Below are 49,470 nucleotides of genomic sequence, written 5' to 3'. Positions count from 1 at the left end.
AGACACTCGCTTAGCAAAACAACACCATCTGTCTCAAAAGCCATGACGGGTTACACTATGTGCTGCTTCCGTCAGCCAGCGCGGTAGGGACGTCGCTGGACAATGTGCAATGGGAAACCATCCTGCGGTCCGTGTCTGCGCGGGGCGGGTTCCGAATGGAATACGGAGCCGCTGCCGGAACCCGTGAAATTGCGCATTTCTTAATTTTGGACCGGAGAATGCCTCGCTCTTTGGCGTTTTGCGTGCGCAAAATTCGAGACAATTTGAGCTATGTGAACCGCGGGGTTTTGCAGCCAGGCTTGGCCCAAAGAAAAGTCCAGCATCTCGAAACGACCTATCTAAGCCACGATATCGATGCTGTCTTTGAATACGGATTGCACGATTATATCCAAAAATTCCTGGCGCTACTTGCAGAGCTGTCCGGGCAGATAGAAACCGACTTTCGGTTCAGCGAGTAGACAATGCGCCTGACCATTCGACACGAAACCCGTTACCAGTTTTCAACGCCTGTCAAATACGGGCTGCAGCAGATGAGAAAGACACCCAAATCGTCACACCAACAACAGGTGCTTTCTTGGCGTACCAAGGTGATCGGCGGACAAAGCGAGCTGAGCTACGAGGATCACCACAACAACACCGTCGAGTTGATCAGCTTTGGCGGCGAGCAGGAGTTGACGCTGGTCAGCGAAGGCGAAGTCGAAATCAGCGACACTCATGGTATCGTCGGGCGACATCGCAGCGTGACTCCGCTTTGGCTATTCCTGAATTCGACGGCACGGACCAAAGCTGGACCAGGCGTCAAAGCTCTGGTGCGCAATACCCCAACCTTAGCGCCTTTGGAACAATTGCATGCTCTGGCTGGCGTGATCCGGGATGCAGTGTCTTTCGAAGTTGGCGCCTCACAGGCCGATTGGGGTGCAGAAGAGGCCATAGCAGCGGGCAAAGGGGTTTGTCAGGACCATACCCACATCTTCCTGTGTTGCGCACGCGCTCTGGGCCATCCGGCTCGTTATGTCTCGGGCTACCTGATGTTGAACGACCGCACTGCGCAAGAAGCGATGCATGCCTGGGCAGAAGCCCATATCGACGGTCTGGGCTGGGTCGGTTTTGACGTGTCGAACGGGATTTCGCCTGATACACGCTATGTGCGTGTGGCAACGGGGCTGGACTATTCTGAGGCGGCCCCAGTTTCTGGCACGCGCATCGGTGGCATGGGGGAAAACCTGTCTGTCGAGATTGACGTGGCTCAGCAATAGGAACGCCCAGATGACTTACTGCGTAGGGATGATGCTCGAGCGGGGACTGGTGTTCATGTCGGATACTCGGACAAATGCCGGGCTCGACAATGTGTCGACTTTTCGAAAAATGACAACTTGGGAGGCCGCTGGCGAACGGTCGATCACTCTGATGTCAGCTGGCAATCTTGCAACAACTCAAGCCGTGGTCAGCTTGCTGGATGAGCGTAGCAAAACGCCCGAAGACCGGGCGCCATCCCTGCTCGCGGTTCCGTCCATGTTCCAAGCGGCGCGCATGGTGGCTGACACGCTGCGGGAGGTGATTGAAAACCACGCAGACACTGGCCAACGTGCCGACAGCACATTCAACGCGACACTGATCCTTGGCGGGCAGATCAAGGGCGGCCCAAGCAGGCTATTCCTAATTTACCCGGAGGGAAACTTCATAGAGGCCGCTGAAGACACGCCATTTTTCCAGATCGGAGAAACAAAATATGGTCGTCCGATCCTCGTCCGAGCCTATGAACGGGACATGAGCTTTGATGCCGCGATGAAGCTCTTGTTGGTGAGTTTTGATTCCACGCTCAAGGCCAACCTGACGGTTGGAGCTCCGTTTGATTTCCATTGCTACGAAAAAGACAGCTTGGAGACCGGGATCACCGGACGCGTGGCCGGCGACGACGCTTATTTCCAATCGATTTCTCAAGGTTGGGGCGACGCGTTGCGTGAAGCTTTGGATATGCTGCCAGACTTCTCCCTCAAGGCGAAAGATGATGAGTGAGAGTGCTTATGGTTGCTCGGCGACATGTCGGTCTTAAGCCGCTTTCGTAGCTTCGTCGGAACGCAACGAAAGTCCGCAATGCGGGCTGCGATTGCAGCATCGAAGACGCTGCCTTAATGACCGGTAAGGGTCTCAGCTCACTAGATGAGACCCCTATTCGTCAGAAATCGCTCCAGACTTGCACAGGAACTTGCGATCCAACAGCAGCCACAGCTCTGGGGGAAGATTGCGGCACAGCGACATTTTCTTCCGTCCAATCTTTCGCATCAGTCGCGTCGTGCGCCAATTCCGGCGAAACAGATTTGAGCCGTGCCCCTTCTTTAAGTTGGAAGCGACTGACCAGAGAATACAATTGCGAAGCTTGATTGCTCAACTCTTGACCCGCAGCAGTGGACTCTTCCACCATCGACGCGTTCTGTTGCGTGACCTGATCTAGCTGACTGACACCGGAGTTGATCTCGCTCAGGCTCGCCGACTGTTCCGTGGAGCTTTCGACAATGCCGGTCACGAGCTTAGAGACATGGGTCACACGTTTAACAATCGTCTGAAGCGCATCCCCGGCCTTGCCGACAAGATCGACACCACGCTCAACTTGTTGCGAGCTGTCACTGATCAGTGTTTTGATCTCCATCGCTGCCTCAGAAGATCGCTGAGCCAAGGCCCGCACTTCTGATGCCACAACGGCAAAACCACGCCCGGTTTCACCCGCACGGGCGGCCTCCACGCCAGCGTTTAGTGCGAGAAGGTTGGTTTGGAACGCGATGTCGTCGATCACGCCCACAATCTGGCTAATCTGCGACGAACTCTGCTCAATCTCGGCCATAGCGGCCACGGCGTTTTCTACGATCTCGCGGTTTTCCACCGCATCAGATCGTGTCTGCTCCATGGTCGTGCCAACATCGCGGGCGCTGTCCGCCGCAGACTTCACCAACGTGGTCAGCTCGTTCATCGCGCCTGCTGTCTCTTCCAAGGTGGCCGCCTGAGCTTCTGTGCGACGAGACAGATCCAATGAGGCTTGGCTGATCTCAGACGAACCACCGCGGATATTGTCTGTCGAGTCCACGACTTGGAGGATGGCATCCCCAAGGTTTTGAACAGATTTGTTAAAGTCGATGCGCAGGTTTTCATATTGTGGCGGAAAATTCTGCTCAATATGGGCTGTCAAATCGCGATCTGAAAGAAGGGTCAGCTGTTGGCTAAGTACTTCAACAACTTCTGCCTGCAGTTCGGCGTTTTTCTTGCGCTCATTTTCTGCCACCTGGCCGTTGCGGAGTGTTTGCGTCAATTCCCGCATATGGCCGCCGACAATCCCGAATTCATCCCTTCGTGCATTCAGGTTGCCGCGATCTTCATAGTCTCCGTCGGCAATGTCAGAGATCGTTGCGGTCATCTCACGCAATGGGCGACCGAGCACGCGCTGGAAAAGCCACAGTGCAAACGCCATCATAGTGGCGAAGACCACCGCAGCGGCCATGAGGAATTTCGTACTTTCCCGATAAGCGGCGTTCAGAGCTTCGTTCGCGTTCCAAGCCATCGCGACCGCGCCAATCACTGGCCCGTCCGGGGCAGAGCGCACGGGCCTGGCTATCCACAACCCGCCCTCTGCCATTTTGACATCTTCTGCTTCAAGAGAAGCATCAACGAGGCTCTGAAGGTCGCTTCGTACGCCCATCGTGTCTTCCGCGGATGCCAGCATAGTGCCAGCGGCATCCACAATAATCATGTCAGAGCCGCTTGGCCCGGCGGAGTTCATAGACGTAAGGACAGCTTCCTCGATTTTTGGCGTGGCCTTGAACCGAATAGGCTTTACCAGCGCTTGCGCTTGGTTTTCGACTGTTCCTGCGGCTTGATCTACCACGCTTTGTTGAGCCAATTTCTGGATCAAAGACAGAGATTGAACTGTCAGCGTGGCGGTTACGACGATTGTGGTCAAAGCCACAATCGCCGCGCAGCGTACAAAAACAGATTTCAATCCAATGCGCTGTTTATCCTTACGTTCCATAGGATATCTCCATTGGTTTGATTACATCAGGCTCTCAGCATCGATACCGATTGTGATCGCGCCTATTGGAGATTGCGTGGCAGGGTCAGCGATCGTGATCGAGATTTGAGCTTGGTAGGTTTGGCTGGACTCGTCGAATTCCACTTCGCTGAAATGCGTGGCACCTGCGCCCATTGGGAACGTCTTCTGGAATTTGTCTTCGTCACCCTGCCAGTAGTCGGAGGTCGCGCCTGACGCAGCGACATTCAGGCCGAGAGCGTCCATAACAAAAACCTCAGTAATCTGGCCGTTGCTTTCGGCCACACGCTCACGCAAGAAATCCGCAGCGGAGTTTATCAGAACACCGTCGATCAGTTCAGATGCACTGCCCACTTCGGATCGCCATTGTGTGTCGAGCGTCTCGATCATGGTGGCGTCGAAAGATCCGGTGTCTTGGTTTTGGTTGGTGATCGCTGAAATCAGAACTTCGCTTTGCAGCCATGCAGAGGCATTTTCATCAACAAAAGTCTGCATGGCAGAATCAAAGTCAGAAGCAAAAGCCATGTGTGGAACGATGGCCAAGGCTAGGGCCGAAACAAGTGAGCGGGTCATTGGGAAACTCCAAAAGTAATAGTGGTGAGTGCGCGCAGTTGACGCTGGGCTAGGCTGTCTTCAAATACTTAATTTTTCGTCATGTTGAGGCTGACGTGCCTCCCGAGGTCGCGGCCCTAGATTTTGAAACATGCTATGTCCACAAGTTTGTTACTCACCAATAAATGACGGTGTTTTCCGTTCTGAAAAGTCGACAGCTACGCTTCGTATTTGAAGTTATTTCATAATTTACAATGGTATATAGAGGTTCTTGCGAGCTGGACGCAGGATGCATGTGCCGTTCTGGCGACACGAACGAGCGTTTCGAAAAAGAGGATAGGTCGCATCGTTTATCCTGCCCCAAAAACCCGATTTTAAGTGCATAGTTCCTCGCACTTTAGCAGCGCCCCAACCTGGATTGGACGCCCTTACGCGTGCATGCGTAATTCCCTAAAGCGCGCTTAGATTGTGTGTGGGAGGGGAAGAGATGTGATGACCGAGCAACGGGCACAGGTCTGATTCGTCAGAATGAATTGCGCCAAGCTTAATCTTAGCCTTTGAACACAGTTGGGTTGGTGGTCGGAGAAACACTCCGGGGGCGTCTTATTGAGCTGCAGTTGGCCTTCTTTGCAGCCAATTCCGGTTTCCAACCGACCCGCCGGTTGCTCACGACCGCTCTGGGCTGAGAGCGGTCATGTGACGGGATTTTCTCCAAAGGCGGCTATGCGCAGATAGTAGGCTTTGCAAAGTCAGAGTTTCCGCGGACACTGACCGGCCGAGAACGGCCCATAGCGGACTTTGGTCTCCACTTGAAAATTCTGCGGTGCGGCCAACCATTCCAGCCGTTCGCGCGTCGGGCAGCGTTCGAGCGGGCCAATCGTCGCGCCTCGGTTTTTCTGCCATTCACCAAGCTAGCGAAATGACTGCCAATTTCTCAGCCCAACTTCGGTTTGAGCGAAACCTTAAAACTTGACGCTGCTCATTTTAATCACATCTAGCTATCGAAAACGAGAATTGGAGTCTCTAACAGCTTAGGCGTGCATTTTGTTGATGACCCTTTAGTACCCCCTCGGAAACCGTTACGCCAATAGTAAGACGAGCCGTAAAGGTGTGGCTTTTGATACTTACCGTTCAGAGGGAGCATGCAATTGCCTGTACCAGACCACCCAATCCGTGTCGGGATTTCCGGCACTGGGTTCGTCGCTCGCGGCCTATGTGAAGTCTTGATGTCAATGCCAGACCGGTTCTTGCACACGTCCGTTTTGACGCGGAGGCCGCTAAGTTCCGTAGAAGCCTTTCCGAACAAAGTCAAAATCACCAACCATTTAAGCCAACTCATCGAAAACAGCGATGTGGTTGTCGAATGTTCTGGAACTGTTGAAGGTGCCCGGCAAGTTGTCGAAGCCACGCTTCAAAGCTCAATTCCAACAGTTACAATGAATGCTGAGTTTCAAGTTACGCTGGGTTCGGCGTTTGCGGGTACAGGGCTTTTGACAGAGGCACAAGGAGATCAACCTGGCAGCCTGGCTGCGTTGAACGAAGAAGTTCGGCTCATGGGTTTTGAGCCTTTGGTTTTAGGTTCTCAAAAAGGGTTTCTGAACCATAGCCCCAGCTATAAGGACATGCAGTATTGGGCTACGCGGCAAGGTATTTCTGTACCAGCAGTCACCGCATTTACCGATGGCACCAAAGTCCAAATTGAGCAGGCTATGGTCGCTGATTGTTTCGGAGTGGGTATCTCTGGTCGTGGATTGAACGGGCCAAGAGTTGAAAATTTGTCGGAAGCCGCACAGGTCTTGGGTAGTCTTGCAAAAACGTTGACGCACCCGATAGCGGACTACGCTTTATGTCCCTCTGGGCGGGGAGAGGTCTTTATTGTTGCAACCCATTCATCGCCACCTGAGAAGTTAGGTTACTATAAATTGGGCGCTGGTGATCTTTACCTCTTGGAGCGACCGTTTCACCTTGGCCACTTTGAAATCCCAATTACGATAGAACGAATGGCCCAAATGCGCGGCCCTTTGATGTCGATGCCCAAAGAACCGTTGCACTCTGTTCTTACCATCGCAAAGCGAGACTTGGGGCGCGGACTATTTGTTACCCGAGCGATCGGAAGCTTTGACTTCAGAGGAGAGGCTACAACACGATTTGAGGCACCAAATCATGTGCCCATCGGCCTCATGGAAAATTGTATTCTCAAAGAAAACGTTTTGGCTGGACAAGTCATCCAATGGTCAGATGTCGACTTTCAATCGAGTGCATCGGTTGAACTTTGGCAGCAAACCGATCAAGAATGGAAACGGCTCATTTTTTCCGCCTGACTGGAACGACAAACACCGGATGCTGTTTGACAGGGTTTGACCTGTTCCAAGCTTGATTGGGCATTTTTCGCGTCATCATCTCTTGTGGTGGCAAGCAAAACGTTTCTTCAGTCGTTTGCGCCCGTTCAAGGCTCCAGCCTTTGGCGAGGTCTGCGGCTGGGTATTTCCGGACAAGATATTTGTCCTTCCCATGCTTATAGCTTAGAAATAAATAGTGCCGCAGCGCATAGCGCTCCTCTGAGACATTCAGGCTTTCAAAAGCAACCCTATGACCGGCCCCAGGCATTAAATTGACCTTTTCGCCCGTACTCTTCCAGGCATTCGTGCGATTGTATCGATTGGGCTGAAAGAAGTAGTACGTATCAAGAGTTTCAACAAAATCGCCGCTGCGATGCTCTTCTTCTTTAGTCACGGGCAGAAAAATATATTCATCAAAGTTGACCGCTGTAAAACCTTGCTTTTCGGTGTTTTCAAAAGCCTCTTGCAAGGTGTTAAATCCTTCAGGGGCTTCGCGGATTTCATCTGAATCCCAAAGCATAAACCAATCGCTTTGCCTGCTGTTTACAAGGTCTTCTTTCAGCTGAAGGATTCCAGACCAGTCGAAGACTCCGTTGTGTGGATGGTGTACAATCTCTTTGACCACTTTTCCTTTGAACTCTTCAACAATCTTTTTTGTTGCGACGTTGCAGTCATTGTCGATCACAATGGCCTCGACGCCATTTTCTGACATGCATTGAAAGCAACGACGCAGGTACGATTCATCTGAATGGACTGAGATGACGGCCGTAATTTTCAAATCGGTATCAGGGTGGCTCGGTGGCTTTGCAGAGATCTGTGAAATTGGATATACCTACTCAGTTGCAAGCCATTGTATTGGTATTTACCCAATGACTTTAATCGCGGTGGTAAAATTTTAAGGCGGTAGACGCAACTAGCTTATCCTGTTGCAGGAATTTGCGGAGTATCAAGGCTCTCACCGTCAAACAGACAAAAGGCTGGTAAAATTAGGTGGGTAAAATTTCGCAAGCTTGAGTTCTCTCCCGGAGTTCCCCGATTGCCGCATTTCGCTCGTGGTCCAATAATGCACTGTCATGTACGGCCCCGATACCCCATGATGGCTGATGTGTCCGCTGACAAATGGCTGCTGTCTAAAAAATTGAGACGCCTCGTGCATTTGCAGCGAAGGGCCGCTTCGCGACGTGCTGCCAAACCAAAACGTCCTTCGCCTAGATACTTTTGAACAAGCCTGGAAATCATCTGTTTGGCCGTGAGGCTCTATGTGCGGTTCTCGTTGTTGCTCTGCAATGTTGAAGACCTGCTGCACGAGCAGGGCACCGACATCAGCCTCGAAACGGTAGGGCCAACCGGTAGGCATCGTGATCGACAAATTACGTTTTAACTGTGCCGCGAGGAAAGGCGCCGGGTGACGCGGTGGCTGTGCGGCACAAAGGACAGCCATGTTGGCCTATCAGAGACGAGTTCGAATTCGTCTGGCGCCACCCAAAACTCTAATCGATCAAAAGGCTGATATTGCTAAGATCAGCCGCAATTCTAATGGTGTCGCGAAGGCGCGTCCCCAATCTGAAGCTTTCTGTATTACCTTCGCCAATGATCTTTGCTGGAATCGTTGTGGCGGCTTGAAGCGCCTCTTCAAGTGGAATACCGACATCTTTGACCAACGTTTTTATGGCGTTCGTCAGTTCCAAGTCTGCACCTGCCAGAGTTCCATCTTCTAACGTCAGCCGCTGGTTCTTGCGGTTTATTGTGCGCCCTTCCAATTGGAATTCTGCCAGATCTGTTCCTGCAACCGCCATTGCGTCGCTCACCAAAAACAGGCGTCCCCTGCCAGATTTGGCGTGCCACGCCACCTTTAAAGTTTCCGGATGAACGTGAATGCCATCTGCAATGATCCCCGACGAAACGTCCGGCGCGGACAACACGGCGCCCACAAGGCCCGGCTCTCTGTTGCCCAGTTGACTCATAGCGTTAAACAAGTGTGTCGCGCAGCGCGCGCCAGCCCTGAAATAGGCTACACAAGTGTCAAAACTGGCGTCTGTGTGGCCCAGAGAAATTATGACACCTGCGCGCGACAGCGCCCTTACTTGCTCAAGGCTTACACTTTCAGGCGCCAGTGTGACCATAAGGGCCGGAAGCTGTTCTGCCGCTTCGATCAGAGTTGCGAGATCGGCTTCCGTCATGGGGCGGATTAGGTCGGCATCGTGGGCGCCTTTTCGCGCCACAGACAGATGTGGCCCTTCCAGATGCAATCCTGCGATTTCTGGTATGCCTTCGGCCACAGCTTGCATCACTGCCGCGATGGTTTGATCGGTTTTTTCTTTGGTATCGGTGATGAGCGTTGGCAGAATTCGGCGGCACCCAAGGCGCCGGTGCGCGTCCGCAATCCTTGCCAAAGTTTCAACAGAAGGCGCGTCGTTTAACATCACACCGTCGCCTCCGTTTACTTGCAGATCGACAAACCCAGCCGAAAGGATGTCGCCACCAAGGTCAATCACCTGTCCCTTTTGGCCAACGGTGGCCTCTTCCCCCAACTGGACAAGGACGCCGCTTTCAAAGCGCGCTGCAAACCCTTTAAGCAGTTTTTCACCGTCAAAAATTGGCCCGCCGCGGAATGTCAGATTTGGGAAAGTCATACGGTTTCCGTGACTTTTTGTAAGTGCCGGGGAGTGTCTGGATTTATGCCCCGGCGCGCGGCAACCTGCTCAACCATTCCGTAAAACGACACGATCGATGCTATCGGATCTGTGATCCAATGATCCGTGCGGACATGCGGCAAGCAATTGGCCTTGCGGACCTTTTCGGTGGTGGCAAAAACGTTTGCGCCTTTTTGCGCCAGGGCATCCGCGACGTCGGCGACACTGTCTTCGGCCGCGTCCGCGGCAGCAAAAGCAAGAACCGGATAGCCGCCTTCCACTATCGAAACGGGGCCATGTAGAACTTCGGCAGTTGAATAGCTTTCGGCGTGGATCTGACAGGTTTCTTTGAATTTCAGCGCCGCTTCATTGGAAATCGCTAAGCTGGGACCACGCCCTAAGGAAAACAGCGAATTCCTATCCACGCTGTCCACCGCCGAAGACCAGTCACATTGCGTCGCTTTGGCAAGGTGATCGGGCAGCGCATGAATGGCGCGAAGCAGACCAGCGTCTGCTTTCAGTTCGGCAAGAAGCCACAGCCCCGCGACCATTGACGTAACAAAGGTTTTGGTCGCAGCAACGCTGAGTTCCTTGCCAGCGTGGATGGGCAAGGTCGCTGACGTGGATTGTGCGAGCGGCGAACCCATCTCGTTTGTGATCGCGACAGTATAGGCACCAGCTTCGCCTAACGCCTTGGTAAGACTGGCAATGTCGGGGCTTTGACCCGATTGAGACACCGCTATACACATTGTGCCCTTCGCGGCAATGTCTACGTCGTAAATCGATTTGATTGAAGGCCCGATAGATGCCATCGGCACTCCCAGCAACAGTTCGCTGACATATTTTAGGTACGTTGCTGCGTGATCAGAGGACCCCCGTGCCACCGACAGAAAAAATCGTGGGTCAAGGTTTCTCACCTCGTCTGCAGTTGCCTTCACAGAACCCGCGCCCTGCAACAGAAGTCGTTCGACCACATCCGGAATTTCGAGAATCTCGTTTTTCATTCGGGTGGTGGATTCGGGTAACATAGCGGCAGCCCTTTGTTGTGGCAGATCGGTTCGAAAGTCAGTTTGACAAGCGCAGTTCAGCCACAAAATCGTAGGCATCACCGCGATAAAGCGAGCGTGTGAGTTCAGCGACCCGGCCGCTGTCCAGATAGGATGTGCGCTGAATGCTCAACCCGGCGGTGCCTTCGGCAACACCCAGCAGTTCGGCTTCGACGGGTTCAAGGTTGACCGCTGAAATCTTTTGAACTGCGCGGACCGGGCGGCATCCGTTTCTTTCCAGTACGGAATAAAGCGACGTGGTCACCTCTGTTGGATTTGGCAGGATGTCCAATGGCAAAGAGGCACGCTCCAGCGCCATTGGCTGCCCGCCGGCTTCTCGCAAGCGATAGATGCGAGACACGGATGCGCCCGCCGACAGACCAAGCGCAACAACCTCATCCGGCGACGGCAAGAAAACCCCCCGTTCAAGCCATTTGGAGGTCGTGTCTTTGCCACGTCGTTTCATGTCTTCTGTGAACGATGTGAGATGAGACAACGATTGCTCTACCCTTTCCACTGGCACGCGCACAAATGAGCCCGAGCCTTGGCGTTGTTCGATGGCCCCTTGCTTGACGAGTTCTTGAATGGCTTTTCTGACGGTCACGCGCGACAGTTCTGTGATCTCAGCGATTTCGCGCTCTGGCGGCAACGAGCTATTGGGGGGCAAAATCCCCGTGTCGATGCCTTGCTCTAGCCGGCGGCGCAGTTGAACGTAGCGGGGCCCGGAACTCCGTCCCAGCCAATCGCTTGGATGCAAAAACTCAACAACGCTCATCTGCAATCTCCTTGCTGAAATCTTGGGCAAGAGATAGCCCCCCGGACAGGGGCTCCCCAAGCGGTTTGGTCAGATCCACCATCATTTCTTCAGGCATATAACCTGCGTAAAGCGGCCCTATCCCACCCGTCAGGCAGATTGGCAAGCCGACCCGCCAGCCAAGTCCGCGTAGTGTAGTGGCAATCCCAAATGCGGCGTCATGCATGATACCCGTCGCCATGCTATCGCGGGCGTTTGCGTACCGCGTCACGTCTGGCGCAAGGCTGCCGAAATCCGCCGGAGTAGCGCGCGCCGCAAACGCGACGATACCGGCTGTATTGCGGAAGCGATTCATCAAGGCCTCTGCCAGTGGCGTGTTTTCTGCCAAACCGTCCGCTACATTCAGCGTGCGGCCAAGGGATTGCCGGCCAACCCATTGCGCCGACGATGGGTCGCCCAGAACAGGACCCCAGCCGCCCGCCAAAACCGTTTGGCCGCCAATCTGCGCGGCAACGAATGACCCGGTGCCACAATGGGCGACAAACCCATCCCGCGCACCGACGGCGCCTCTTAAAGCGGCGCGGCGGTCGTCCTCAACTCTCACACGGTCAAACGGCAGCTTTGCCGCGACTCTATTGGCAATTTCTTTGCCGGTCACGCCGGCAAACCCGGCGTAGGCAGGCAGCTGCCTAAACGCCGCTAAAGACAATTTGGAACGCAGCCGCACAGCTTCAAGACCCGTCTCAATTTCAGCGATCGCTGCCGTGAAATCAGATGACACATTGGCCGGACCAGTCTCTGCAACCACATCACCGCTTGATGTGCGCAAGGCAATTCGGCAGCGCGTGCCGCCGCCATCGATTGCCAAAACAGGAGTTTCGTGATCGTTTCGCATATGAGTACCTATATGATACCTATTTGGGATTTGAAAGGCGAAAAAGGGGCTGAAGTTGACTTTTGGGCGTTGATTAGCGGGCCGACACCCCGAAAATAACAAAATGGTAGACATATGGTATCTAAAAGGTATCATCTAGCGGAATGGGGGAATCAAAATGCCTGTGAAGGTCACCGAACAATGCCACCAAGACGCCGCCGGCCTTGATATCCGAGCGCCGAGTGAGGCGGCGTTGCTGATGTCGGAAGTGCAAATCCAAGCCGCCGCATCAACAAAATCCGCTCTCAACGAGATCGGCGCAGGCGGCGACCTCATGGCGGCGACCATCGCGTCCGGTGCGACATTGCATTATGTCGCCGCCGGCTCCTCTGGATTGATGGCGGCTGCGGATGCATTGGAATTGGGCGGCACATTCTCTATCCCGGCGCATCAAATACGGATTCATATGGCAGGCGGCATGCCTCAAGGCGTCGAGATGCCAGGGGACACCGAGGATTCCACCCGCTCTCTTCATGACGGTCTGAGCGGGCTAGGCAGCGCAGACACAGTGATTGCGGTTTCCGCCAGCGGCTCTACGCCTTTTACAATTGCTGCCGCCCAAATCGCCCGTACGGCAGGGGCTAAAGTGATTGGCGTTGCCAATAATCCGGGCTCCGAACTGTTGCTCCGCAGTGATGTGGCCATATGCTTGGAGACGCCACCGGAAGTGATCTCGGGGTCCACCCGGCTCGGCGCAGCGACGGCTCAAAAAATCGCGTTGAATATAATGTCGACGCTGATGGCGATCAGGTTGGGCCATGTACATGACGGCATGATGGTCAATCTGCATGCCGACAACGCTAAGCTTCGTGACCGCGCCAAAAACATTGTCGCAACCATCGCGCAAACCACGACCGAAGAGGCCGCCGAGGCGCTAGAGGCAGCAGGAGGTCACGTAAAAACGGCTGTTCTGCTGGTTTCCGGCGCAGCCTCTTTTGAGCACGCGCACCGCCTGTTGAAGGAGGCAGGTGGTCACCTTCGCACGGCTCTACAGCAGATCAGATAGACAACAACCAAAACGAAAACTCTGGGAGGAAAATATGAAACATAAATTCTTAACACTGGCACTTGCCGGGACCAGCCTAGTCGCTACCAGCGCCTATGCCGAAGACATAACGCTCACCATTGAAAGCTGGCGCAACGACGACCTTACCCTGTGGCAAGAAGCGATCATTCCAGCGTTTGAGAACGCAAATCCTGGCATCAAGGTCAAATTCACACCTTCTGCTCCGGCGGAATACAATGCCGTGCTCAATGCAAAACTTGAGGCCGGTTCAGCGGGCGACCTGATCACCTGTCGCCCGTTTGATACGTCATTGTTGTTGTATCAGGCGGGTCGCTTGGCTGATCTGAGTGATCTTGGTGGCATGGCGAATTTCTCAGATGTTGCCAAATCGGCATGGCAAACCGACGATGGCTCAGCTTCATTCTGCGTGCCAATGGCCTCCGTGATCCATGGATTTATCTACAACAAGGATGCCTTTAACGAACTTGGCCTAGCAGTACCCAACACCGAAGCCGAGTTTTTTGCGGCGTTGGAAGCGATCAAAGCGGACGGCAACTATATCCCGATGGCGATGGGCACCAACGATCAATGGGAAGCCGCGACAATGGGATACCAAAACATCGGGCCCAACTACTGGAAGGGCGAAGAAGGCCGTCTGGCACTGATTGCCGGGGACCAAAAGCTGACCGATGAGGCATGGGTTGCTCCTTATGAATCCATTGCAAAGTGGAACGGCTATTTGGGAGATGGGTTTGAGGCACAGACCTATCCGGACAGCCAGAACCTGTTCACCTTGGGCCGGGCAGCAATCTATCCCGCTGGCAGCTGGGAAATCACCGGTTTTAACGATCTGGCCGATTTCGAAATGGGCGCTTTCAACCCGCCGGTACCCAATGCAGGGGACGAGTGCTACATCTCTGATCACACCGACATTGCCATGGGCTTGAACGCGGCATCGCCAAATTCGGAGGCTGCGCGCACGTTCCTTGACTGGATGGGCACCTCGGAGTTCGCGACGATTTATGCCAATGCTCTGCCAGGTTTCTTCTCTCTATCGAGCCATGACATCGAGATGAGCGACCCGCTGGCAAAAGAGTTTGTGTCTTGGCGTGGCAAGTGCAACTCGACGATCCGCTCAACATATCAGATCCTGTCGCGTGGCACTCCAAATCTTGAGAACGACACTTGGAATGCCTCCGCTCAGGTCATCAAAGGTGCGGAAACGCCGGAAGATGCGGGTGCGCGTCTGCAGGCGGGCCTCGCAACTTGGTACGAGCCACAAAAGTAAGTCTTTGATTTAAAAAATTTCCCGGGCGGTCGCGCTGCCCGGGACACTCACTCCGGAGGCCTCGATGCAAAAACCGCCCTTCAGATGGCACATTGTTGTGTTCTTGGCGCCCGCCGTCCTTGTCTACACAGCGGTGATGATCTTTCCGCTTTTCAATACATTGCGACTTTCGCTTTACACGCGGATCGGTTCAGATCGGATCTTTGTCGGGTTGGAGAATTTTCAAAACCTTTTTGGCAATCCAATCTGGTCAGAACAGTTTTGGAACGCACTTGGCAATAACTTCTGGTTTTTTCTCATTCACATGCTGGTTCAAAATCCGATCGGCATCGCGCTGGCCGCAATCCTGAGCCATCCGCGACTGCGGTTTGCAGCGCTGTATCGCTCCGCTATTTTCATTCCCACGATCCTGAGTTTTGTGATCGTTGGCTTTGCCTGGAAACTGATCCTATCACCCATCTGGGGCATTGCGCCGTCGATGCTGGATATGGTGGGCTTGAAATCGCTGTTTGCGCCATGGTTGGGCAAAGAGGAATACGCGTTGACGACGCTGGCGCTGGTGTCTGTTTGGCAGTTCGTCGGCATCCCGATGATGTTGATTTACGCGGCGCTGCTGACCATTCCCGAAGAAATACTGGAGGCAGGCGAAATCGACGGCATAACCGGATTTTCAGCTTTTTGGAAAATCAAACTGCCGCTGATCTTGCCATCTATTGGCATCATCTCAATCTTGACTTTTGTCGCCAATTTCAACGCCTTTGATTTGATTTACACCACGCAGGGCGCGCTGGCCGGTCCAGATTTTTCAACCGACATTTTGGGCACCTTCATGTACCGCACATTCTTTGGGTTTCAGTTGCAACTGGGGGATCCGCATATGGGATCAGCCATCGCAGGTGCCATGTTCGTCATCATCCTTTTGGGCGTCTGTATTTATCTTTTTGGCATCCAGACCCGGATGCGCAGATATCAGATGTGAGGCGATAAAATGAACAAGGCACGCTCAAATCCGCTTAATACCGCCGCAATGCACGTTGCGCTGATCACCTACACGCTGATCGCATTGTTCCCGGTTTTTGTCATTCTGATCAACAGCTTCAAGTCTCGCAAAGCCATTTTTCGGGACCCGCTGGCGCTCCCCAACAGCGAGAGCTTTTCGCTGATCGGCTACCAGACTGTGTTGAAGCAGGGCGACTTTTTCCTCTACTTTCAAAATTCGTTTTTGGTCACGGTCGGGTCTTTGTTTTTCATCCTGCTTTTCGGCGCAATGGCGGCCTTTGCGCTCAGCGAGTATCGCTTCAAAGGCAACACGCTGATGGGGCTTTATCTGGCGCTGGGCATCATGATCCCAATCCGGATCGGAACCGTGGCCATCCTCGACATGATGGTGGCCACCGGTCTGGTCAACACACTTTGGGCGCTTATCCTTGTTTATACTGCTCAGGGCCTGCCGCTCGCCGTGTTCATCCTATCCGAGTTCATGCGAGGCGTCTCAGACGACCTGAAAAATGCGGGACGGATTGACGGGCTGTCGGAATATGCGATCTTCTTCAAACTGGCGCTGCCATTGGTGCGACCCGCTATGGCAACGGTTGCGGTGTTCAATATGATCCCGATCTGGAACGATCTCTGGTTCCCGCTGATCCTTGCCCCAGCCGAAGAAACCAAGACGCTGACCCTTGGCAGTCAGGTTTTCATCGGCCAGTTCGTCACCAATTGGAATGCCGTTTTGTCCGCCCTGTCCATGGCGATCATCCCAGTGCTGGTTCTTTATGTGATCTTCTCGCGTCAGCTCATCAGGGGCATCACATCGGGAGCAGTCAAATGAGCCGTGTCATGATCGCCGGCCTCGGCAATATGGGTCTTAGTCATGCTTTGGCGCATCATCATCACGATGATTGCGAGATTGTCGGGCTGGTTAACCGTTCCGGCACAGTGACCCACCCCGACCTAAAGTCCTACCCGGTGTTCACGGACTTTCATCAAGCACTGGCAGCCTGTCGACCCGACCTTGTAGTGGTCGCCACCTACTCGGACAGCCACGCTGAGTTCGCCATCGCAGCCATGCGTGCCGGTGCCCACGTGTTTGTCGAAAAGCCTTTGGCCACGACAGTGTCCGACGCCCAGCGGGTGGTAGACATCGCGACACAGCTTGGGCGAAAATTGGTGGTGGGATACATACTCCGTCACCATCCAAGCTGGGTGCGCCTGATCAAGGAGGCGCGTGATTTGGGCGGACCGTTCGTCTTTCGCATGAACCTCAATCAACAAAGCTCTGGAGACGAATGGGAAACCCACAAAGCACTGATGCAAACCACGTCTCCGATTGTGGATTGTGGGGTGCATTATGTTGATGTGTGGTGCCAAATCACGGATGCCCGCCCCGTTAGCGTCAATGCAATGGGGCTGCGCCTCTCCGACGAAATCCCACCCGACATGTACAACTATGGCCAATTTCAGGTGGTGTTTGGGGACGGGTCTGTGGGCTGGTACGAGGCGGGCTGGGGACCCATGATGTCGGAGACCGCTTTCTTTGTAAAAGACGTTGTGTCGCCGCGTGGCTCGGTGTCCATCACAGACGCCGACAAAAGTGGGTCTTCCGATGTGGATGGACACACGAGGGTTGGCGGTTTGCTAGTGCACCGTCTTGACGGCGACGAGCTCATAGAATTGCCTGACGAACCCGGACATCAGGCGCTCTGCGATGCAGAACAGCATTACATGTTGCGCGCCATTAACGAAGATCTCGACCTTACCCGCCACATGCAAGATGCGGTGCAGTCCCTGTCCATATGTTTGGCAGCAGACGAAAGTGTGCGCACCGGCAAACCAATAAACCTGACGGAGGCTACGCCATGACGGCGCTGACCCTAACCAACGTGAATAAGTCCTTTGGACCTGTTCACGTTCTCAAAGACATCAATATCGAAATCAACGACGGGGAGTTTGTTGTCTTTGTCGGCCCCTCCGGTTGTGGGAAATCCACACTCCTGCGGGTCATTGCGGGCCTAGAGGACGCCTCCTCGGGGGATGTCCACATTGGCGAGGACCTTGTGAACACCACACCTCCGTCTAAACGTGGCATCGCAATGGTGTTTCAAAGCTATGCGCTGTACCCGCATCTAAATGTGCGCAAAAATATGTCACTGGCGCTGAAGCAGGAAAAGAAGTCAAAAGACGTCATTGAGGAGCGTGTGTCCGAGGCCAGCAGGATGCTCGATTTGAGTGACTACCTTGACCGTTACCCATCCGAGCTGTCCGGTGGGCAACGCCAACGGGTTGCGATTGGTCGCGCCATCGTGCGTCATCCCAAACTTTTCCTGTTTGACGAACCGCTATCCAACCTTGATGCCGCCTTGCGGATGAATACGCGCATCGAAATTGCCAATCTTCACTCGGCACTAAGTGCGTCAATGATCTACGTGACCCATGATCAAACCGAAGCAATGACGTTGGCAGACAAAATTGTGGTTCTGCGGGATGGCCGCGTGGAACAGGTCGGCAGCCCAATGGAGCTATATAACAATCCAACCAACCAGTTTGTCGCCGGCTTCCTAGGGTCTCCGGCGATGAATTTCTTGCGCGGAGAATTGCTTGGCGAGCAAGGCGATCATACAATTGGCATTCGACCAGAAGACCTGATCGTTGTGCCAAATGGTCATTTGGCTGTTCAGGTTCGCCATGTCGAGGAATTGGGAGGTGAGACCAATGTCGTCGCTGAAGTCTCTGGAACTCCGGTGACAATCAGGTTGTTTGGCCAATCCGAAATTCGCCCGGGGGACACACTACATATTGATGTACCCCAAGAGCGGCGATACCGGTTTTCAACGACCGGAGAGCGCCTATAGAGCCTGCCCGGTCTTTTGGCCTGGTCGTTTCCATTGATCGGGGCCGGTAATTCTACCGGAGTTGCGGAGTGATCAGGCCACTTTCCTCTAAGATACTTGGATTTCCTGCTCCTTTAGGGCCGTGAAATTCGATTCTTGCCTACGTCTTTCGTTTTGATGTAAGAATCGAAAGCTAAAGGGGGGGAGACATGAAAGCACGTGTGACGACCAGGGCGCGCCAGGCAGAAATTCTGAAGCTGCTTAAGCGTGATGGGCGTGCGATTGTGGATGATCTCGCTGAGCTTCTGGAAACGACGCCCCAAACCATTCGCAAAGACTTGAGCGCCCTTGCCCAAGACAATCAGATCATCCGTTTCCATGGTGGCGCAACTTTGGCTGCCGGGACGGAATATGCCGGCTTTGATGTGCGCAGCGAGATCATGAGTGTAGAGAAAGATCAGATCGGCGCGGCGGTTGCCGCGGAAATTCCCAACAACTCAAATGTGATTTTGAACGGAGGCACCACAACAATGGCTGTCGCGCGCCATTTGGTTCACCACGTCGGATTGAAGGTTGTTGTTGATTCTGTAAACCTTGCCAACGAGTTAAGGTCGTGTATTGGCGTTCAGGTCATCATTCCCAGCGGTGTTGTGCGCAATGCGGACGGTGCGATTCTTGGCGCAACAACTGTAGATTTTATTCGTCGGTTTCGCGCTGACGTGGCTGTTGTTGGCGCCGCTGCCGTCGGCGCCGATGGGGCCTTGATCGACTATGATCTGGAAGAAAGCGCCGTGAGTGAGGCAATCATTTCCAGCGGGAGAAATGTTGTTTTGGCAGTAGACAGCAGCAAATTCGGCAAGATGGCTCCTGTCGCATTTGGGGCGATGGCGCAAATAGACACCTTGGTGAGTGACACGGGTTTTGCACCCGAGATGAAAGCCTTGGCTGATCAGTATGACGTGAGGTTCGTAGTTGCGCATTAGATGCAAAGCCTTGACGAATTGCTTCGTTTTGTGGCGTAATCGAAAAATACGAAAATAAGATCACGCCTTGGTGTGATTCCGACGCAACTTTTGGGAGGATGTTTCGTCGATGCTTTTCATTCTTCGTCCACTTGCTTGGGTAAATACAAAGCTATTGCGTTTGGGGCGGCAGGTGGCCGTGGTGGCGCTGGCGTTAATGGTTGTCGTGATCCTGACGCAGGTCTTTTTTCGCTATGTGCTAAACAATGCATTGGCGTGGCCCGACGAGGCCGCCCGTTTTTTGATGCTTTGGATGGTGGGGTTGATTGCGCCGTCTGCGATGCGCTGGAGCGGGTTCGTGGCGATTGACACCTTGCCAAGTGCGTTGCCTCGCAGGCCCGCTTTGATGCTTACTTTCGTGCTGTTGGGGATGTCACTTGGCGTCCTTTTGCTCGCAGTTCAGCATGGATATGCCCACACATTTGGCTTTGGGGGGCGGTTTGACAGCTCGTCGCTGCGTGTTCCGCTTGAGTGGGTTGGTTTGGAAGGTTTCAAAGTCAAGCTCCGCTACATGTATGGCTCGCTTCTGACCTGCGTTGTCCTGCTGATTTCGGTCACCGTGGAACTGATGTTGAGGACGCTGATGGAGCTGGTCTCTCCGGACGTTGAACAGCCAGATAAAGATGAATTGGAATTGACGATGGGGGCCGATTGATGCTTGCGTTTTTTCTGCCGCTCTTCCTGATCTTTCTGATCATTGGACTACCAGTCTTCTTCGCACTTTTGTTGTCGCCCGGCCTGTTGTTGTGGCTCAATGGGCAGGAGCGGGACATTGCTCTGCTGTATCGTAATGTTTACAATGGGATGGACAGTTTTCCGCTGATGGCGCTGCCGTTTTTTGTGCTTGCGGGCGAATTGATGAACCGTGGCGGGATCACCATGCGGCTTGTCGAGTTTTCCCAAGCTTTGATGGGGCATTTCCGCGGCGGGTTGGCGCATGTGAACATTCTATCGTCCATCCTTTTTGCGGGCCTTTCAGGGTCGGCTGTTGCGGATACGTCGGCGTTGGGATCAACGCTTATTCCGGCGATGGAGAAGAACGGATATTCCCGTAAATTCGCGGCGGCCATCACGGCGGCAAGCTCGGTGATCGGGCCAATCATTCCGCCGTCGGGCATCATGATCATTTACGCCTATGTCATGGGCGAGAGCGTTGCGGCGTTGTTCCTGGCGGGCATTGTGCCAGGTATCCTGGTCGGGGTCGGATTGATGGTTATGGTGCGGGTGCTCGCCGATAAATATGACCTTCCCAAAGCCGAACGGATTGTCACCAAAGGCCAGACAATTTCCAAGGTTGAAGCTGGGTGCAGCTTTGTGCTTTTGCGGATCAACTTTGCCGGTCTTTTGATGGGGCTTTTTGCTGGTGTGTCCGCGATCATGCGGTCGACCGGAGTTGAGCTGTCCATCAATTCCGGTTTGGTTTTCCTTGTCTTTCTTCCGATCTCCCACTTGATCCTGCTGCGCTTGCGCAACACGGTCAGCAGTGATTTCCGCGTCATCTGTAAGAAAGCCGTCGTCCCCTTGCAGACGCCGATCATCATTTTGGGCGGCATTTTGGTGGGTGTCTTCACACCAACCGAAGCGTCGGCCGTTGCGGTGGCGTACGCGCTCTTGGTGGGATTTTTCATTCTGCGCCTTCTCAAGGTTAAAGACCTGCCCGGTATTTTGATGCGGGCGGCGCTGTCGAGTTCAACTGTGCTACTCCTTGTTGGGGCGGCTGTGGCCTTTAAGACCGTTGTCAGTCTCAGCCATGCACCCGAGACGATGGCAGGCTTCATCCTCAGCCTTTCCGACAATCCGTTGGTCCTGCTCTTTCTGATCAACGTACTCTTGTTTGCGGTTGGGATGTTTCTGGATGCGGGGCCGGCCATCATTATTTTGGGCCCAATCTTGGGTCCCATCTTTGTTGATCTCGGTGTTCACCCCGTGCACTTTGCAATCATTATGAGCGTGAACCTGACTGTGGGGCTCGCAACGCCGCCGATGGGGCTTGTGCTGTTTGTGGCGAGCTCTGTGTCTGGCGAAAAAGTTGAGACCATAGCCAAGGCCATTTTGCCATTTCTATTGGTGGAAGTCGTTGTGATCTTCCTCATTACCTATGTGCCTGCCATTTCCATGACAATTCCAAGACTAACTGGGTTTGTGCAGTAACATCAAAAGCTTGAACGAAATCAGGGAGGATTAACATGTTCAGCAAAACCTTTAAAGCCGTGGCGACAGCTGCGCTAATGGCGACCACGGCGGTCGCTGCGCAAGCGGCGGATTACACGATCCGCGCGACTGCCAATTCAAATGAAAATGACGAAGACTATGACGGTCTGGTTGTTTTCAAAAACTTCGTGGAAAGCGCCTCCAACGGCGCCATTGAAGTCGAGCTTTTCATCGGAACGCAGCTTTGCGCAAAAGGCGCGGAATGTTTGCAGGGTGTGGCTGATGGCACAATCGACGTCTATATCTCCACTTCGGGCGGTGCATCGGGCATTTTCCCTTATGTGCAGGTGCTTGATCTGCCGTATCTGATGGCGAACGACCGCGTTGCAGAATCCGTTCTGGCCGGTGATTTCACACGCAAGATGCGTGAAATGGCGCTTGCTGACTCGGGTGATGCGATCCGCCTGATGACCATTGGTAACACCGGCGGCTGGCGCAACTTTGCCAACACCAAGCGCCGTGTTGCGAGCCCGTCTGACATGGAAGGCTTGAAGATCCGTACTGTGGTTGCCGACCTGCCACAGGAATTGGTGCGTTCGCTGGGTGCGTCCCCGACTCCGATCCCATGGCCCGAGCTGTTCACTTCGTTCCAGACGGGTGTTGTGGAAGGCTCCAAAAACGGCATCACCGACATCATGGGCATGAAATTCCCTGATGCGGGTCTGCAGTATGTGACGCTTGATGGTCACGCCTACATGGGCGCGCTGTGGTGGATGAACAACGCCAAATTCATGGAAATGCCAGAAGACATGCGCCGTGTGATTGTCGATGGGTTCTCGGCTCTTCAGCAAGCGACTTTTGCTTCGCCTAAGCGCAAGTCGATTAAGGCTTATGAAGATTTTGTTGCCGGTGGTGGCGATCTTTATGTGCCGACACCTGATGAAAAAGCCGCTTTCAAAGAAGCTGCTGCGCCGGTTTACGACTGGTTCAAGAGCAACATAAAGGGCGGCGAAGAGATCTTTGGTGCGCTGACATCTGCAGTTGCAGATGCCGAAGCTGACATCGAAGCCGGCATGGCGAAAGATCTGAATTGATCACGTGAAGTGAGCTCGAATACTGGCGTTGGGCCAGGACACAAAGTCCGTGGCCCAACGCACACAATTTACCGGAATGGATAGAGCCATGTCCGGTAGTCATCCACCAGAATATGGGCTTTGTCGATTTGCGCCTGCGTCATCTTTTTCACCACTTCCTCAAGGGAAATGGCCGCATCCGGATCGCCTCCGATAGCGGACAGCGTGTACCACATATACGCGCGGATGAGGTCGGGTGCGGGCATGCCTCGGCCCACCTCGTAATACCAACCGATGCCGCTTTGGGCACCCGCGTGGCCCTTGAGAGAGGCGCGCAGGTACCACTCAAACGCACGCACATCGTCGCGCGCGACACCCAGCCCCAAGGCGTACATCACGCCGATCAATTCTTCGGCCTCGGCGTTGCCGCTGCGGGCGGCTGGCAGAAGCTCTGTCATCGCCTCGCTGTAACGTTTGGCATCCATCAAATCGCGGCCGGTTTCAATCTCGGCAAACACTGGGCTGACAGTGGTCAAAAGTGCTGCAATAACAATGCGTTTCATGTGTCGTCCCTTGTCGTCATTTTTGGCGCGCTCGCGTGCGCACCCGCGTATGGGAACCCGCTTCCAAAGCCATTGCAAGGGGCCGATTTTGTCGCCTTTAACGAGGATCAGGCCAAGATCGGTCAGCTGTTGTTTTTTGATCCCATTCTGTCGGGTAATCGCAACATCGCCTGTGCCACATGTCACCATCCCGAGCTTGGGTCTGGCGACGGGCTAAGTCTTGGGATTGGCGAAGGTGGCGAGGGGCTCGGCCGCGACCGGACGCCTGGACAGGGGGCAGCGAAAATCGTCAAGCGCATTCCGCGCAATGCGCCGGCATTGTGGAACCTTGGCGCGCGCGAAATCGACGTGCTGTTTCACGACGGTAGACTGTCGGTATCGCGTATTTATGACAACGGTTTCGACAGCCCCGCGCAGGAGTGGCTGCCAGAAGGCTTGGACTCGATCCTTGCGGCGCAGGCGTTGTTTCCTATGACCGCCGAATTTGAAATGGCGGGGAATCCCAAGGAAAACCAGATCGCCGGGGCGGTCTATGATCGGATCGACAATGTGTGGCCCATCGTGGCCAAGCGCGTGCGGGTGATCCCCGAATACGCCGATATGTTTGTGGCGGCCTTTGACGACGTAGATCAGGCGCTGGATATCGATATCACCCATATCGCCAATGCGCTGGCGGCGTTTGAAACCCAAGAGTTCACCAGTTTTGACAGCCCGTTTGATGCGTATTTGAACGGCGACCAATCCGCGCTCAATGCGGATCAGCAAGCTGGGTTGGAGTTGTTTTATGGCAAGGCCGACTGCAGCAGCTGTCACTCGGGACAATTGTTGAGCGATCAGAAATTTCATGCGTTGATGTTGCCGCATTTCGGACCTGGCAAGACGCGGCAGTGGGACCCGATTGTGCGCGACGTGGGTCGGATGGGCGCAAGTGATCGGCTGGACGACGCTTACAAGTTTCGCACGCCTGCGCTGCGCAACGTGGCTTTGACCGCACCTTATGGGCACAACGGAGCCTATGCCGATCTGGAGGCGATAGTGCGCCATCACCTGAACCCGCGCGCGGCATTTGAAGCTTGGAACGCGGACCACGCGGTGTTGCCAGAAGTGCCATGGTTGGCCAAGGCGGATTTCTTGGCGTTTCAGGACACGCGCGAGCGGGCGAGGCTTTCGGCGCGCACGGACATTGAGACCATTGAGCTAACAGACCACGAAGTGACAAAGCTTGTTGCGTTCCTGCATGCGTTGACCGGAACGGAGTCGATAAAGGGTCGTTTGGGCATCCCCGAGAAGGTGCCAAGCGGTCTGGAGGTGCCAAAATGAGCAAAATTTTGTGTGTCGGCGCGGCGGTGGTCGACTTTGTCTTTCACCTTGAGACCTTGCCGAGCCGGCCTGAGAAATACGGCACTGAAGAAGCGCATGTCGTTGGCGGTGGTTGTGCGGCCAATGCGGCTGTGGCTGTGGCGCGACTTGGCGGCACGGCTGTTTTGGGTGCGCGATTGGGCGACGACAGCATTGGCGATTTGATCGTTGAAGACTTGGCGCGCGAGGGCGTGGATGTGTCCAATGTGACCCGCACCAAGGGCGCCAAGAGCAGCTATTCATCCGTGTTGATTGATGCGGCGGGCGAGCGTCAGATCGTGAACTTTCGTGGCGCGGGCTTGGTCTTGGCGACGGATTGGTTCGACGGATTGGAGGACGTCAGCGCGGTCCTGACAGACACGCGGCGTGTGGATGCGGCTTTGGCGGCTTTGCAGTTGGCAAGCGCGCGCGGCATTCCCGGGGTTCTGGATGGCGAAGCGCCGATTGATCCGGCTTTGATGTCGGCGGCCAGCCATGTGGCGCTGTCGATGCAGGGTTTGCGTGATCTGTATCCAGATACCGACGTTGAAGCGGCGTTGCTGGACATTGCCGTCAAGCACGATTGTTGGGTCTGTGTGACCGATGGAGCCGACGGCGTTTGGTACACGGATGGCGGGCAAACCCGCCACATGGCGGCCTTTCCCATCACCCCAATCGACACGCTGGGCGCAGGTGACGTCTGGCACGGAGTTTTCGCGTTGCTGCTTGCCGAAGGACAGAGCGCAGAAGAAGCAATACGCCACGCCAACGGCGCGGCGGCACTGAAATGTTTGAAAAAAGGCGGGCGGGCCGGAGCACCGAGCCGTGCCGCGCTGACAGAATATCTGAAGGAGACGACGTGATGATCACCCTGACACCCGGCAAGTTGGCCGGCATGCGCCGCATGGCCGACGAGAATGGTATCTATAAGATGACCGCCGTGGACCAGCGCCCGCCGATCAAAGGCCCGATTGCCAAGTATCTTGGTGTGGATCAGGCACCATGGGAACAGGTGGCAAAATTCAAAGGCATGTTGGTTGAAACGCTTCAGGCGCATTCGACTGCTATGTTGCTCGATCCGCATTATGCCATTCCGTATTCCTTTGACACGCTGATCCCGCACAAGGGTTTGGTGGTGACATTGGAAGACAGCCTGTTTCAAGAAACATCGGGTGGACGCTTGTCCGCGAGCATCGACAATTGGTCGGTCGGCAAGATCAAACGCATGGGCGGCGACGCGGTCAAAGTGCTGGCGTGGTATCGCCCTGATGCGAGTGACGAGGTCAATCAGGCGCAGAAAGATTACGTCAAACAGATCGGAGAAGACTGCGCGAAATACGACATTCCGTTTCTGTTTGAATTGCTGGTCTACCCGCTTGCGGCAGATGCGCATCAAACCCAGGAATATGTGGAAATGAAGGGCAAGAAAGCCGACGACGTTTTGAAATCGGTCGAGGAATTTGCCAAGCCAGACTACGGCGTGGATGTGTTCAAGCTGGAAAGCCCTGTGAACGCTGCCGACGCCGATGGCAGCGCCGAGGTGCAGGCCGTGTTTGACGAAATGGGCCGATTGGCCGGGCGTCCTTGGGTGATGCTGTCAGCTGGCGCTGGCAAAACTGAATTCCGCAATGTGCTGGACCATGCATTCAAGGCTGGTGCGTCGGGCTTTCTCGCGGGACGGGCGATCTGGCTGGATGCGTTCAACGCCTATCCCGACTGGAATGCGATCCACGCGGGCCTTGAGGGTGACGCGGTGGATTACATGAAAGACATTTCGGCTCTGGCGGATGCGAATGCGTCGAACTGGGCCAAACATGTTTGTTATGGCGACGGCGGCGCGCGTTTGACCGCGGATGATGCGACGTTCCGGCTGAATTATTCCGACATCTGAGGATCTGGGTATGAAACTAGGCATTCTGCCGTTGGGGCGTCCGACGTTTGACGTTCCCTATGCCGAGGAAAACCTCGCCGCGATGTTGGCGGCGTTGGACGCCACCGGCCATGAAATCGTCGGCCCGCGTGAATTGTTGTTTGACGAAGCTGCTACACGGGCGGGCATTGAGACGCTGACGGTGGCAGGTGTGGATCAGGTGGTGGTGCTGCAAGTCACATTCACGGATGCGTCCATGACAGTGGCGATTGGGGCGGCCTTCGATGTGCCTTTGTCGATCTGGTCCATTCCCGAGCCACGGCTTGGCGATCGTTTGCGGCTGAATTCATTCTGTGGGTTGAATTTGGCGTCACACGCGTTGGGGTTGAACGGGCGCGACTTTGGTTGGATTTATGCCGACCCTGCGGGGGACGTGGCGGGTGATTTGGCCGCCTTGCTGGCGGGCGAGCGTGCGGCAGGCAAGTTGGCGTTGGGCGATGTGCCCGAGGCGACTGAGGCCGGACGCGCGATTGCCGAGGCTGTGAATGGTCAACGGATCGCGCGGATTGGCGAGCATCCGGTGGGGTTTGATACCTGTGCCTATGACAAGGCGGACATGAAGGCGCTTTCCGGTGTCGAGGTGGACGAGCTGGCGTTGGATGATCTGTTTGATCTGGCCCGCGCTGCGCCTGCGGACGCGGCTGCGGCTTTGCGTAAGCAGGCCGACGCAGAGTTGAGCGGCTTGGATGAGGTTGATCCAGACGAGCTGGATCGGTCTTTGCGACTTAAGATCGGGTTGGATACGTTGAAAGAAAAGGGCGGCTATGGCGCCTTTGCCATTCGGTGTTGGCCAGAGACATTCACCGAATATGGCGGCGCGGTTTGTGGACCCGCCGCGATGATGGGTGAGGCGCGGGTGCCTTGTGCGTGCGAAGCTGATGTCTACGGCGCGCTGACGCAGATGGTGTTGGCGGCGGCGGCGGACGCGCCGGTGTTTCTGACCGATTTGGTGGACATGGACGGGGCGGACAACACGGGGGTTGTGTGGCATTGCGGTCAAGCACCGTTGTCGATGATTGACCCTGATGTGACGGCCGAGGCGACCATTCACACCAACCGCAAACAGCCGCTGTTGTACCAGTTCCCGTTGAAGGCGGGCGAGGTCACGTTGATGCGGATTTCTCAGGCGCACGGGCGGCCGCATATGGTGCTGAGCCGTGCCGAGATGTTGAAGCGTCCAATGAGTTTCACTGGCACCTCTGGCGTTTTGCGGTTTGATCGCGGCGCGGACGATGTGCTTGGCGACATTATTGCAAGTGGGCTGGAACATCACATGGCGCTGGCTTACGGAGATCATCGCGCAGCGTTGCGCGGTGCGGCTGGGGCCATGGGCCTGCCGCTTCTGGAGATATGAAATGACAATTCGATATGGCCTGATCGGCTCTGGCATGATGGGGCAGGAGCATATTCGCAACCTGAACTTGCTTGAGGGGTGCGAAGTGACGGCAGTGAGTGATCCGGACGAAGGTATGCGGCAGTTGTCGATGCAGACGTCGGGTGGCACAGCACAGGCGTTTGGCGACTACAAAGAAATGATTGGTTCGGGGTTGGTGGATGCGCTGTTGATTGCCGCGCCAAACGACACACACCACGAGATTTTGCTGGATGTGCTGGAAGCACCTTTGCCGATCTTGGTGGAAAAGCCACTGTGCACAACATCGGCGCATTGTTCCGAAGTGGTGGCCAAAGCCGAAGGCCGTGCTGCTCCGGTTTGGGTGGCGATGGAATATCGTTATATGCCGCCGGTTCAGCGTCTGCTGAAAGAGCTGCGAGATGGCACCGTTGGCACGCCGCGCATGATGGCGATCCGCGAGCACCGCTTTCCGTTTCTGGAAAAGGTTGGCGATTGGAACCGGTTCAACGTGCGCACAGGCGGCACATTGGTCGAAAAATGTTGCCATTTCTGGGACTTGATGCGTCTGACGCTGCAAAGCGATCCGGTGCGGGTTTATGCCAGCGCAGGCGTGGATGTGAACCACCTCGACGAGGCATATGGCGGGCAGACGCCTGACATCCTGGACAATGCTTATGTGACGGTAGAATTCGCCAATGGTGCGCGGGGCATGTTGGATTTGTGTATGTTCGCCGAGGGCTCCTATTGGCAGGAAACCCTTGCGGTCACTGGCGAAAAGGCGCGGATGGAGGCCAAGGTGCCGGGTCCGGCGCGGTTCACGACCGATAAAAAAGAGCGTCATTCCGAGATTGAGATCAGCTATCGCGATACCAAAGAAGTTGTGTGCGAAGAGATCGATGTGGACGAAAAGGTGCTGGCCGCAGGTGATCACCATGGCTCGACTTTCTTTCAGCACGAACGGTTTCGTGACCTTGTGCGCGCTGGAACGGGCAAGCCGGAAGTCAGCCTTGAGGATGGGCTATGGTCGGTGCGCGTCGGAGAAGCCGCCGAGGAGAGCGCCCGCACGGGTCGAGCGATCACACTATGACATTAGATACAACGCGGATCCTAGACTGGGGGCAGATGCCTGACGGTGCAGTTGTTAAGCGGGTGCGGCTTGAGGGCGGCGGGTTGACCGCGCATGTCATGACCTACGGTGCGGTGCTGCAGGATTTGCGTCTTGCAGGCCATGTCGCGCCGCTGGTTTTGGGGTTTCCCGAATTCACACCTTATCTGACCAAGTCACCTTATTTCGGCGCCACCGCAGGGCGGTTTGCCAACCGTGTGCGTGATGGGCATCTGGAGCTGAATGGCGAGACATTCCAGTTGGACCAGAACTTTATCGGTCAGCATACGCTGCACGGTGGGTCCTACAGCATGGGCAAACGCCTGTGGGAGATCGACGCGGTTTCGCTGGATCGCGTTACGTTGAAGATCACGCTGGAAGACGGGCACATGGGGTTTCCCGGCACGATGACTGCGCGGGTGACCTTTGCGCTGTTAGGCGACGGTGTTCTGGATATTCAGATGCAGGCGGAGACCGACAAGACGACGATTTGTTCGTTGGCGCATCACAGCTATTTCAAGTTGGATGATGCGGCGACGATTTCCGATCACACTTTGCAGATTGATGCTCAAACCTATTTGCCTGTGGATGCGGGCTTGATCCCGACCGGAGAGCAGCGCGATTTGGCGGGCACTGGGTTTGATTTCCGCGAGGCCACGCCGGTGGCGCAGGCACATGAGATAGACCACAACTTTTGTGTTTCAGGTACGCGGGAAGCCTTGCGCCAAGTTGCAGAGTTGCGCAGCCCAACATCAGGCGTGCGCATGACGTGCCACACCACCGAGCCCGGCTTGCAAGTTTACGACGGGGCCAATATCGACATTGATGTGGATGGGCTTGATGGCAAGCCGATGGGGCGCTTCGCAGGTCTTGCGATGGAGCCGCAGATTTGGCCGGACGCGCATCACCATTCAGATTTCCCGCAGGCTGTTTTGCAGCCCGGCGAGACATACAACCAACATACGCAATTCGTCTTTTCAAGGGGTGAGACATGAGCAACTTCAACGGTTTGATGATGGAGGCCAACCTGATCGGTGGCCAGTGGGTTTCGGCAGACAGCGGTAAGGCCATTGATGTGACCAACCCCGCAACGGGCGCGGTTTTGGGCGTCGTGCCAAATGCGGGCACCGAAGAGACTGAGCGCGCGATTTCTGCTGCGTCTGAGGCCTTCAAGAGCTTTGGCAGCGCGCCTTTGGCCGAGCGGGTTGGACTGTTGCACAAGTTGCATGATGCCTTGATGGACAACCAAGAAGACCTTGCGCAACTGCTGACCGCAGAGCAGGGCAAGCCGATTTTTGAAGCGCGTGGCGAAATCGCCATTGGCGCGGCCTACGTGAAGTGGTTTGCAGAGGAAATTCGCCGTGCCAAAGGCGAGATTGTTCCTGCACCGGGCAATGATCGTCGTCTGATGGTGACACGCCATCCGGTGGGCGTTGTGGGTGCGATCACGCCTTGGAACTTCCCAAGCTCGATGTTGGCTCGCAAACTGGCGCCAGCCTTGGCGGCGGGCTGTAGTGTGGTTGCAAAGCCTGCAACATCGACGCCTTACAGCGGTTTGGCTTGGGGCAGGCTGTGCCAAGATGTCGGCTATCCCGATGGCGTCGTAAACATCCTAACGGGGTCGGCGCGGGCCATTGGCGGCGCGATCATGGACAGCCCAGAGGTGCGCAAAGTCACGTTCACGGGCTCGACCGAAGTTGGCAAAACCCTGATCCGTCAGTCTGCCGACACGGTGAAGAAAGTCAGCATGGAATTGGGCGGCAATGCGCCGTTCATCGTGTTTGACGACGCTGATGTCGACGCCGCAATCGAAGGCGCGATGATCGCCAAGTTCCGCAACATGGGCCAGACGTGCGTTTGCACCAACCGTTTCTATGTGCAGGCCGGTATCCATGACGCGTTTGTGGCGAAGCTGACAGAGGCCGTGGCGGCGCTTAAAATCGGCAACGGTGTTGATGATGGCGTTGCGCAGGGGCCGTTGATCGACGAAGGCGCAGTGGAGAAGGTCGAAGAATTCATCGCGGATGCGACATCGAAAGGTGGCGACGTGGTGCAGGGCGGCAAGCGTCACGCCAATGGCGGCTCGTTCTTTGAACCCACTGTTGTGACAGGTGCGACGTCGGACATGATGTTTGCCAAAGAAGAGATTTTTGGGCCGCTGGCGGCTGTGTTCAAGTTCGAGGATGAGGCTGACGTGATCGCGGCCGCAAATGACACGGATTTCGGGTTGGCGGCTTATGCCTATACCCGCGATCTGGCGCGGACCTTCCGTCTGAACGAGGGGCTGGATTATGGCATGGTTGGTATCAACACTGGCTTGATCACCACGGTGGAAGCGCCGTTTGGCGGTGTCAAAGAAAGCGGCATGGGCAAAGAGGGCGGCAGTCAGGGTCTGGATGACTATATGGTCAGCAAATACCTTTGCGTGGCGGGTCTCTGATGATCCTGATCACCGAGTTCATGGATGATACGGCAGTGGAGCGGCTGAGCGCCGCCCATGCCACCACCTATGCACCGGAACTTGCGGATGCGCAGGGGGAGATCCCTGCGCGAATGGCTGGTGTGCAGGCGCTGATCGTGCGCAACCGCACACAGGTCACCGCCGCGCTTTTGGATGCTGCGCCGGACTTGAAATGCGTCGGACGTTTGGGTGTTGGGTTGGACAATATCGATCTGGACGCCTGCAAGGCGCGGGGTGTCGAAGTGATGCCTGCGCTGGGCGCAAACACCTTGTCTGTGGCGGAATATGTGGTGACCAACGCACTGGTTTTGCTCCGCGACGCTTATCAGGCGCAGGACGCGATGTTTGCTGGCAATTGGCCGCGCGCCACTTGTTCGGGGCGTGAAGTTGGCGGGCGCGTGATGGGCCTTTTGGGTTTTGGCGCGAATGCGCAAGCGACCGCGGATCTGGCGCGGGCGATGGGCATGTCGATCATCGCCTATGATCCGTTTTTGCCTGCGGATCACCCCGCGTGGAACAACGCCACGCAGGGCGAGATTGGCGATGTTTTGGCCAAAGCCGATGCGGTGAGCTTGCATGTGCCTTTGACGGATGACACGCGCCACATGATCAATGCGCGCACGCTCGCGCAGATGCAGCAAGGCGCAGTTTTGATAAATGCAGCCCGCGGTGGCGTCGTGGACGAGGAGGCTTTGGTGGCGGCCATGGCATCAGGGCATATCGCGGGTGCGGCGCTTGACGTGTTTGAGACCGAGCCTTTGACACAAGCGGCGGCCGAAAAATTCAAGGCCGTTAAGAACTTGATCCTGACGCCACACATTGCGGGTGTGACACAGGACAGCAACGTACGGGTGAGTGCTTTGATCTCGGATCTGGTGCTGGACCGACTGGCTTAAAGAAAGAAATGGGAGGACACATGGCGACAGGAATGGACAAGCAGATCGTAGCCGATCTGAAAGCGGCGGGGATTGACTACATCACCTCGGTGCCGTGCAAGCAATTGGCTGGAGTGATCGAGGTGTTGGAGGACACACCTGAGATCATGCATATGCCATCCAACAAAGAAGACGAAGGCATGGGGCTTTGTGCGGGTGCCTTTATGGGGGGGATGAAGCCCGCCATTGTCATGCAAAACACCGCGCTGGGCGTGGTTGTGAACACATTGGCGACGCTGATTCAGTTTTATCAGATTCCGCTGCCGATGCTGATTTCTTATCGCGGTGAAGTGGGCGAGCCGGTGGCTTGTCAGGTGGAGATGGCACTGCACACCAAGGCGATCCTGAACCAGATGCACATCCCGACGTATCATTTCCACAAACCCGAGGACGCAGCCGAGCTGCCGGGCATTTTGGAATATTGCCAGATGGCGAGTAAGCCTGTGGCGATCCTGTGTGATGCATCTTTCTGGAGGGCTTCGGCATGATCCGCAATGACGTCTTCAAAACCCTGATCCCGTTGATTAGCGAGCACCTTGTGGTCTGTAATATCGGCGCACCAAGCCAAGAGCTGCATGCGTTGGATGACCGTGCATCCAACTTCTATATGCTGGGCACGATGGGGCTGGCCTCTTCGATTGGCCTCGGCCTTGCGGCGGCGCAGGACAAACCCGTGGTGGCAATTGATGGCGATGGGTCCGTGCTGACCAATCTTGGCACGCTGGCCACGATTGGCAACAACGCGCAGGGCAACTTTACGCTCCTGATCATCGACAATGGATCTTATGGCTCCACTGGTGATCAGCCGACCTATGCCGGTATGAACACCGATCTGGCAGCTGTGGCAAAAGCCTGCGGCGCGGAGACCGTTTTGACGGTTTCGGCTGAAGACACAGCAAAAGCTGTCGAGGACGCGATTTCTTCGGACCAGATGACAATAATCGTCTCCAAATGCGAAAGCGGCAACGTGAAGGTGCCGGTCATCAAGACCAACCCGATCGTGATCCGCGAACGGTTTATGGAAGAAGTGCGGCGTTAACCTTTTGAACCCAAAAAACCTTGGGCGCGCCCGTCTCGGTGCGCCCTTTTTAATTTAAGTTCAATATCTTGAAGTAGCTTCCGCAAGAAGACCTGAACAATTGTTCAGAAGGGGCTTGTCAATTGCGCGCAGTCCGTGGATCATCCCGCCACAATCACAAAAGTAGGGGAGTACTTAACGTGACATTTAAGTCCACACTTCTGGCGACCGCCGCTTTGATGGCGATGCCAATGATGGCGCAAGCCGAGACTTTGCGCTGGGCGCGTGCGGGTGACGCGCTGACGCTTGATCCACACGCACAAAACGAAGGGCCAACATCGGCCCTCGCGCATCAGATCATGGAGCCGCTGGTAATGCGCGACATGACCGGTGCTATGGTGCCTGCGCTGGCAACCGAATGGGGCCCGTCTGCTGACAACCCCAACGTTTGGGAATTCACACTGCGTGAAGGCGTGACCTTCCACGATGGTGCCGAATTTGACAGCGAAGACGTGAAATTCAGCCTCGACCGCGCGATGACCGAAGATTCCGACTACAAGGAACTGCTGGCATCCGTGAAAGAGGTCCGCGCGACCGGCAAATACACCATCGAAATCGAGACCAATGGTCCGAACCCGATCATGGCCAACAACCTGACCAACATGTTCATGATGGACAAAGGCTGGGCAGAGGCTAACGGCGCGGTCAAAGTTCAGGACTATGAAGGCGGCGAAGATACGTTTGCGGCCAAAAATGCCAACGGCACCGGTCCATATGTTCTGGTAAGCCGTGAGCCCGACGTTAAAACCGTCATGAAGATCAACGACAACTATTGGGGCAAAGGCGAGTTCCCGATGGAAGTCACCGAAGTGATCTATACCCCGATCCAGAACGCCGCGACCCGCGTCGCAGCAATGTTGTCGGGCGAAGTTGACTTCATCCAAGACGTTCCGGTTCAGGATTTGGGCCGTGTTGCAGGCACCGACGGTCTGGAAGTGCGCACAGCACCACAGAATCGCGTGATTTTCTTTGGCATGAACCAAGCTGCTGAAGATATCGCCGGTGACAACGTAGACGGCGTCAACCCGATGTCGGATGTGCGCGTGCGTCAGGCTATGTCGATGGCAATCGACCGCGTTGCGATCCAAAAAGTCGTGATGCGCGGCCAGTCGGCTCCTGCTGGTATGATCGCGCCTCCGTTTGTGAACGGTTGGAACGAAGCCATGGACAGCTCGTCCAAAACTGACGTCGAAGGCGCCAAGGCGCTGATGGCTGAGGCCGGCTTTGCTGATGGTTTCTCGATCACGTTGAACTGCCCGAACGATCGTTACATCAATGATGAAGCGATCTGTCAGGCGTCGGTTGGTATGTTGGCGCGCATTGGCGTGACAGTGAACCTGGATGCGAAGCCCAAGGCGCAGCACTTCCCGCTGATCAACAACCTCGAAACCGACTTCTACATGCTGGGTTGGGGCGTTCCTACCTATGACTCCGAGTATGTGTTCAACTTCCTCACCCATACCAAAGGCGAGAAGTACGGTTCATGGAATGGCACACGTTTCAGCGACACCGATCTGGACGCAAAAATCGAGGCGCTTGCCAGCGAAACCGACCTGGAAAAACGCAACATGATGATCAATGAGATCTGGACTGTTGTGCAGGAAGAGCAGCTTTATATCCCGATTCACCACCAAGTGCTGAACTGGGGAATGTCGTCTAAGGTTGATACAATCGTTGCGCCTGACGACACCGCAAAGTTCAAGTATTTCACACTGAACTAAGCTGTGATGTAGCGACAATCTTTGACCCCGCGCCAGTGCATTGGCGCGGGGTTTTCTTTTGCTTTTGCGTTGAGCTTTGTGAGAAGGTTAACGACAGAGGGCACGCGGGGGGCCGAACAAGGTCCGCGCTGACGCCCTAACTTGAGGGGAATTTAGATATGAAACGCGCTTTGAGTATTTTGGCGGTGGCATCCGCCATGGGTGGTCCGGTTTTGGCCGAAGAGTTTACGTGGGCGGGTACGACAGACCCGCAAACCTTGGACCCGCATGCGGTCAACTCGGCGCCAGTTCTGGGCTTTTTGAACAATGTCTACGAGGGGCTTGTGCGTCGCGGCAAGGACATGTCGATTGAACCTGCGCTAGCCACCAGCTGGGAGCCTATCGGCAATGGCAAAGGTTGGCGGTTTTTGCTGCGTGAAGGGGTGACGTTCCACGATGGCAGCAGCTTTGACGCCGAAGACGTGCTGTTTTCCTATCAGCGCGCTTCTAACGAGGGGTCTGACACCCGCAGTTGGTTCTCACCCGTGTCGGACGTCAAGGTGGTGGACGCCTACACAGTGGACATCCTGACCACAGCACCAAATCCGATTTTTCCCGACAGCATTGCCAACTGGATGATGGTGGACAAAGGTTGGGCGGAAGCCAATGAATCTGCATTGCCGGACAAGGAAAACGGCAACTATGCGACGTTGAACGCCAATGGTACCGGCGCCTTTATGGTGTCAGAACGCGAGCCGGGCCTGCGAACGGAACTGGTGCCGCATGCCGGATGGTGGGGCGAGGTGGAACACAATATCACCCGCGCCGAATTCACACCCGTGCAGAACCCCGCGACCGCTGTTGCAGCGCTGTTGTCGGGCGATGTGGACATGATCAATCCAGTGCCGATTCAGGACGCAGAGCGTCTGGCGGGATCGGGTGACGTGCAGGTCATTCGCGGTATTGAAGCGCGTGTGATTATGCTTGGCATGGCGCAGGAAAGCGACGTGTTGAAATATGGGGATGACGAAGGCAAGCCAAATCCGTTCAAGGATGCACGGGTGCGGGCCGCCGTTAGCCATGCGGTCAATGTGCCTGCGATTTTGAAAACCATCATGCGTGGGAACGCCGAGCCGGCCAGCCAGCTGGTGAGCCCCGCGATGCGCGGCTATTCCAACGCGAATGCCGATCGCCCTGTGTTTGACCAAGCCAAAGCCAAGGCTCTTTTGGCAGAGGCCGGTTATCCGGACGGGTTCAGCTTCGGTCTGAAGTGCCCCAATAACCGCTACCTGAACGACGAGGCGGTTTGTCAGGCAGTGACGTCGATGTTGGCGCAAGTCGGAATGGTTGCGCAACTGGACGCGATGCCGGTGCAAAATTACTGGCCTGAATTGCGGGCAGATAACTACGATATGTATCTGCTGGGCTGGTCGCCGGGCACATTTGATGCCGAGCATCCGATCCGTTTCCTTGCGTCGACTCCCAACAAAGAAAAGAAGTTGGGCAGCTGGAATTTTGCAGGGTATTCCAACGCCAGAATCGACGCGCTGCTGCCGATGATCCAATCCGAGATCGACGCCACAAAACGTCAGGATATGTTGGATGAAGCGGCCAAAATCATGCAGGACGAAACAGCTTATGTTCCAATGTACGTGCAGCCGCTTGTCTGGGGTACCGGCAAGAATATTTCTCTGACTCAACGCCCTGACAACTTCTTCATCCTGAGGTGGGTGAGCGTTAACTAAAGTGTTACGAAACTTTTTCTAAAAATCTGTGCCCGTGATGCATGGGGGCGGTTGACCTTTGTCTGTAAAGGCAACTAGGGAGGCCGCCTAAAAAGAGGGGCAAAAAATGCTGACTTTTGTTATTCGCAGAGTCTTCCAATCTGCGTTGGTCCTGCTGATTGTGGGGCTTGTCGCCTTCAGCATGTTCCGTTTCGTGGGTGATCCAATCGACAATATGTTGGGTCAGGAACGCACTGATGCGGACATCGCGCGACTGCGCACTGACCTGGGATTGGATCAACCGTTTCCTGTGCAATACGTGAAATTCCTGAAAGGCGCAGCCGAGGGAAATTTTGGCGTCAGCTATCGTCAGGGGCGTCCGGTGTCGACGATCTTGGTAGAACGAGCCCCCGCGACGTTGGAACTGGCCGCTGTGAGTGGTTTTTTTGCGATTACGATCGGCATTGGACTGGGCGTGTTTACCGCGATCCGACGCGACGGGTTTATGGCCAATATGATCATGTCAGTCTCGTTGATTGGGGTGTCTCTGCCAACCTTCCTCATAGGTATCCTCCTAATTTACCTGTTCGCGGTGGAGTTGGGATGGCTCCCCTCATTTGGCAGGGGAGACGTGGTGAACATCGGCTGGTGGAGCACCGGCTTTTTGACCGCAAGCGGTCTCAAGGCTTTGATCCTGCCGTCGATCACGCTTGGGCTGTATCAAATGACGCTGATCATGCGGCTGGTGCGGTCTGAAATGCTCGAAGTTCTGCGTCAGGACTATATTCGGTTTGCCCGCGCTCGCGGCCTCAAAGAACGGTCAGTGAACTTCCGCCACGCGTTAAAGAACACACTGGTGCCGGTGATCACTGTGACGGGACTTCAGCTCGGTTCGATCATTGCTTTTGCCATCATCACCGAGACCGTGTTTCAATGGCCCGGTGTTGGGCTGCTGTTCATCAACGCGATCCAGTTTGTCGACATACCTGTGATGGCCGCCTATCTGATGCTGATTTCGGTTATGTTTGTTGGCATTAACTTGATCGTTGATCTGTTGTATTTTGCCATCGACCCGCGCTTGCGTGTTGATCAGAAGGGGGCGAAGTGATGTCCGACCAAACCTCTCAATCTGCCCCGAAATCCATGTTTGCCCGCGCTTGGGATAGTGATTTTGCCTATAACTTCCGCCGCACACCTGTGGCCGTTGGGTCGGCATTTGTGGTGGCGTTGCTGGTTCTGAGCGCAATCTTTGCGCCCTTGATCGCGCCGCACAATCCGTTTGATCCGGCCTCTCTGGATTTGATGAACGGGTTTACAGCGCCAATGGCCGCCAACGAGTTTACCGGCGATGTGTTCTGGCTTGGCACCGATGATCAGGGACGCGACGTGTTCTCAACCATCCTGTACGGCATGCGGATTTCTCTGTTCGTTGGCTTCTCAGCGGTGCTGTTTGCGATGGTGCTGGGCATCACGCTTGGCTTGATCGCAGGGTACGTAGGGGGATGGATCGAAACCATCATCATGCGGGCCGCTGACGTTCAGTTGACTTTCCCGGCTATTCTGGTGGCGATGTTGATTTTCGGGGTCGCCAAAGGCATCACCCCGATTGAGCATCAGGACAAGATGGCGATCTGGGTTTTGATCCTTGCCATCGGTCTGTCTGATTGGGTGCAATTTGCCCGTGTCGTGCGTGGCGCGACGTTGGTGGAAAAGGACAAAGAATACGTGCAGGCCGCACGAATGATCGGCCGCGGCAAAGGCATCATCATGCTGCGTCACATTCTGCCTAACGTATTGTCACCGGTTCTGGTGATTGCGACCATTTCGTTGGCGTTGGCAATCATTGCCGAGGCGACTCTGTCGTTCCTTGGCGTGGGTGCCCCACCAACCCAACCGTCGTTGGGCACGTTGATCCGCATCGGGCAGGGTTTCCTGTTCTCCGGTGAGTGGTGGATTATCCTGTTCCCGTCGGTCACCCTTCTGTCGCTGGCACTGTCGGTGAATTTGCTGGGTGACTGGCTGCGCGATGCATTGAACCCGAGGTTGCAGTAATGACTCTTCTTACAATCGAAGACCTGTCGGTACATTTTCCGACCCGTCACAAGGTGTTTGTGGCAGTCAACGAAGCGGACCTGACGGTTGAACCTGGCGAAATCCACGGGCTTGTAGGGGAATCCGGGGCCGGTAAGTCGACAATTGGCGCGGCGGTTATGGGCCTTCTGGAACGCCCCGGCCATATCGCAGGCGGCACGGTAAGCTTTAAGGGCGAGGCGATCAGCGGGCGCGATGCAGAGGCCATGCGGTCTTTGCGCGGCGCCAAAATCTCGATGATCTTTCAAGATCCGTTGACGTCCCTGAACCCGTTGTTGACCGTTGGCCAGCAGTTGATTGAAACCATCCAGTTTCACCTGAAACTGTCCGACGGCGACAGCCGCAAGCGCGCGGTCGAACTTTTGGACCGCGTCGGCATTCCTCTTCCTGATGAACGCATCGATATGTATCCGCACCAGTTTTCTGGTGGGATGCGGCAACGTGTGGTGATTGCGTTGGCGCTGTGTTCTGAACCTGATGTGATCATTGCGGACGAGCCGACGACGGCGCTCGATGTGTCCATTCAGGCGCAAATCCTTGAGCTTATCAAAGAATTGGCGCGGGAGCGGCAGACCGGGGTGATCCTGATCACCCACGACATGGGTGTGATTGCCGACACCACCGACAAAGTGACGGTGATGTATCAGGGCGCCGTGGTTGAAAGCGGCGCTACTGAGCAGGTGATGGGCAATCCGCAGCATGACTATACCAAGTCGCTGATTGCGGCCGTTCCGCGTCCAACGTTGAAGGTACACCGCTTTCCTCAGCTGTCCTATGGCGGACGGTCGATTGAGTTCCATATTGATGATCTGGCGCGCAATTGGCAAAAGCCCGAGCCGTCCAAATCCGGCACGTTGCTGAAAGTTGAGAACCTCACCAAAACATTCTTGCAGAAAGGTGCGCTGATCCCGTCGCGTCGCAAGTATTTCAAGGCGGTGGACAACGTCAGTTTTGATATCCGCGATGGAGAAGTCTTTGGGGTTGTGGGGGAAAGTGGGTCTGGCAAGTCGACAGTGGCCCGCATGATTGCAACACTTTATGAAACCAACGGCGGGAAGATAACCTTTGACGAAACCGAAGTGACTGCGTTGAGCAGCAATCGCGATCTCGAAGGCTATCGCCGACAGATTCAGATGATTTTTCAGGATCCGTATTCCAGCCTGAACCCACGCATGCGGGTGGATGAGATCATTGCCGAACCTGTGAAACACCACAAATTGCTTGAAGGCGCGGCCATTCAGCATCGCGTGGATGAGCTGTTGGATCGCGTCGGATTGGGGTCCGAAGCGGGCCGCAGATATCCGCACGAGTTTTCTGGCGGTCAGCGTCAGAGGATTTCGATTGCACGGGCATTGGCGACACAGCCTCGGTTCTTGATATGTGACGAGCCGACCTCGGCGTTGGACGTGTCCATTCAAGCGCAAATCCTGAATATTCTCAAAGATCTGCAGGAGCATTTGGGTCTGACTATGCTGTTCATCAGCCATGACTTGCCGGTGGTGCGTCAAATGTGTGACCGCGTGGGCGTGATGCGCCAGGGTCAGATGGTGGAAGTGGCCGAGACGGAAGAGCTGTTTGCGAACCCGAAAGAGGCTTATACCCGCGAACTTCTGAGTTTGATGCCCAAGCTTGAAGGGTTGTCCACCGAGGGTCTCAAAGACGAAATCGTTTAACGGAAAACGCTGCCTCACAGGGCGGCGTTTTTTCTTGCTGTTCTTAAAATGGTTTGTCGGGCCCTTTGTCGAGCCGCCAGACAAACCCCGATTGGCCGACAGCCGGATAATGCGTCGTCACCAAGGGATCGTGACCGGGGATGATGCGGCCTTGTGTGCCGCCTAGCTGATAAAGTGTGTCATAACCCGCAATCATGGTCTCGACGTTCTCCACGATGGGGAAGGGTTTGCGAAGCAGAAAGTTCTCGTAGTAGTGCGCCGCGTCTGAAGCCAGACACAATGGACCATCTTCTGTGTCAACTTCCACCACTTGAAGCCCGCGGGAATGTCCACCAATGCAATGCACGCGTACACCTGGTGTCACCTCGGCTGAACCATCGTGAAACACCACCCGCCCCGAATAGACGTGTTGCACCATCTCGCAGACATGGTCTGCGGTGAATGGCATACGAAGGGTGTCGTGGCACATGCAGGGGCCCGTGGCAAAAGCCATCTCTGCGGCTTGAAGGTGAAACGTAGCGTTGGGGTAGCGGTCCAACCCGCCAGCGTGATCATAATGTAGATGCGTAATGATCACCGTGTCTATCTTGGCCGCGTCCACATTCATCACTTCAAGAGCCTTGGAAGGGTCGCGCAGGATAGGGCGATCACGGCGGTTGGCCTCGGTGGAATCGTATCCGGTATCAACAAGGATGGTGCGCGATCCGTTTTTGAGCAGCCAGACAAAGTAGTCCATGCCATGCTGCGCAGCCGGGTGATCGTCAAAGATAAAGCTATCTGCGCGGGTGCGCGTGTTCCGGTCCGCGTATTTTATCGCGTAAACCCTCCAAAAATCCGACATTTTCCCTCCCCAAGGCGCTCTTGTGCTGGTCTTCCCGTCCATATCGGATAGGTTTTTTAGACATTGTCAAATACTCCAACGCGCACATTGTTAAGTGATCTTTACTTAAAGAATTTGATAATGTATACATTAAAGTATTCGCAGGCGTTGTGCCCGCTGCGAGAGTCTTGGGAAGAGTCAGCGAAGATGGCCGAAAAACAAACACGCGTCGGGGACGCATATGCGCGGCTTAAGGAGGACATCCGTTCAAACTTGATGCCGCCAGGGTTTCAGGCACCGGAGCCGGAGATCGCGGAGCGTTTGGGTATGAGCCGCACGCCGGTACGCGAGGCGTTGATCCGCCTGGAGGCGGAAGGACTGGTTGAATTGATTCCGCGCAGAGGAGCACGGGTCTTGCCGATCAAAGCTGAGGACATGCAGGAGATTTATCAAATCCTCACAGCCCTAGAGCCGGATGCCGCCGCAGGTCTGGCGGCGCGCAGGCCTAGTGCAGAAGAACTGGCGCCTTTGAGGCGGGCCACCGACGAAATGGCCGCAGCGCTGGAAGTTGGTGATCTGGACCTCTGGGCGGCGGCCGATGACCGGTTCCACATCACGTTGCTAGAACTTCATGGCAACCGCCGCATGTATGCGTTCGTAAGCTCCCTTTTCGATCAGGCGCATCGCGCGCGGATTGTGACGCTTCGTTTGCGCGAGTTGCCCGTGAGATCAACGCAAGAACACCGCGAAATTCTCGACCGGTTGGCGGCCGGTGACGTGGAGGGCACCCGAAGTGTTTTCCGTCAGCACCGGGAGCGGGCCGCGAGGGAATTGCTGAAACTGTTGGAAAATTATCGGCTGCCACAGCTGTAGCCCTTAGCAAAGAAGAGACCCAATTTAATGACCCATCCCCTGAGTGTCGCGCTTATTCGAGGCGACGGAATCGGAATTGATGTTGCCAATGCGGCGATCGCGGTCGTGGATGCTGCCGTTGCACGTGCGGGCGCGCCGGCGTTGCGCTACGATGAAATCTCTGCCGGTGCCGGTTACTTTGCCGAGACTGGTCAGGACATCGAACCAGACGGCGAAGAGCGTGCCGGGGCTGCGGACGCTATTTTCCTTGGGGCAATAGGGTTGCCGGCGATCCGCCATGCGGATGGCACCGAGATCTCGCCGCATTTGCGCTTGCGCGACCGGTTTCAGCTTTATGCAGGCGTGCGACCGGTCAGGGCCTATCCCAACGCGCCGCAACGTCTGGCGGACCCGCGCGCCGCGGGGCTGGACATGATTATCCTGCGGGAAAGCACAGAAGGGCTGTTTTTTTCTGCGGCTGTTCACGGCCGGTTCGAAGTGCGCGGCGATGAAGAGGTTCGTGAGACATTGCGGGTGTCACGGGCCACCACCGAGAAGCTGCACCGATTTGCTTTCAAACTTGCGGAGCGGCGCAAGGAGCGGGGGAAATCTGCGCGCCTAACCTGTGTGGACAAAGCCAACGTTTTTGCCTCGATGGCCTTTTTCCGCAAGATTTTTGATGAAACCAAGGTGGCCTTTCCGGACGTGGAAGTTGGGTACAATTATGTTGACGCAATGGCGCTTGATCTGGTGCGCAAGCCTTGGGACTTTGACGTCATGGTCATGGAAAATATGTTTGGCGACATCCTGAGCGATCTGGCCGGCGGATTGGTCGGCGGTATGGGCATCGCGGCTTGTGGCGAAATTGGCGACGAAACAGGTCTGTTCCAGCCGGCACATGGCAGCGCGCCCGACATTATGGGGCAGGACAAAGCCAACCCACTTGCGGCAATCCTTAGCGGGGCAATGATGTTGGACTATTTGGCCGAGAAATCCGGCGATATGCGTCTTGAGACGGCTGGCGCGTTTATCGAAGGCGCAGTGGACGCAGGATTTAGTGACTATGCGCTGCGGCCTATGGAGTTTGGCGGGGATATGGGCACAAAAGCGGTGACCGCCGAAGTTTTGCGTCGCGTGTCAGGGGGCTGAAATGGGCATCTTGTTGGGGGCCATTGCAGATGATTTCACCGGTGCAACCGATCTTGCCAATACACTCGTCAAAGAGGGCATGCGGGTTGTTCAAACCATAGGGGTGCCGGACGCGGCGACTGCAACGGGAGACGTCGATGCAGTGGTCGTGGCGCTCAAATCGCGCTCAGCGCAAGTTGTCGACGCCGTATCACAATCGCTGGAGGCGTTGCGCTGGCTGCAAGCGCAAGGCGCGGAGCAGATCGTTTTCAAGTACTGCTCGACCTTTGACAGCACGCCTGATGGCAACATCGGGCCGGTTGCAGACGCGGTACGTGCTGAATTGGGCGCAGGTTGCGCGATTGTTTGTCCAGCGTTTCCTGATACTTCCCGTACGATTTATAAGGGGCATTTGTTTGTTGGTGAACTGCCTTTGCACGAAAGCTCGATGAAGGATCATCCATTGACCCCTATGCGCGACAGCAGCCTGATTCGTTTGATGAAGGCGCAGTCGGATGCAGAGGTGGGATTGGTGCCGTTGCAAACTGTGCGTGACGGGGCGGATGCGGTGCGCAATGCCATAAAGTCATTGGCAGTGGAGGGCATTGGATACGCGGTTGTTGATGCTCTCGATGACGCTGATTTGCGGGTGATAGGCACTGCGGCGCGGGACCACCCACTGATAACGGGCGGCTCCGGTGTGGCAACCGGCTTGCCCCAAAATTTTCGTAGCCGTGGATTGCTAGGTGCGCCGGCCAAGGCGTGCGCGCCAGTTGTGGCGGGGCGGGAGCTGGTTCTTGCGGGCAGCTGTTCTGCGGCGACGCGAGGCCAGATTGCGCGAGCCAAAGAGACTTGGCCGACACGCAAAATCGTGGTGGACCGGATCGCGGCAGGCGACGACGTTGTGGGCGATCTGGCAAATTGGGCTTTGGGACAGCACGATGAAGCGCCAGTGTTGATTTATGCGTCAGCTGATCCCGAAGAAGTGCGGCAAGTGCAGGCCATTTATGGCGTGGAGAAAGCTGGCGCGATGGTTGAGGAGGTCATGGGAGCCTTGGCCGCGCGGTTAAACCGAGCTGGATTTGGGCGTTTGGTGGTTGCTGGCGGGGAAACGTCGGGGGCGGTCGTGTCCGCACTTGGCGTAAACGCGCTGCGGATAGGACCGGAAATCGCGCCGGGCGTGCCGTGGTCAGAAGGCATCGGCACACTGCCTTTGGCGCTGGCTTTGAAATCCGGCAACTTTGGTGGGCCGGACTTTTTTGAAGAGGCCTTTGAGGTGGTGCGATGAGTGAGAGCAAACAGAGAGACGAGATTTGTGAGTTGGCTGCGTCGCTTTATACGCGGGGCCTGACGTTTGGGTCGTCGGGTAACGTATCGGTGCGCACCGACGACGGTTGGTTGATGACACCGACAGGTTCGACAATGGGCACACTGGATCCGGCGCGGCTGTCCAAGCTGGATTTCAAAGGCAATCACCTGGAGGGAGACAAACCCACCAAAGAAGCGTTTTTGCATATGGCGATGTATGACAAACGCGCGCAGGCGGGGGCGATCGTGCATCTGCACTCGACGCATTCTGTGGCCGTTAGCTGTTTGTGCGGGATCGACCACAAGAATGTGTTGCCGCCTCTGACGGCCTATTACGTGATGCGGATTGGCACCTTGCCGTTGGTGCCGTATTTCCCGCCCGGCGATCCGGATTTGGCCAAGGCCGTTTCCGAAATGGCGTCAGACCATCACGCGGTGTTGCTGGCCAATCACGGGCCGGTTGTGGCTGGGAAATCCTTGCAGGATGCGGTTTACGCAACAGAAGAACTGGAAGAAACAGCAAAACTTTTTCTGATGTTGCAAAGGTTGCAAACCCAGCCACTTACGGGCGCGCAGGTCGCCGAAATCAAACGCCGTTTTCCGGTGGAGTGCTAAGCCGTGTCGGGGTTGACGGTGGCGGTGATCGGGCTTGGCTATTTCAGTCAATTTCATTTGCAAGCGTGGCAGGATGATCCGCGCGTGGATAAGATTGTGGCGACGGATTTGTCAGAGGCTCGTCGCGACTGGGCACGGCAGAGTTTTGAAGTCGACGTGTTTGAAGGCGCAACGGCGGCACAAGTGGCTGTCGATGTCGATATTGTGGACATTGTTGCCCCGCCGCCAGCGCATGCCAATCTGATCGAGGCATTCTTGCGCCCGGGGCGGATAATTGTCTGTCAAAAGCCGTTTTGCACGTCGCTTGCAGAGGCTGAGGCGGTTGTGGCGAAAGCGGCGGAAGCGGGCTGCAAAATCGTGGTCCACGAGAATTTCCGATTTCAACCATGGCATCGCACGATTAAAGCGTTTCTGGATGCCGGAAAAATGGGGCAGGTGTATCAAGGTCGGTTCGGCTTGCGGCCTGGTGACGGGCGGGGTGAAGACGCCTATTCGGCGCGCCAGCCCGCATTTCGGGACATGTCACGACTGTTGATACATGAAACCGGCGTGCATTTTGTGGACCTGTTTCAATGGTTGTTTGGGACCATTACGGCCGTTTACGCCGACCTAGTGAAAATAAACCCGGTGCTTAGGGGAGAAGATGCAGGTCAGTTGCAAATGACCCACGCAAGCGGCACACGCAGCCTGTTTGATGGCAACCGTTTGATGGATCACGTCACCGACAATCCGCGCCGCACTATGGGCGAGATGTGGATCGAGGGGGAGGCGGGCTCGCTGCGGCTTGATGGGCTCGGTCGCGTCTTCTTTCGCGAATTCGGGACGCAGCAAGAGACAGCCGTTCCTTTGGTGGCCGATGTTGACGACACCGCATTTGGTGGCGGCTGCGTGGCCTACCTTTGCCAGCACGTGGCTGCTGCTGCAACGCACGCTGGTGTGTTGGAAAATGAGGCCCGAGACTATCTGAGCGTGATTCGTGCCACCGAAGCGGCTTACGAAAGCCATGCCACTGGTCGGAAAATTCAACTGTGAGGAGGGCGCGATGTATGTGGTGTGCGTGACATTCACCCTAAAGGCCGAGGCCAAGGAGCGGTTTATGCCGCTTATGCTGGCGCAAGCACGGAACTCGCTTGCGTTGGAACCGGAGTGTTTGCAGTTCGACGTCTGTTCTAATGAGCAGACACATGAAGTGTTTCTCTATGAGATTTATGCCAGTGAAGACGCGTTTCAGGTGCATCTTGCGACCACGCACTTCAAAGATTTCGACGTGGCCGTCCGCGATTTGATCGCAGACAAGGCCGTGTCCACCTTTGGCGACGTTGTCATAGGGTCTTAAACCCAGGCAGTCGGCATCTGTTTGCCCCCCGCAAAGCCAGTCGCTTTGTGGGGTTCTGGCGTTGTCCAATGTGTCAGAAAATACGCCAAATCCCCTTGTTTTTTTGACGCTTTACACCGAATGGGTGATTGACTCATTTAAAAAATTCAATAACGTATACATTGCTGTCGCCGTTAATGTGCGGGAGCACACTATGGGAGGAGCAAACATGAAACATCTAATTGCAGCGGCCGCGGTTTCGGTCGTCGCCACGTCGGCGCTCGCCGACAAGGTCACACTCAACATGCCGTCAACATTTCCCGGCTCGCTGATCCAATTGGGTCAGGCAGGGGTCAAGTTGCAGGACACGCTGAACCTGATTTCGGGTGGCGATATCGAGGTTGAGTTCTTTGAACCCAACGCGCTGGTTCCACCGCTCGAGATCTATGACAACGTGTCCAACGGATCGATTGATGCTGGTTGGTCCGTACCAGGATATTGGGGTTCGAAAAACTCGGCGTATAACCTGTTCGCTGCCGTGCCATTTGGCCCGTCCGCCGGGGAGTACCTTGCGTGGCACTGGTACGGTGGCGGCGAAGAGATGATGAACGAAATCTACAACCGCGACGGCATTCAGTCGCTGGTCTGTGGCATCATCGCGCCCGAAGCATCCGGTTGGTTCCGCAAGGAAATCAAGTCGGCTGAAGATCTTAAGGGTCTGAAGATGCGTTTCTTCGGTCTTGGCGCAAAGGTGATGCAGAAGCTGGGGGTGGACACGCAGTTGCTGGCGGGTGGTGACATCTATCCGGCGCTGGAACGTGGCACAATTGACGCCACAGAATTCTCCATGCCTGCGATCGATCAGAACCTCGGGTTCTACAACATCGCCAAGCACTACTATTTCCCCGGCTGGCACCAGCAATCCACGGTTCAAGAGTTGATGATCTCGAAGGCCAAATGGGACGGGATGGATGACCGTCAGCGCGGTTTGATCGAAACCGCTTGTAAGGCAAACGTGGCCAACCAACTTGCCGAAGGTGAAGCCATTCAAGGCAAAGCGTTAGCTGAGATGAAGGCGCAAGGCGTCAACATCCACCAGTGGGATGACGAGATGCTGGGCACCTTCAAATCTGCATGGGAAGAAGTTGTTGCCGAAGAAGCGGCGGCCAACCCTGACTTCCAGGAAGTCTGGGACAGCATGCAAACATTCCGCGCGGAATATGCCGTGTGGAGCGAACTTGGCTACCTGAAGTAAGGGGTCTTGCCGGTCCGGTGTTCATGCATCGGGCCGGCACATCAGATACGCCGCACCGAAGGCTTTTTAGTTACGTCAAACGGTGCGCTGAACGGAAGGAATTGAACCGTGCAAAGCCTATTGGGACTCAGCCGGCGGATTGATCGCTTGCTGGGCTTTTTTGCGTCAATCGGGGGGTGGCTCGGCTTCGCCTTGGTTCTTGTGGTCTGCTACGATGTAACCACGCGATATTTTGGTGTGCAAAAGCCCGCTGGGCTGAACTCCACCATGATCCAGGAGTTTGAATATTGGCTGCACTCCGGCTTGATTGTCTTCGCTCTTGGCTATGCATATGTGCGAAACGCGCATGTCAGAATTGACCTATTACGAGAGAATTTCTCGAACAAGACCAAGCACTTGATCGAGGCGATTGGGATTTCCTTCGCGCTTATACCCTATTCAGTGATTGGACTGTGGCTCAGTTGGCCGTTTGTAAAGCAGTCGTTTATCTCTGGTGAAATTTCAAAGTCACAAACAGGGCTTAGCAACTTGTGGATCGTCAAGGCGGGGCTGTTGGCCTTGTTCCTGTTGCTGTTGTTGGCGGGCCTATCGCAATTGATCAAAGCTGTCGCAGGATACCTTGGAAAACTAAGCGCTGAACAAGAGACAAACCTCTTTGGCGGGGGGCATTGATCATGGTTGAATTTCTCCCACTGTTCATGTTTGCTGCTCTAGGAATTTTACTGTTCTCCGGGTTCCCTGTCGCGTTCATTCTGGGCGGTGTCGGGCTTGGATTCGCCTTTATCGGTATAGTGCTGGGCGAGTTTCAGTTCATTTTCCTCAGGCTACTGCCAAGTCGGATATTCGGCGGAATTATGGAAAACCTGATCCTCACGGCGATCCCGATGTTCATCTTCATGGGGACCATGCTCGAGCGGTCCGGCATTGCGCGGGATTTGCTCAATTGTTTGCAGGTTTTGTTACGCAAAGTACCGGGAGGCTTGGCGCTTGCGGTCACCCTGATGGGCACAATCCTTGCGGCGACCACGGGCATAATCGGGGCATCGGTCATCATGATGAGCCTGTTGGCACTGCCTGTGATGATCGAGCGGAACTACAATCATGAGTTGGCAACCGGCACCATCGCTGCATCGGGCACATTAGGCATCCTCATACCACCGTCTATTATGCTGGTTATCATGGCAGATTTGCTGTCGCGATCGGTTGGTAACTTGTTTGTAGCCGCGGTGTTTCCGGGGTTGATACTGGCGGGTCTCTACGTGGCCTATATCGTCATTCGGTGTTGGATTAACCCTAGCCTTGCACCGCGATTGGAAGACAATATTGGCCCCCAGTCTTGGGGGGGCACCATTGTCATGGTACTGCGCAGTTTTGTGCCACCTGTTGTGCTGATCGCCATGGTTTTGGGTTCAATTTTGGGTGGATTAGCGACACCAACCGAAGCCGCGGGCGTTGGGGCGATGGGGGCCGTTTTGCTTGGGTTTATCAACCTCGTGTTGCTGCCTTGGATGGGCGTGAAGGAGTTTGTGTTAGAAGCTCCCGGCGCGGGCATTGGGCAGGACGC

47 protein-coding genes (1 of these 47 cut by a window edge) are annotated in these 49,470 nt (G+C 55.4%); 38 read left to right on the top strand and 9 right to left on the bottom strand.

The features are described 5' to 3' along the window. Positions 1 to 59 precede the first annotated feature (59 nt). From SHIM_RS15600 to SHIM_RS15590, 3 genes are read left to right on the top strand one after another with little or no spacing between them, the layout of a single operon-like run. Positions 60 to 458 carry an alpha-E domain-containing protein gene (locus SHIM_RS15600; protein ID WP_275043956.1) on the top strand — a complete coding sequence of 133 codons (399 nt, stop codon included), beginning with the start codon at positions 60 to 62 and terminating at the stop codon, positions 456 to 458. 3 nt (positions 459 to 461) lie between these two features. After that, positions 462 to 1,256 (top strand): transglutaminase family protein, encoded by a 795-nt coding sequence (locus SHIM_RS15595; protein WP_054003607.1) that lies wholly within the window; start codon positions 462 to 464, stop codon positions 1,254 to 1,256. A gap of 10 nt (positions 1,257 to 1,266) precedes the next feature. Beyond that, on the top strand, positions 1,267 to 2,016 hold the full coding sequence (locus SHIM_RS15590) for a proteasome-type protease (RefSeq protein ID WP_054003606.1): 750 nt from the start codon (positions 1,267 to 1,269) through the stop codon (positions 2,014 to 2,016). A 160-nt stretch (positions 2,017 to 2,176) separates the two neighbouring features. Here SHIM_RS15590 and SHIM_RS15585 read toward each other — a convergent pair whose 3' ends face one another. Together SHIM_RS15585 and SHIM_RS15580 are read right to left on the bottom strand one after the other, a co-directional pair. Beyond that, entirely contained in the window at positions 2,177 to 4,018 is a 1,842-nt protein-coding gene (locus tag SHIM_RS15585; protein WP_054003605.1) for a methyl-accepting chemotaxis protein, read from the bottom strand. Positions 4,019 to 4,039: 21 nt separating this feature from the next. Further along, a complete protein-coding gene (locus SHIM_RS15580; protein ID WP_054003604.1) occupies positions 4,040 to 4,609 on the bottom strand; it encodes a hypothetical protein in 570 nt (189 codons plus the stop codon). A gap of 1,121 nt (positions 4,610 to 5,730) precedes the next feature. On the opposite strand from SHIM_RS15580, the gene SHIM_RS15575 reads away from it, so the two are divergent. Then, positions 5,731 to 6,909 (top strand): hypothetical protein, encoded by a 1,179-nt coding sequence (locus SHIM_RS15575; protein ID WP_082358421.1) that lies wholly within the window; start codon positions 5,731 to 5,733, stop codon positions 6,907 to 6,909. Here SHIM_RS15575 and SHIM_RS15570 read toward each other — a convergent pair. The 5 genes from SHIM_RS15570 to SHIM_RS15550 form a co-directional block, all read right to left on the bottom strand. Beyond that, on the bottom strand, positions 6,893 to 7,705 hold the full coding sequence (locus SHIM_RS15570; protein ID WP_206541368.1) for a glycosyltransferase family 2 protein: 813 nt from the start codon (positions 7,703 to 7,705) through the stop codon (positions 6,893 to 6,895). The two genes, SHIM_RS15575 and SHIM_RS15570, sit on opposite strands and share 17 nt — an antisense overlap. A gap of 712 nt (positions 7,706 to 8,417) precedes the next feature. After that, positions 8,418 to 9,560: an N-acetylglucosamine-6-phosphate deacetylase gene (nagA, locus tag SHIM_RS15565; protein ID WP_054003602.1), complete on the bottom strand. Its 1,143-nt coding sequence runs from the start codon at positions 9,558 to 9,560 to the stop codon at positions 8,418 to 8,420. Beyond that, positions 9,557 to 10,588, bottom strand: a complete 1,032-nt coding sequence (locus SHIM_RS15560) for an SIS domain-containing protein (RefSeq protein WP_054003601.1) — start codon at positions 10,586 to 10,588, stop codon at positions 9,557 to 9,559. Before SHIM_RS15560 ends, nagA begins: the two co-directional genes overlap by 4 nt. Before the next feature lie 37 nt (positions 10,589 to 10,625). Beyond that, complete coding sequence (locus SHIM_RS15555) at positions 10,626 to 11,381, bottom strand: GntR family transcriptional regulator (RefSeq protein ID WP_054003600.1); 756 nt, start codon at positions 11,379 to 11,381, stop codon at positions 10,626 to 10,628. Beyond that, the gene (locus SHIM_RS15550; protein WP_054003599.1) at positions 11,368 to 12,255 is read right to left on the bottom strand and encodes a BadF/BadG/BcrA/BcrD ATPase family protein; all 888 of its coding nucleotides are present in this window, start codon (positions 12,253 to 12,255) and stop codon (positions 11,368 to 11,370) included. The genes SHIM_RS15555 and SHIM_RS15550 overlap by 14 nt, the downstream gene beginning before the upstream one ends. 157 nt (positions 12,256 to 12,412) lie before the next feature. On the opposite strand from SHIM_RS15550, the gene SHIM_RS15545 reads away from it, so the two are divergent. From SHIM_RS15545 to SHIM_RS15500, 10 genes are all read left to right on the top strand, one after another. Continuing rightward, a complete protein-coding gene (locus SHIM_RS15545; RefSeq protein WP_054003598.1) occupies positions 12,413 to 13,300 on the top strand; it encodes an N-acetylmuramic acid 6-phosphate etherase in 888 nt (295 codons plus the stop codon). Positions 13,301 to 13,334: 34 nt separating this feature from the next. Beyond that, on the top strand, positions 13,335 to 14,588 hold the full coding sequence (locus SHIM_RS15540; protein WP_054003597.1) for an ABC transporter substrate-binding protein: 1,254 nt from the start codon (positions 13,335 to 13,337) through the stop codon (positions 14,586 to 14,588). Between the two features lie 64 nt (positions 14,589 to 14,652). Next, positions 14,653 to 15,567, top strand: coding sequence for a carbohydrate ABC transporter permease (locus SHIM_RS15535; protein ID WP_054003596.1), 915 nt, complete (start codon positions 14,653 to 14,655; stop codon positions 15,565 to 15,567). A gap of 9 nt (positions 15,568 to 15,576) precedes the next feature. Then, on the top strand, positions 15,577 to 16,416 hold the full coding sequence (locus SHIM_RS15530) for a carbohydrate ABC transporter permease (protein WP_054003595.1): 840 nt from the start codon (positions 15,577 to 15,579) through the stop codon (positions 16,414 to 16,416). Further along, positions 16,413 to 17,447, top strand: coding sequence for a Gfo/Idh/MocA family protein (locus SHIM_RS15525; RefSeq protein ID WP_054003594.1), 1,035 nt, complete (start codon positions 16,413 to 16,415; stop codon positions 17,445 to 17,447). The genes SHIM_RS15530 and SHIM_RS15525 overlap by 4 nt, the downstream gene beginning before the upstream one ends. Then, the gene (locus SHIM_RS15520; RefSeq protein ID WP_054003593.1) at positions 17,444 to 18,436 is read left to right on the top strand and encodes an ABC transporter ATP-binding protein; all 993 of its coding nucleotides are present in this window, start codon (positions 17,444 to 17,446) and stop codon (positions 18,434 to 18,436) included. Before SHIM_RS15525 ends, SHIM_RS15520 begins: the two co-directional genes overlap by 4 nt. A gap of 188 nt (positions 18,437 to 18,624) precedes the next feature. Beyond that, positions 18,625 to 19,398, top strand: coding sequence for a DeoR/GlpR family DNA-binding transcription regulator (locus SHIM_RS15515; RefSeq protein WP_054003592.1), 774 nt, complete (start codon positions 18,625 to 18,627; stop codon positions 19,396 to 19,398). Between the two features lie 109 nt (positions 19,399 to 19,507). Beyond that, a complete protein-coding gene (locus tag SHIM_RS15510; RefSeq protein ID WP_054003591.1) occupies positions 19,508 to 20,092 on the top strand; it encodes a TRAP transporter small permease in 585 nt (194 codons plus the stop codon). Continuing rightward, positions 20,092 to 21,588, top strand: coding sequence for a TRAP transporter large permease (locus tag SHIM_RS15505; protein WP_054003590.1), 1,497 nt, complete (start codon positions 20,092 to 20,094; stop codon positions 21,586 to 21,588). The genes SHIM_RS15510 and SHIM_RS15505 overlap by 1 nt, the downstream gene beginning before the upstream one ends. A 35-nt stretch (positions 21,589 to 21,623) precedes the next feature. After that, complete coding sequence (locus SHIM_RS15500) at positions 21,624 to 22,682, top strand: TRAP transporter substrate-binding protein (RefSeq protein WP_054003589.1); 1,059 nt, start codon at positions 21,624 to 21,626, stop codon at positions 22,680 to 22,682. 68 nt (positions 22,683 to 22,750) lie between these two features. Here SHIM_RS15500 and SHIM_RS15495 read toward each other — a convergent pair whose 3' ends face one another. After that, on the bottom strand, positions 22,751 to 23,224 hold the full coding sequence (locus SHIM_RS15495) for a tetratricopeptide repeat protein (RefSeq protein WP_054003588.1): 474 nt from the start codon (positions 23,222 to 23,224) through the stop codon (positions 22,751 to 22,753). Positions 23,225 to 23,296: 72 nt separating this feature from the next. Between SHIM_RS15495 and SHIM_RS15490 the strand changes: the two genes are divergently transcribed. The 15 genes from SHIM_RS15490 to SHIM_RS15420 all read left to right on the top strand — a co-directional run bounded on the left by SHIM_RS15490 (position 23,297) and on the right by SHIM_RS15420 (position 40,613). Next, on the top strand, positions 23,297 to 24,544 hold the full coding sequence (locus SHIM_RS15490; RefSeq protein WP_241488889.1) for a cytochrome-c peroxidase: 1,248 nt from the start codon (positions 23,297 to 23,299) through the stop codon (positions 24,542 to 24,544). Then, positions 24,541 to 25,425 (top strand): PfkB family carbohydrate kinase, encoded by an 885-nt coding sequence (locus SHIM_RS15485; protein ID WP_054003587.1) that lies wholly within the window; start codon positions 24,541 to 24,543, stop codon positions 25,423 to 25,425. The genes SHIM_RS15490 and SHIM_RS15485 overlap by 4 nt, the downstream gene beginning before the upstream one ends. After that, on the top strand, positions 25,425 to 26,453 hold the full coding sequence (locus tag SHIM_RS15480; protein ID WP_193749939.1) for a tagatose 1,6-diphosphate aldolase: 1,029 nt from the start codon (positions 25,425 to 25,427) through the stop codon (positions 26,451 to 26,453). Before SHIM_RS15485 ends, SHIM_RS15480 begins: the two co-directional genes overlap by 1 nt. 10 nt (positions 26,454 to 26,463) lie before the next feature. Beyond that, entirely contained in the window at positions 26,464 to 27,846 is a 1,383-nt protein-coding gene (locus tag SHIM_RS15475; RefSeq protein WP_054003586.1) for a hypothetical protein, read from the top strand. 1 nt (position 27,847) lies between these two features. Further along, complete coding sequence (locus SHIM_RS15470; RefSeq protein WP_054003585.1) at positions 27,848 to 28,933, top strand: Gfo/Idh/MocA family protein; 1,086 nt, start codon at positions 27,848 to 27,850, stop codon at positions 28,931 to 28,933. Then, positions 28,930 to 29,946, top strand: coding sequence for an aldose epimerase family protein (locus tag SHIM_RS15465; RefSeq protein ID WP_054003584.1), 1,017 nt, complete (start codon positions 28,930 to 28,932; stop codon positions 29,944 to 29,946). The genes SHIM_RS15470 and SHIM_RS15465 overlap by 4 nt, the downstream gene beginning before the upstream one ends. After that, complete coding sequence (locus SHIM_RS15460) at positions 29,943 to 31,391, top strand: NAD-dependent succinate-semialdehyde dehydrogenase (RefSeq protein ID WP_054003583.1); 1,449 nt, start codon at positions 29,943 to 29,945, stop codon at positions 31,389 to 31,391. The genes SHIM_RS15465 and SHIM_RS15460 overlap by 4 nt, the downstream gene beginning before the upstream one ends. Beyond that, the gene (locus SHIM_RS15455) at positions 31,391 to 32,308 is read left to right on the top strand and encodes a hydroxyacid dehydrogenase (protein ID WP_054003582.1); all 918 of its coding nucleotides are present in this window, start codon (positions 31,391 to 31,393) and stop codon (positions 32,306 to 32,308) included. Before SHIM_RS15460 ends, SHIM_RS15455 begins: the two co-directional genes overlap by 1 nt. Positions 32,309 to 32,328: 20 nt before the next feature. Then, positions 32,329 to 32,835, top strand: a complete 507-nt coding sequence (gene comD, locus SHIM_RS15450; RefSeq protein WP_241488888.1) for a sulfopyruvate decarboxylase subunit alpha — start codon at positions 32,329 to 32,331, stop codon at positions 32,833 to 32,835. After that, complete coding sequence (comE, locus tag SHIM_RS15445) at positions 32,832 to 33,386, top strand: sulfopyruvate decarboxylase subunit beta (protein WP_054003580.1); 555 nt, start codon at positions 32,832 to 32,834, stop codon at positions 33,384 to 33,386. The genes comD and comE overlap by 4 nt, the downstream gene beginning before the upstream one ends. A gap of 218 nt (positions 33,387 to 33,604) precedes the next feature. Further along, positions 33,605 to 35,146 carry an ABC transporter substrate-binding protein gene (locus tag SHIM_RS15440; protein ID WP_054003579.1) on the top strand — a complete coding sequence of 514 codons (1,542 nt, stop codon included), beginning with the start codon at positions 33,605 to 33,607 and terminating at the stop codon, positions 35,144 to 35,146. A 158-nt stretch (positions 35,147 to 35,304) separates the two neighbouring features. After that, positions 35,305 to 36,870: an ABC transporter substrate-binding protein gene (locus tag SHIM_RS15435; RefSeq protein WP_054003578.1), complete on the top strand. Its 1,566-nt coding sequence runs from the start codon at positions 35,305 to 35,307 to the stop codon at positions 36,868 to 36,870. 106 nt (positions 36,871 to 36,976) lie between these two features. Continuing rightward, a complete protein-coding gene (locus SHIM_RS15430; protein WP_054003577.1) occupies positions 36,977 to 37,957 on the top strand; it encodes an ABC transporter permease in 981 nt (326 codons plus the stop codon). Further along, the gene (locus SHIM_RS15425; protein WP_054003576.1) at positions 37,957 to 38,901 is read left to right on the top strand and encodes an ABC transporter permease; all 945 of its coding nucleotides are present in this window, start codon (positions 37,957 to 37,959) and stop codon (positions 38,899 to 38,901) included. The genes SHIM_RS15430 and SHIM_RS15425 overlap by 1 nt, the downstream gene beginning before the upstream one ends. Beyond that, entirely contained in the window at positions 38,901 to 40,613 is a 1,713-nt protein-coding gene (locus SHIM_RS15420; RefSeq protein ID WP_054003575.1) for an ABC transporter ATP-binding protein, read from the top strand. Before SHIM_RS15425 ends, SHIM_RS15420 begins: the two co-directional genes overlap by 1 nt. 43 nt (positions 40,614 to 40,656) lie before the next feature. Here the strand turns inward: SHIM_RS15420 and SHIM_RS15415 are convergent, their stop codons facing one another. Beyond that, complete coding sequence (locus SHIM_RS15415) at positions 40,657 to 41,454, bottom strand: N-acyl homoserine lactonase family protein (RefSeq protein WP_054003574.1); 798 nt, start codon at positions 41,452 to 41,454, stop codon at positions 40,657 to 40,659. A gap of 186 nt (positions 41,455 to 41,640) precedes the next feature. Between SHIM_RS15415 and SHIM_RS15410 the strand changes: the two genes are divergently transcribed. From SHIM_RS15410 to SHIM_RS15370, 9 genes are all read left to right on the top strand, one after another. Next, positions 41,641 to 42,306 carry a GntR family transcriptional regulator gene (locus SHIM_RS15410; protein ID WP_054003573.1) on the top strand — a complete coding sequence of 222 codons (666 nt, stop codon included), beginning with the start codon at positions 41,641 to 41,643 and terminating at the stop codon, positions 42,304 to 42,306. Between the two features lie 27 nt (positions 42,307 to 42,333). Beyond that, the gene (locus SHIM_RS15405; RefSeq protein WP_054003572.1) at positions 42,334 to 43,434 is read left to right on the top strand and encodes an isocitrate/isopropylmalate dehydrogenase family protein; all 1,101 of its coding nucleotides are present in this window, start codon (positions 42,334 to 42,336) and stop codon (positions 43,432 to 43,434) included. A 1-nt stretch (position 43,435) separates the two neighbouring features. Continuing rightward, entirely contained in the window at positions 43,436 to 44,701 is a 1,266-nt protein-coding gene (gene otnK / locus SHIM_RS15400; protein WP_054003571.1) for a 3-oxo-tetronate kinase, read from the top strand. Then, on the top strand, positions 44,698 to 45,336 hold the full coding sequence (gene otnC / locus SHIM_RS15395; protein ID WP_054003570.1) for a 3-oxo-tetronate 4-phosphate decarboxylase: 639 nt from the start codon (positions 44,698 to 44,700) through the stop codon (positions 45,334 to 45,336). Before otnK ends, otnC begins: the two co-directional genes overlap by 4 nt. Positions 45,337 to 45,339: 3 nt before the next feature. Continuing rightward, positions 45,340 to 46,368, top strand: coding sequence for a Gfo/Idh/MocA family protein (locus tag SHIM_RS15390; protein ID WP_054003569.1), 1,029 nt, complete (start codon positions 45,340 to 45,342; stop codon positions 46,366 to 46,368). After that, complete coding sequence (locus tag SHIM_RS15385; protein ID WP_241488887.1) at positions 46,340 to 46,672, top strand: putative quinol monooxygenase; 333 nt, start codon at positions 46,340 to 46,342, stop codon at positions 46,670 to 46,672. Before SHIM_RS15390 ends, SHIM_RS15385 begins: the two co-directional genes overlap by 29 nt. Positions 46,673 to 46,880: 208 nt before the next feature. Continuing rightward, positions 46,881 to 47,906, top strand: a complete 1,026-nt coding sequence (locus tag SHIM_RS15380; RefSeq protein WP_054003567.1) for a TRAP transporter substrate-binding protein — start codon at positions 46,881 to 46,883, stop codon at positions 47,904 to 47,906. A 108-nt stretch (positions 47,907 to 48,014) separates the two neighbouring features. Beyond that, on the top strand, positions 48,015 to 48,578 hold the full coding sequence (locus tag SHIM_RS15375; protein ID WP_082358419.1) for a TRAP transporter small permease subunit: 564 nt from the start codon (positions 48,015 to 48,017) through the stop codon (positions 48,576 to 48,578). A gap of 2 nt (positions 48,579 to 48,580) precedes the next feature. After that, positions 48,581 to 49,470: the 5' portion of a TRAP transporter large permease gene (locus SHIM_RS15370; protein ID WP_054003565.1), read on the top strand. 574 nt of this gene lie beyond the right edge of the window; 890 of the gene's 1,464 nt are visible here — the first part of the coding sequence; its start codon is at positions 48,581 to 48,583; its stop codon lies off the right edge, out of view.

It is taken from the genome of Shimia sp. SK013 (genome assembly GCF_001292625.1).
Taxonomy (GTDB): Bacteria; Pseudomonadota; Alphaproteobacteria; order Rhodobacterales; family Rhodobacteraceae; genus Shimia.
This window is presented reverse-complemented; position numbering and strand designations above follow the sequence as displayed.

Excerpts from the sequence above, each read along its gene's own strand:
- SHIM_RS15485 (WP_054003587.1), top strand. The coding sequence starts at position 24,541 with ATGAGCAAAATTTTGTGTGTCGGCGCGGCGGTGGTCGACTTTGTCTTT.
- SHIM_RS15455 (WP_054003582.1), top strand. The coding sequence starts at position 31,391 with ATGATCCTGATCACCGAGTTCATGGATGATACGGCAGTGGAGCGGCTG.
- SHIM_RS15560 (WP_054003601.1), bottom strand. The coding sequence starts at position 10,588 with ATGTTACCCGAATCCACCACCCGAATGAAAAACGAGATTCTCGAAATT.
- SHIM_RS15500 (WP_054003589.1), top strand. The coding sequence starts at position 21,624 with ATGTTCAGCAAAACCTTTAAAGCCGTGGCGACAGCTGCGCTAATGGCG.
- SHIM_RS15475 (WP_054003586.1), top strand. The coding sequence starts at position 26,464 with ATGAAACTAGGCATTCTGCCGTTGGGGCGTCCGACGTTTGACGTTCCC.
- SHIM_RS15585 (WP_054003605.1), bottom strand. The coding sequence starts at position 4,018 with ATGGAACGTAAGGATAAACAGCGCATTGGATTGAAATCTGTTTTTGTA.
- SHIM_RS15435 (WP_054003578.1), top strand. The coding sequence starts at position 35,305 with ATGAAACGCGCTTTGAGTATTTTGGCGGTGGCATCCGCCATGGGTGGT.
- SHIM_RS15480 (WP_193749939.1), top strand. The coding sequence starts at position 25,425 with ATGATCACCCTGACACCCGGCAAGTTGGCCGGCATGCGCCGCATGGCC.
- SHIM_RS15520 (WP_054003593.1), top strand. The coding sequence starts at position 17,444 with ATGACGGCGCTGACCCTAACCAACGTGAATAAGTCCTTTGGACCTGTT.
- SHIM_RS15575 (WP_082358421.1), top strand. The coding sequence starts at position 5,731 with ATGCAATTGCCTGTACCAGACCACCCAATCCGTGTCGGGATTTCCGGC.
- SHIM_RS15385 (WP_241488887.1), top strand. The coding sequence starts at position 46,340 with ATGCCACTGGTCGGAAAATTCAACTGTGAGGAGGGCGCGATGTATGTG.
- otnC (WP_054003570.1), top strand. The coding sequence starts at position 44,698 with ATGAGTGAGAGCAAACAGAGAGACGAGATTTGTGAGTTGGCTGCGTCG.
- nagA (WP_054003602.1), bottom strand. The coding sequence starts at position 9,560 with ATGACTTTCCCAAATCTGACATTCCGCGGCGGGCCAATTTTTGACGGT.
- SHIM_RS15405 (WP_054003572.1), top strand. The coding sequence starts at position 42,334 with ATGACCCATCCCCTGAGTGTCGCGCTTATTCGAGGCGACGGAATCGGA.
- SHIM_RS15555 (WP_054003600.1), bottom strand. The coding sequence starts at position 11,381 with ATGAGCGTTGTTGAGTTTTTGCATCCAAGCGATTGGCTGGGACGGAGT.
- comD (WP_241488888.1), top strand. The coding sequence starts at position 32,329 with ATGGCGACAGGAATGGACAAGCAGATCGTAGCCGATCTGAAAGCGGCG.
- SHIM_RS15470 (WP_054003585.1), top strand. The coding sequence starts at position 27,848 with ATGACAATTCGATATGGCCTGATCGGCTCTGGCATGATGGGGCAGGAG.
- SHIM_RS15460 (WP_054003583.1), top strand. The coding sequence starts at position 29,943 with ATGAGCAACTTCAACGGTTTGATGATGGAGGCCAACCTGATCGGTGGC.
- SHIM_RS15430 (WP_054003577.1), top strand. The coding sequence starts at position 36,977 with ATGCTGACTTTTGTTATTCGCAGAGTCTTCCAATCTGCGTTGGTCCTG.
- SHIM_RS15590 (WP_054003606.1), top strand. The coding sequence starts at position 1,267 with ATGACTTACTGCGTAGGGATGATGCTCGAGCGGGGACTGGTGTTCATG.
- SHIM_RS15540 (WP_054003597.1), top strand. The coding sequence starts at position 13,335 with ATGAAACATAAATTCTTAACACTGGCACTTGCCGGGACCAGCCTAGTC.
- SHIM_RS15515 (WP_054003592.1), top strand. The coding sequence starts at position 18,625 with ATGAAAGCACGTGTGACGACCAGGGCGCGCCAGGCAGAAATTCTGAAG.
- SHIM_RS15410 (WP_054003573.1), top strand. The coding sequence starts at position 41,641 with ATGGCCGAAAAACAAACACGCGTCGGGGACGCATATGCGCGGCTTAAG.
- otnK (WP_054003571.1), top strand. The coding sequence starts at position 43,436 with ATGGGCATCTTGTTGGGGGCCATTGCAGATGATTTCACCGGTGCAACC.
- SHIM_RS15440 (WP_054003579.1), top strand. The coding sequence starts at position 33,605 with ATGGCGATGCCAATGATGGCGCAAGCCGAGACTTTGCGCTGGGCGCGT.
- SHIM_RS15495 (WP_054003588.1), bottom strand. The coding sequence starts at position 23,224 with ATGAAACGCATTGTTATTGCAGCACTTTTGACCACTGTCAGCCCAGTG.
- SHIM_RS15415 (WP_054003574.1), bottom strand. The coding sequence starts at position 41,454 with ATGTCGGATTTTTGGAGGGTTTACGCGATAAAATACGCGGACCGGAAC.
- comE (WP_054003580.1), top strand. The coding sequence starts at position 32,832 with ATGATCCGCAATGACGTCTTCAAAACCCTGATCCCGTTGATTAGCGAG.
- SHIM_RS15545 (WP_054003598.1), top strand. The coding sequence starts at position 12,413 with ATGCCTGTGAAGGTCACCGAACAATGCCACCAAGACGCCGCCGGCCTT.
- SHIM_RS15550 (WP_054003599.1), bottom strand. The coding sequence starts at position 12,255 with ATGCGAAACGATCACGAAACTCCTGTTTTGGCAATCGATGGCGGCGGC.
- SHIM_RS15505 (WP_054003590.1), top strand. The coding sequence starts at position 20,092 with ATGCTTGCGTTTTTTCTGCCGCTCTTCCTGATCTTTCTGATCATTGGA.
- SHIM_RS15525 (WP_054003594.1), top strand. The coding sequence starts at position 16,413 with ATGAGCCGTGTCATGATCGCCGGCCTCGGCAATATGGGTCTTAGTCAT.
- SHIM_RS15425 (WP_054003576.1), top strand. The coding sequence starts at position 37,957 with ATGTCCGACCAAACCTCTCAATCTGCCCCGAAATCCATGTTTGCCCGC.
- SHIM_RS15380 (WP_054003567.1), top strand. The coding sequence starts at position 46,881 with ATGAAACATCTAATTGCAGCGGCCGCGGTTTCGGTCGTCGCCACGTCG.
- SHIM_RS15580 (WP_054003604.1), bottom strand. The coding sequence starts at position 4,609 with ATGACCCGCTCACTTGTTTCGGCCCTAGCCTTGGCCATCGTTCCACAC.
- SHIM_RS15595 (WP_054003607.1), top strand. The coding sequence starts at position 462 with ATGCGCCTGACCATTCGACACGAAACCCGTTACCAGTTTTCAACGCCT.
- SHIM_RS15465 (WP_054003584.1), top strand. The coding sequence starts at position 28,930 with ATGACATTAGATACAACGCGGATCCTAGACTGGGGGCAGATGCCTGAC.
- SHIM_RS15535 (WP_054003596.1), top strand. The coding sequence starts at position 14,653 with ATGCAAAAACCGCCCTTCAGATGGCACATTGTTGTGTTCTTGGCGCCC.
- SHIM_RS15530 (WP_054003595.1), top strand. The coding sequence starts at position 15,577 with ATGAACAAGGCACGCTCAAATCCGCTTAATACCGCCGCAATGCACGTT.
- SHIM_RS15510 (WP_054003591.1), top strand. The coding sequence starts at position 19,508 with ATGCTTTTCATTCTTCGTCCACTTGCTTGGGTAAATACAAAGCTATTG.
- SHIM_RS15420 (WP_054003575.1), top strand. The coding sequence starts at position 38,901 with ATGACTCTTCTTACAATCGAAGACCTGTCGGTACATTTTCCGACCCGT.